A 57671-nucleotide genomic window follows, 5' to 3' on the forward strand; every position below is an offset into this window, starting at 1 on the left:
AAATCTGCCGCGACTACACCCGCCGCTACGGCGAAGACCACCCCTGGATCCGCGACTGGAAATGGCCCGTCACACCCGACCAACCAGCCTGATCAAGCCTTGGCCGACAGCTCCGTCCGCAGCTCGCGGAGCACGACCACCGTGTACGCGGCCAGCAGCGCCGGGAAGACGAAACCGGCGATCATCGCGCCCGTCTCGGTGCCGGCGACCGCGATCGTGGCCCCGAGGGAGGCGAGCACCCGCACGACGGCCAGCCCGATGACGCCGCGGATGAGGAGCGTCGACGGCTGGGCGATGACGGAGACGGCGTAGATCCCGGCCGCGGTGAGCACGGCGAGCACCGCGCTCGGCATGAACACCGTCCCGGCCGTGTTGACCAGCCCGAACACACCGGAGATGAACATGATCGCCGCGAGGATCTTCATCCGCAGGCGTACGTTGGACTTCTCCAAGATCGTTCTTCCGTTCCGGTCGCTGGTTTGGCGTGAAGCGTACCCGGTTATCCTCGATCCGTGTCAGGTCAATGGTGGCGGCATGCCGCGATCTACCAGATCTACCCTCGCAGCTTCGCCGACGGCACGGGCGACGGCATCGGCGACCTCGCCGGCCTCCGCAACCGCCTCGGCTACCTCAAGGACCTGGGGATCGACGCCCTCTGGCTGAGCCCCTGGTACACCTCACCGATGGCCGATGCGGGCTACGACGTCGCCGACTACCGCGACATCGACCCGCTGTTCGGCACGCTGGCCGACGCCGAGGCGTTCCTCGCCGAGGCGCACGCGCTGGGCATCCGGGTGATCGTGGACATCGTCCCGAATCACTGCTCCGACCAGCACCCCTGGTTCCAGGCCGCGCTGGCGGCCCGGCCGGGCTCACCCGAGCGGGAGCTGTTCTGGTTCCGGCCCGGCCGTGGGGAGCACGGCGAACTCCCGCCCAACGACTGGCAGTCCAACTTCGGCGGGCCCGCGTGGACGCGAGTGCCGGACGGCGAGTGGTATCTGCACCTGTTCGCGCCGGAACAGCCCGACTGGAACTGGAACCATCCGGAGGTCCGCGCCGACTTCACGCGTACGCTTCGGTTCTGGTTGGACCGGGGCGTCGACGGCTTCCGCATCGACGTCGCCGAGGCGCTGGTGAAGGACCCGGCGCTGCCCGACTTCGCCGACCTGCCCATCGGCGTACCGGCGCCCTGGCTCGACCAGGACGGCGTGCACGAGATCTACCGGGAATGGCGCGCGATCGCCGACTCCTCTCCGCAGGAGGCGATCTTCGTCGGCGAACTGTGGCTCACCGATCCGGAGCGCTTCGCTCGCTACCTGCGGCCCGACGAGCTGCACACCGGGTTCAACTTCCCGTTCCTGTCGGCCGCCTGGGACGCCGGCGAACTGCGTACCGTCGTGGACCAGACGTTGGCCACCCACGCGCCGGTCGGAGCCCCCGCGACCTGGGTGTTGTCCAACCATGACGTCACCCGCGTGGTGACGCGGTACGGCCGGGCCGACACCCGGCACACCTGGGACCTGACCCGGGAGGCGCACGCGGCCGATCTGGCCTTGGGGACGAAGCGTGCGCGGGCGGCCGCGTTGCTGTCGCTCAGCCTGCCCGGGACGGTCTACGTGTACCAAGGCGAGGAGCTGGGCCTGCCGGAGGTGCAGGACCTGCCCGAGGAGGTGCTGGCCGACCCGCGCTGGGAGCGGTCCGGGCACACCGACCGGGGCCGGGACGGTTGCCGGGTGCCGCTGCCCTGGAGCGGCGACGCGCCGCCGTTCGGGTTCAGCCCCGCCGGAGTACGCACCTGGCTGCCGCAGCCGGCGGACTGGAAGGCTCTGACAGCCGAGGCGCAGAGCGGCGACCCGGGTTCGATGCTGACCCTCTATCGCACCGCGTTGCGGCTGCGGCACCAGACGGCCGACCTGCTGGCGGGCGGCCTGCGCTGGCTGCCGTCCGATCCGGAGGTGCTGGCCTACGCCCGCGGCGACTCGTTCGTCTGCGTGGTCAACCTCGGCGTCGAGCCCGTGGAGCTGCCGGAGTACGCCGAGATCCTGCTGGCCAGCGGCGACCTCGTGGCCGGAAAACTGCCCGCCGACACGGCGGTCTGGCTGCGCACGGCCTGACCGGCACGCCGGTACGCTCCCGGCATGTCGGATCCGGTGCAGGCGGTGGCGTTGCCGCACGCCGTGGACGTCGCGTCGGTCGTGCTCGGGGCGGCCCAGGGCGCGTTGTTCGCGTCGCAAGTCGCCAAGGAGCGCCAGATCGACCTCGTCGGCATCGCGATGGTCGCGATCGTGACCGGGCTGGGCGGCGGCATCGCCAGAGATCTGCTGCTCAACCAGGTTCCCGTGGCGTTGCAGAGCAACGAGTACGTCGGTTCGGCGCTGATCGCCGCGGTCGTGGCGGTCGGCCTGAGCGGCGCGCTCAGCCGGCTCGACCCGGTCGTGGTGGCCTTCGACGCGCTGTCGCTGGGCCTCTACCTGGTCGTCGGGCTGTCCAAAGCGAGCAGTCTCGGACTGGGCTCGGTGCCGTCGATCTTCATCGGCATCCTGTCCTGCACCGCCGGCGGCGTCGTGCGAGATCTGTTGCTGCGGACCGAGGTCGCCCTGGTCACCGTCGGCTCGTTCTACGCCTTCGCGGCGTTCAGCGGTGCGCTCGTCTACATGGGACTGTTGCAGGTCGCCAATCAGAGCGTTGCGACCTGGGCGGCCGTCCTCGTGACGTTCGGCGTACGCATGCTGTCGATCTGGTTCGGCTGGAGCACCCCGCACGCGAGCTCGTTGCGCCTGGAGAAGCTGGACGCGAGCGTCGAGTCGATGGAGCGGATGGCGCGGTCCGGTGTGGACGTCATTCTGCGCGGCGGACGGGGGTTCATGCGCGGCGAGGAGCGGCCGGATCGCGAGACGCCCCGGTCGTGAGAACGGCGAAGCGCCCCGGCCACCAGGGCCGGGGCGCCGCGTCGAACGGGGGCAGGGGGTTGGTCAGCCGACGCTTCGTCGGCCCATGGCTCCGCCGACGAGCACCACCCCGATCGCCGCGAGGACGACTTGGATGATGATCTCCAGCCAGTCGACGCCGTCCGTGGTGGCCCAGCCCGCCGCGCGGGCGATCGCCGTGCCGATCAGGGCGGCGACGATGCCGACGACGATGGTCAGCCAGATGGGAATCGACTGCGGGCCCGGCACCACCAGCCGGCCCAGCGCACCGATGATCAGACCGACGATGATCGCCGAGATGATGCCGGTTACGGTCATGGTCCCCTCCTCAAACAGGGTTGATGTCCTAAGAGCTTCCCCGCTTCGGCATTCACGAAACACCACGTCTGGTCAGGGTCGGGGAAAGGTTGGCAGGATGGGGGGCGTGATCGTGAATGACGTCCCGGAACTCACCCGCTTCGAAGGCCGTTGGGAGGACCGTCCCGGCGAGGCCGACAGCCGGGGTGACCTGGCCGGATACCTTGAATACCACCGGTTTGACGGGGTGTGGGCGTTCAATCACGTGTTCACGTTCCCGGCGTACCGGGGTCGTGGGGTGGCGGCGGAGATCACGCGGGCGGCGTTGGCCGCGGCTCGGGAGGCGGGCACGCAGGTTCGTCCGATCTGTCCGTTCGTCGCGGATTACCTCGACACCCATCCGGAGTACGCCGACCTGATCGCGCCGGAAAAGTCGGAGCAGTGACGAATCCGCAACGTGGCCACCTGCCCTGATGGCGGGTGGCAATGGCAGGATTGAGCCATGCTCCCCCCGCGTGCCCTTCTCCTCGACTTCGGTGGCGTCGTGGCCGAGGCCGTCGACGACACCGCTGACGCCGGCTTCCCGACGCGGGTGTTCGAGCTGATCGGCCGCTCCCTGCCGCTGGAGCGGATCGTGGCCGACCTGGCCGCGGCCGAGGCCGCCCGTGACGAATGGCGTGCCGTTCCGGAGAATCCCGAGCTGACCCACATCCAGCTCTGGGCGGAGTTCGTCGCCAAGGACTGGCCCGAGCAGCCCCGTGAGATCGTGGTCGGCTGGGCCGACGAACTGACCAGCGCCTGGGCCCGACGCAACTGGGCGGTCGTCGAAGGGATGACCGAGCTGCTGGAATACACCGTCGGCCGCGGTCTGCCGGTCGCGATCGTCAGCAACACCCGCAGCGGCCAGGCCTATCGGGAGTTCCTCGAACGCGCCGGGTTGACCGGGGCGTTCGCCGCGCAGATCTACAGCGACGAGGCGGGCGTCTTCAAGCCCAATCCGCAGATGATTCGGGCCGCCACGCTGACCCTCGACGTGCCCGCCGACCAGTGCTGGTTCGTCGGCGACTCGCTCAGCCGCGACATCGAGTGCGGCCGCCGGGCCGGCGTCGGCGCGGCGATCCTGCGGCCGAGCCGATCCTGGACCAACGACCGCTGGCAGGCCGAGCCGGACGCGGTCGTCGCCGACGGGCACGAACTGCTCAAGCTGCTGAAGCGCGCTTTCGACGCCTGAGCCCGCTGCCGAGGGCCCGACGAGGGTTCCACGAGATCAGGGATCTCGGTCGAATCATGGGCCAAGATTCGACCGAGATCCCTGATCCAGCCTAACGCCCCCCGGGTCGGCGCCAAGCCGGTGGCTACAGCGCCGTGCGGGCGGCGCGAGCCCGGACGGTCAGTTCCCGGGCCAGTTCGTAGGCTTCGGCGAGGTCGCGCTCCGGCGCGGAGGCCGGGGGAGCGCCGGCGACGTCCACGTGCACTGTGGCCAGTCCCAGGCGTCGCTGCAGCGGCCCCTGCTGCACCCGGACGGACTGGATGCGGGCGTACGGCACAAGGCGGAGCCGCCGGGTCAGCAGGCCGTCGACGCTCGCGAAGACGTGCGGCGTCACGCCGGCCACGAGCACCTTGCGGGCCAGCGGCGCGAGCCACACCGCCCGGTCGGGAACTCCGGTGAGCGGCAGCGCCGCGATGTCCACGGGCGCGAGGTCGCCGTCGACTCGGGGGAGCAGCCACGGCACGACCGCCCGCGCCTCGTCCAGCGCCGCCACCGGCAGCAGCGTCGTCGCCTCGTGGTCGTCCGGGTCGGCGCCCTGCGAACCCTGGGCCGCGATGTCCACAGTGGCCTTCAGCCAGCGTTTCGGCCGCCAGATCAACGGCCACGTGACGGTCACCGCCTGCACCCGCTGCACCGGAACGGTCTGACTGTGGGTTTCGGTCAGGCCCCGCCGGATGTGCAGGCGCGTCTCGCGTTCGGTCAGCGTGCACCGCCAGTTGCGGGTCACTCGGCGTACCGGGCGGACCAGGACGCCGACCAACGCGGTGAGCATGCTCGCGATCGCGATGAACCCGAAGCTTCCGGCCAGCGCGAACTGCACGACGACGAACGCGGCGGCGATCGGCAGGAAGATCACCTCGGGGGTCATCGCCTGACTCAGCAGCAGGTCCTCGTCGCGGGCGGCGTACAGGACCGGCTCCGGTCCGCGCGGCTCGCTCTCCGCGCGCACCACCGAGCCGCCCTGCGCCAGCTCCAGCAGATGAGTACGCAGAGAGCCGGCTTCGGCGACGGTCAAGTAGGCCAGCGGGGCTTCCGCCTTGCCACCGCCGACCACTTCGAGGCGCAGTTCGGCGAGCCCGGTCAGCTGCGCGAGGAACGGCCGGACCACCTCGACCGACTGCAGCCGTTCCAGCGGGATCGTGCGTACGCGGCGGGAGAAGGTGCCCTCGTAGATCCGCAGCTCCCGGCCGGTGACCTCGTAGCCGGTGAACCGCCAGGTGATCACGGAGTAGACGACGGCGCCGATCAGGATGAGCACGACGACGCCGAGGAAGCGGGCGACGCCGAGGTTGGCGAAGCCCTGCCAGGAGATGAGGGCGACGAGCGCGACGAGTTGACGGATGCTGTGCAGGAACGGCGAGAGCGGGTGCAGCCTGCGCCGCGGCAGGTCCGTCACAGCCCTTCCTTCCGGATCTCGCCGAGCGCCGTCAAGCGGTCACGGAGCCGGGCCGCCTCCGCCGGGACCAGGCCCGGCACCCGGGCGTCGCTGGCCGCGGCGGCGGTGTGCAACTGAACCGTGGCCAACCCGAAGAGGCGTTCCAGCGGTCCCGCGCTCACGTCGACGAACTGCATCCGGGCGTACGGCACGATGCTCAGGTGCCGCACGATCCGGCCGTGCCGGACGAGGAGGTCGTCGTCGCGTTCGGCGTACCCCCAGGAGCGCACGCTGCGCCCGATCAGCACGACGCGGATCAGCGTCGCCACGACGAGCACGCCGCCGATGACCAGCGCCCAGCCCCACTGCCAGATCACATAGGCGGCGATCGCCGCGGCCAGCGGCACGAGGAGGCCGAGGAGCACCTCGACGCGTTGGAGGGTGGCCAAGCGCGGGGAGACGGGATGCCAGTCGACCGTGTCGGGCCAGGGCTGGAGGGCGTCGGCCACGGGTTGCGTCACGGTCACGAATCTACGCGAGCGGGTCGACGCCACGCAGGAAGCCGCGGGCGTCGAGGAACGCCGCCAGCGAATCGCGGTGTGCGGAGCAGGCCAACCACACTTTTCGCCGCCCGGGCTCGTGTAGCTTGGGGTTGTTCCAGCTCAACGCGTAGGCCGCGACCTCTCGGCAGCCCTTGGCGGAGCAGATGCGATCCGGCTGATCGCTGGAATGAGTAGTCATAGCAGTAGAGATAAAGCGCCGGACGACCACGGGGGAAGTCGTCCGGCGACGCGGAAATACTAACCACATTCCCGGGGTGCGTGTCCAGTCCCGCGATGTGCCCGATCGGCCGGACGCGATCGCCGTTCGGTGCCCCCGCGCGGCGGTCCTGGTGGCAATTGTTCGCTTATGTCACTCTTATGCGGGTAGGCGCGTCACTCTCTGGAGGCGAACAGTGACGGAAAAGAGTCTCGGCTCCGAGCTCGACCTCGCCGAGAGCGTGCTCGTCGCCGAAAACGGCACATCTGAGGCGACCGGCGGACCCGTCGTCCTCGACGGCTCGCTCGCGCTCGACGGGCGCCCGATCCCGCCGGCCCAGGACGCGTCGCTGCTCGAACGGGCCCTCTTCGAGGTCAAGAAGGTGATCGTCGGGCAGGACCTGCTGCTCGAGCGCATGTTCGTGGCGTTGCTGGCCCGCGGTCACTGCCTGCTGGAGGGCGTACCGGGGGTGGCGAAGACGCTCGCGGTGGAGACGCTCGCCGCGACCGTCGGGGGGACCTTCGCGCGCATCCAGTTCACGCCCGACCTCGTCCCGGCCGACATCGTCGGCACCCGGATCTACCGGCAGTCCACCGAGTCCTTCGACGTGGAACTCGGCCCGGTGTTCGTGAACTTCCTGCTCGCCGACGAGATCAACCGAGCACCCGCCAAAGTCCAGTCGGCGCTGCTGGAGGTCATGGCCGAGCGGCACGTCTCGCTCGGTGGCGCCCGGCACGACGTGCCCAATCCGTTTCTCGTCATGGCCACCCAGAACCCGATCGAGCAGGAGGGCGTCTACCCGCTCCCGGAGGCGCAGCGCGACCGGTTCCTGCTGAAGGTCCTGGTCGGCTATCCGTCGGACCTCGAGGAGCGCGAGATCGTCTACCGGATGGGGGTGGGCGCGCCGTCGGCGACGCAGGTGCTGACCCCCGTCGACCTGATCGGGCTGCAGACCCGGGCCGACCACGTCTTCGTCCACAACGCGCTCGTCGACTACGCCGTACGCCTCGTCACGGCGACCCGGGCGCCGGCCGAGCACGGCATGGAGGACGTCGCGCAGCTGATCCAGTACGGCGCGAGCCCACGGGCCTCGCTGGGCCTGGTCCGGGCGGCGCGGGCGCTGGCCCTGCTGCGGGGGCGGGACTACGTGCTGCCGCAGGACATCCAGGAGCTGACCCCGGACATCCTGCGGCACCGCCTCGTCCTCAGCTATGACGCGCTCGCCGACGACGTCCCGCCGGACCACATCGTCGGCCGCATCCTGGAAACTGTTCCGCTGCCCACCGTGGCGCCCCGGCAGCAGGCCGACCGACGGTGATCTCCCCATCCCAAGCCGCCGTGCTGGCGCGCCTGCATCTGCAGGTGACCCGCCGGCTCGACGGCCTGCTCCAGGGCGACTACCTCGGGCTGATCCCCGGGCCGGGCAGCGAGGCGGGGGAGTCCCGCGAATACCGCCCCGGCGACGACGTACGCCGCATGGACTGGCCGGTCACCGCGCGTACCACCGTGCCCCACGTGCGGCTGACCGAGGCGGACCGGGAGCTGGAGACGTGGCTGGCGATCGACGCGTCGGCGAGCCTGGACTTCGGGACCGCCCGGATGCGCAAGTGGGACGTGGCGCTGGCCGCCGCGGCCGCCATGACCCACCTGACGGTGCGCGGCGGCAACCGCGCGGGTGCCTTGGTCTGCACCGGGGACGGCGTACGCCGCATTCCCGCCCGGGGCGGTCGTCGTGGCGCGCAGTCGCTCATGCACGCGATCGCCGGGCTGGAGATGCGTCCGGGCCGGGCCGACCTGGGGCAGTTGTTCGACGGGCTGCTGCGGCCGCCCCGGCGCCGCGGGCTGGTCGTGATCATCTCCGACTTCCTGGGCGACGCCCCGTCCTGGCAACGGCCGCTCTCCCGGCTGGCGGTACGCCACGACATCCTCGCCGTCGAGGTCGTCGACCCACGTGAGCTGGAACTACCGGCCGTCGGCGTGATGGAGGTGGCCGACCCGGAGAGCGGTCAGGTGCACGAGGTCGACGTGACCGAACGCCTGGCGGGGGCGTACGCCGAGGCGGCGGCGCGGCAGCGGGCCGAGGTCGCCGGGGCGCTCCGCTCGGCGGGCGCGGCGCACCTGCGGCTGGGCACCGACCGCGACTGGCTGCTGGACATCGTGAACTTCGTCGCGGCTCGGCGGCACCGGCACAACCGGCGAGCCGAGGTTCGGTGAGGAGCGGGGTAGCTACATGGTGAGTTTCCTGCAGCCGTGGGCGCTGCTGTTCCTGTTGCCCGTGGTGGCCGTCGCGGCGGGCTACGTCTACCGGCAGCACCGCAAGCGCGTCAACGCGGTTCGATTCTCCAATGTAGACTTGCTGAAGACCTTGGCGCCCAAGGGAATCGGGTACAAGCGCCATATCACCGCCGGGGCGCTCCTGCTGTGCCTGCTGACCCTGGCCCTGGCGACCGCCCGGCCGGCGCTGGCCATGCAGGTGCCGCTGGAACGGGCGACCATCGTCCTCGCCATCGACGTGTCGCTGTCGATGGAGGCCAAGGACGTCCAGCCGTCGCGGATCCAGGCCGCCCAGGACGCCGCCATCAGCTTCGCGCGCGAGGTGCCGGCCGCGTACAACTTGGGGGTGGTGTCCTTCGCGAAGTCCGCCAACGTGCTGGTCTCCCCGGGCAAGGACCGTGAGCAGGTGGTGAACGCGATCCAGAGCCTGCAGCTCGACGAGGCCACCGCGACCGGGGAGGCGGTCTTCACGGCGCTGGACGCGATCCGCACCGTCCCGCCGGACGGGGTGCAGGGCGCACCGCCGGCGCGGATCCTGCTGCTGTCCGACGGCTACCGCACCGCGGGCCGGCCGGTGGAGGACGCGGCCGCCGCGGCGACCGAGGCCAACGTGCCGGTCTCCACGATCGCCTTCGGCACCGACGACGGCATGGTCGACATCGGCGGTATGCCGCAACGCGTTCCGGTCGACCGCGAAGCGCTCGCCCAGCTCGCCGAGTCGACCGGCGGCTACTTCGCCGAGGCGGCGAGCGCCGGTGAACTCAAGCAGGTCTACGAAGACCTCGGCTCGTCCGTGGGCCACCGCAAGCAGACGCGCGAAGTCACCGCCTGGGCCGCCGCGGCAGCCCTGCTCTTCGGCCTCACCGCCGCCGGCCTGTCCCTCCTCTGGGGCTCCCGCCTCCCCTGACTCTGAGCCGATTGCCGCAGATCCCGGGTGATCATTGCGTCAGCCACGGTGCTTCGCGCGGCGAAATGCCCGAGTAAACAGCACGGCTGACGCAATGATCACCGGGCGGGGAGGGCTTTGCCCGAGCCGCCGGGAGTGCGGTCAGTCGCCAGGGGCCAAATAGCGGCCGCTATCGGGATGCGAGGACGAAGAGGGTGAATACCCAGAGGCAGGCGAGGGTGAATCCGAGTGGTGCGAGGAATCGGCTCATGGTGGACTCCAGCGGGTTCCGGGTCGGACACAGAACGGGTTACCTGCGCGAAGCAGGCCGCTGAACGTCATGGCTGGACGAGGCCCGGCCAGCACACAGGTAGCCCCGCCGAGCGGCGGAGCGGGTGCGGGGCGGGCGGGCGCGAGGCGCGGAGTTATCCGCGGAAGGCGGCCCAGCCACGACTGGAAGGATCGCTATTTCGCACAGCGATCACCTCCTGTAGGCCGGGCGCCGAAGGGCGCGTCCATGTCGGAAACGGACGAAAGTCCCGCCGCAGATGATAGCTCCTGTCTCGGTGCCGGTTCCACTTGGGTCACCCGACTCGCCGCAAAGATCACCCGACCGGACGGGCGGGCCTAGGCCCCTCAGGCATGTTGTGGGAAACCTACAAGATCTGTAGGTGGTTTTCTGCGTCGCCCTCGCCACGGCGTCCCGTTCGGCGACCTCTAGGCTCATCGCGGAAGCTCATCGGACTCGCACTAGGGAGCAGGCGTGGCTCGCACCGTACTGGTCACCGGCGGCAATCGCGGCATCGGCCTCGCCATCGCGCAGGCGTTCGCCAAGCAGGGGGACCGGGTGGCGATCACCCACCGTGGCTCGTGGGACGCGGCGACGGCGCCGGATCTGTTCCCCGTGACCTGCGACATCACCGACCCGGCCGCGGTGGACGCCGCGTTCGCCACCGTCGAGCAGGAGCTGGGTCCGGTGGAGGTGCTGGTCGCCAACGCCGGGATCACCGACGACACGCTGCTGATGCGGATGTCGGAGGAGCAGTTCGGCCGGGTGCTGGAGACCAACCTGACCGGCGCCTGGCGGTGCGCCAAGCGCGCCTCGACCAAGATGGTCCGCGGCCGCTGGGGCCGGATGATCTTCATCTCGTCGGTGGTCGGCCTCTACGGCGGGGTCGGCCAGGTGAACTACGCGGCGAGCAAGGCCGGCCTGGTCGGCATGGCCCGCTCGATCACGCGTGAGCTGGGCAGCCGCAACATCACGGCCAACGTGGTCGCGCCCGGGTTCATCGAGACCGACATGACGGCCAAGCTCCCCGAGGAGCGGCAGACCGAGTACAAGAAGGCCATTCCGCTGGGCCGGTTCGCCGCGCCCGACGAGGTCGCCGGGGTGTGCACCTGGCTGGCCGGGGAGAGTGCCGGCTACGTCACCGGGGCGGTCATCCCGGTCGACGGCGGCCTCGGCATGGGTCACTGACCAACCGTCCCGACGAACAAGGGGAGACAGCGTGCTGCTCGAAGGCAAGAAGATCCTGGTCACCGGCGTCATCACCGATCAGTCCATCGCGTTCAGCGTGGCGCGGGTGGCGCAGGAGCAGGGCGCGGAGATCGTGCTGACGGCGTACCCGCGGCCGACGCTCGTGGAGCGGATCGCCAAGCGGCTGCCGAAGGAGGCCCCGGTGATCCCGCTCGACGTGACCAACGCCGACGAACTCGCCGGCATCGCCGACAAGGTACGCGAGCACCTGCCGACCCTCGACGGCGTCGTGCACTCGATCGGGTTCGCACCGCAGACCGCGCTCGGCGGCAACTTCCTGGAGACGAAGTGGGAGGACGTGGCCGCGGCGGTGCACGCCTCGACGTACTCCTACAAGTCGCTCGCCACCGCCCTGCTTCCGTTGATGCACCGGGGTTCCTCGATCGTCGGTCTCACCTTCGACGCGACGGTGGCGTACCCGGTCTATGACTGGATGGGCGTGGCCAAGGCGGGGCTGGAGTCGGCGAGCCGCTATCTCGCGCAGTACCTCGGCCCGCAGGGCATCCGCAGCAACCTCGTCTCGGCCGGGCCGCTGCGCAGCATGGCCGCCAAGTCGATCCCGGGCTTCGAGAAGTTCGAGGAGTCGTGGGCCAACCGGGCTCCGCTCGGCTGGGAGCTGACCAACGCCGAGCCCGCCGCCAAGGCCGTCGTGGCGCTGCTGTCCGACTGGTTCCCGGCCACCACGGGTGAGATCGTCCACGTCGACGGTGGCTATCACGCGATGGCTGGCTAGTCTGGCTTCGTGCCAGTAGACGCCTTTTTGCTGCTGTCGTTCGGCGGGCCGGAAGGCCCCGACGACGTGATGCCGTTCCTGCGCAACGTGACCGCCGGGCGCGGGGTTCCGGAGGAGCGGCTCCTCGAGGTCGCCGAGCATTACCAGCATTTCGGGGGCGTCTCGCCGATCAACGAGCAGAACCGCGCGCTGCTGCGGGCGATCGAGGCCGACTTCCGGGATCAGGGCGTCGGCCTGCCCCTCTACTGGGGCAACCGCAACTGGCGGCCGATGCTCGCCGACACCCTCGCGCAGATGCGGGACGACGGCGTCGAGTTCGCGGTCGGCCTCGCCACGAGTGCGTACGCCGGGTATTCGTCGTGCCGGCAGTATCTGGAGGACATCGCGGCGGCCCGGGCCAAGGTGGGCCCGGGCGCGCCCGAGGTCGTCAAGCTGCCGCACTTCTACGACCGTCCCGGGTTCGTCGAGCCGCACGTGGACGCCGTCAAGGCGGCGCTGGCGAAGGTGGGTCCGGGTCCGGCCCGGATCGTCTTCACGGCGCATTCGATCCCGCTGTCGATGGCGCGTACGGCGGGGCCCGCCGGGGAAGGCTTGCCTGAGCCGCCAGGAGTGCAGTCGGTCGGCCTCTATGAGGCGCAGCTGCGCGAGGTGGCCCGCCTCGTCGCCGAGCGCGCCGCGCCCGAACTCGCCTGGGATCTCGTCTGGCAATCCCGGTCCGGCCCGCCCCAGGTGCCGTGGCTGGAGCCGGATGTGAACGACCACTTGCGTACCGTTCCGGAGAAGGCCGTCGTGGTGAGCCCGATCGGGTTCGTCTCCGACCATCTCGAGGTCATCTGGGATCTCGACAACGAGGCCGCCGCGACCGCGGCCGACCTGGGTCTGGCGTACGCCCGCGCGGCGACTCCGGGCACCGATCCCCGCTTCGTGAGGATGATCACGGATCTGGTGCGTGAGGCGATGTCCGATCACTCAACCGCACGGTCCGACACACGGCCGACACCCGGGCTCGGTAGGCTTTCGCCCATACAGACGTGCGGGGCCGGCTGCTGTCCGGCGCCCGCGAGGCGCGGATAGGTGTGGGCGGATGACCGAGCGGAAGCCGATCGAGAGCTGGCTGACCGACATGGACGGCGTGCTCGTGCACGAGGGTGTGCCGGTGCCGGGAGCGACCGAGTTCATCGGACGGCTGCGCGCCTCCGGTAAGCCGTTCCTCGTCCTGACGAACAACTCGATCTACACGCCCCGGGATCTGCACGCCCGGCTGACCCGGCTCGGCTTCGACCTGTCGGAGGACGCGATCTGGACGTCGGCGCTGGCCACCGCGCAGTTCCTGGCCGATCAGCGGCCGGGCGGGACGGCGTACGTGATCGGTGAGGCGGGCCTGACGACGGCGATGCACAACGCCGGCTACATCCTCACCGACTACAAGCCGGACTACGTCGTGCTGGGTGAGACGCGTAATTACAGCTTCGAGGCGATCACGATGATGATCCGCCTGATCAACAACGGGTCGCGGTTCATCTGCACCAATCCCGACGCGACCGGCCCGTCGAACGAGGGCGCGTTGCCGGCCGCGGGTTCGGTCGCGGCGCTCGTCACGAAGGCGACCGGGATCGAGCCCTACTTCGTGGGTAAGCCCAATCCGATGATGATGCGCTCGGCGCTCAACCAGATCGGCGCGCACTCGGAGTCGGCGGCGATGATCGGCGACCGGATGGACACCGACGTCCTGTGTGGACTGGAGGCGGGCCTTCAGACGTTCCTGGTGCTGACCGGCATCAGCACCAAGGAGGACATGGAGCGCTACCCGTTCCGTCCCTCACGTGTCGTCAACTCGGTCGCCGACCTCATCGCCGAGATCTGAGTACTGGGCTAGAGCACCAGGTCGGAGTTGATCGCGGCCGCGACGCCCCGCCGGCAGGCGGTGGCCAGCGGCCGCAACGCCTCGTCCCGTTGCTGGGCCTCGAAACTGTTCAGCGCACCGCCCGGCGCCTCCTGCCCGGCCAGGATCAGGACGCGCTCCAGCAGCAGCGCCCGCGCGTAGAGCCGCCGGGCCGGGACGTCGTAGCCCGGGGGCAGGTCGGCCTCGGTCGGACGCCGCAGGGCGCTGATCGCCCCGGCCAACTCCGGCCGCCAGCGGGCGACGTCGAGTTTGGCCAGTTTCGCGGTGGTGTCCTGAACGGCCAGCGACAGCTCGCTTTCGGCCTGCCGGACTGTCGGCTTCGGACCGCCGGCCGGCATCGGCGGCAGCCGGTAAGCCGTCCACCGCACCGTCAGGAACACGTCGCCGGAGCCCGAGACGTGTTCCTGGGTCTGCGGCGCCAAGCCCAGCACCCCGGCCAGAACGCCTTCCCCGGCGGTCAGGGCGGCCCCGGTGAACTCGCCCGGGCCCAGCCCGTCGGGGTCGCCCGGCGCGGGCAGGGTCAGCCGGATCTCGTCCGGGTGCAACTGCCGCAGATGCGGGAGCGCCTCGCGTAGTGGGAGGTCGGACCAGGTGCCCGGGAGATCCGTCGCGACATGCTCCTCGGCCGCGCCGTCAGGCGGCGACTCGATCGCGTCGATCGCGTCGTCGAACGAAGTGAGGCCCGCGCGCCAGGCTCGGCACCACGCGACGAAGCGGGCCGAGCGGCGTTCGGCGAGGGCCACCGAGTGCGCCGCAGCAGACATGCTGCTCAGAATACGCCCCTCACCGCCCCGGACAGATATCACCTACGATGTGGCTCCGTGGTAGACACCCCGACGCCGGTGCGGCGTACCCCTTTGCTCGGCTTGCTCTTCGCGGTCCCCGCAGTCCTCATGCTCTGCTCCGGATATGTGGTGCCGACCGTGCGGCTGCTGTGGACGAGCCTGCACCGCACCGTCTTCTTCCGGGAGGGCGGCGATTTCGTCGGTCTCGACAACTACGGCCGCCTCGACACGATGTTCGGTGGGGGCACTTTCCTCGCGATCGGACTCGGTCTGGCGACCGGCGCGGTGGCGGTGGTGGGCGGCGGCGGGCTCGCGTACTTCGCGAATCGCGCCGGGCGTGTCGGCCGTCGCTTCGTCTGGATCGGGTTCGCGCTGCCGGTGGCCGCCCTCTCCGCGGTCGCCATCGCGTCGGCGTGGCAGCTCGCGATCTCCCGGCGGGAGGTCAACGCCTTCCCCGACGTGGAGCCGGGCTACGCCGTCGTGGTGCTGCTCGCGACGTTCGGCTTGCTCGTCGGCGTCGGCGCGGCGGCGTACCTGCTGGTCTTCCGGTCCGCGCGCAAGCGTGGGCTCGCCGCCGGTCTGGCCGCGCTGGTCCTGGTCGGCGCCACGCTCGCGGTAACGCTGCAGTCCCTGGCCGCGCCGCTGCTGATCGCCACCCGGCGCGAGGACGCGCCGCCCGTGCTCGGCATCTACAACAGCGCGTTCCGGCTGGGCAACCTCGGCGTGTCGGCGGCGGGTTCGGTCGTCCTGCTGCTCGTGCTCGCCCTGCTCGGTGTGGCGGTCACGGCCGCGGTGGTCTTCGCCCAAGCCCGGCTGGTACGCGTGGAGCAGCCCGAACCGGCGGGGAACCCGGGATTCCTCGCGATCACCTTGGTGGTGGGCGGGGGAGCGCTGCTGGTCGGGATCGTCGGCCTGCTGCCGTGGCTGCTCGATCTGGCCGACTTCGGCCGGCTGCCCGACGGCCCCTTCGAGCCGTGGCTGCTCAGCTGGGGACCGACGCTGATCTCGACGGTCGTCGGAGTCGGCGCGGCGGTGCTGGCCGGCTTCGGCATCGGCGCGCTGCGCCCGTTGGGCCGCAACAGTCACCTGCTGCTTCTGCCGTTCGCGCCGTGGCTGTTCACCGGGCTCGGCGTCACCATGGTGGACGCGTTCCAGCATCTGTGGCGGCACGACAGCGACAACTTCCTGTTCGCCTTCCTGCGGGCGATTCCGCCGTCGTCGCTGAACATCCCGGCGTTGGTGCTGAGTGCGGTGCTGTTCCGCGGTTTGACCACACAGGACAGTCCGGCCCGGTCGTGGCGTACGGCGGCTCCGGTGGTGGGCCTGGTCGCGCTGGTGACCTGGGTCGTGCAGGCCAACGACGTGATCTGGTCGCTGATCTCGGTCACCGACCCCGGGAACGGCACGATGCCGTACCTGGCGGTCAGCCGGGGCTTCGCGTACAGCTTCGGCGCCGAGTCGCTGGTCAGCTGGCTCTATCCGATCCCGGGCTACCTGCTGACGGCGGCCGCGATCGCCGTGGTCGGCGTTTTCGTGCTCGACCGGCTGGCGCTGCACACCGGACCGGAAGATCAGCCCCAGTAGCATGACCCCTCGTGGGACGCTATGACGACGTACTCGCCGGGGGCCGACGCCCCCGGCGGGAGATCCCGGTGCACGAGGCCGAACCGGAGATGGTCGTGGAGGACGCCGACTCCGGCTTCTGCGGAGCCGTCGTCGGCTTCGAGGGTCAGGCCGTCGTCCTGGAGGACCGCCATGGCAAGCGGCGGCTGTTCCCGCTGGAACCGGCCGCATTCCGGCTCGACGGGGTCATCGTCACGCTCACCCGCCCGGCGCGGTCCACTGCCGACACCGGGCTCAAGCTGACCGCGTCGGGCTCCGTCGCGGTGGGACCGCAGCGGGCCAGGGTCGCCCGGGCGGGCCGGATCTGGGTCGAGGGACTGCACGACGCCGCCCTGGTCGAACGCGTCTGGGGCGACGACCTGCGAGTCGAGGGCGTCGTGGTGGAACCCCTCGACGGCGTGGACGACCTGCGGCGCCGGGTCGCCGAGTTCTCCCCGGGGCCGGACGCCCGGCTCGGCGTACTAGTGGATCATCTGGTGGCCGGGAGCAAGGAGAGCCGCATCGTGGCCGCGGTGACCGACCCCCACGTGCTCGTGACCGGGCATCCTTATGTGGACGTGTGGCAGGCCGTGAAGCCGGCGGCGGTGGGCATCGCCGCGTGGCCGCAGGTGCCACGCGGCATCCCGTGGAAAGAGGGGGTGTGCGCGGCGCTCGGCGTGGCCGAGCCCGCGGACCTGTGGCGGCTGATCCTGAGCCGGGTGGACAGCTACCGCGACCTGGAGACGCCGCTCATCGGGGCGGTCGAGCGCCTCATCGACTTCGTCACCACCCCGCCCGACTAACCCCGCCCTTTCCGCGCGATCATGAACTATCGGCCTTGATCAACCGGTGTGCCGTGTCCCTGCGGCCCTGATCGACTCCGTAAGCGGGTGATCGACGGTCAGTCGCCGAGCATCGGCGCGCGGCGGAAGACGAACGTCGCGATGTCCAGCGCCCCCGGTACGCCGTCCTCGCCCCGCAGGACGGTCAGGATCTCGCCGTCGTGTTCGCCGGTGATCCCGCGCCAGGTGTCCTTGCCCTCGGGCCGGAAGCGGACCTCGGGCCGGGGCCGGGTCACCGAGACGAGCACGAGCTGGCCCGTCGCCGCGTCGTGCCGGACTTCGTATTCCCGGCCCATCCACCACCAACGGCCCAGCAGGTCGGCCACGTCGGAGGGCGGCTGCGCGGCCGGCCGCCACGGGGCGATCAGCTCCGGCTCGCCGTCCAGGACCGTCGCCATCATGTCGAAGGCGAGCCGGCCGAGCGACTTCCCGTGCAGCGTGTACGCGTTCGCGTAGGCGACCACGCCGGTGCGGCTCGGCCGGTGGACGACGAGCGCGGCCAGGTAGCCCGGCATCGAACCGCCGTGGCCGACATATACGCGGTCGCCCTCGCGGTACAGCTCGATGCCGAGGCCGTGCCCGCCGCTCCAGGTGTCGAGGTCGTTCATCACCACGGGCGCGCACATCTCGCGCAGCGTCGCCGGGTCGAGGACGGCCGGGTCGGGATCGGCCAGGAACGCCGCCCATTTCGTCAGGTCGACCGGGGTGGACCAGAGCTGACCGGCGGGGGCCATCGCGCCGGTGTCCGAACGCGGCTCCTCGCGCAGCGTGTCCAGCCACGGGTGCACGACGTAGCCGGGGGCGAACGGATCGGCCGGGTGGTAGCTGGTGCGGGTCATCCCGAGGGGCGTGAGCAGGCGCTGCTGGAGCAGTTCGGCCCAGGTGAGCCCGGTGACCCGGTGCAGCACCGCCCCGAGCAACCCGTACGCGAGATTGGAGTAGTGGTAGCCGTGGTGCGGCGCCAGGGCCAGCTTCTCCGGCGTCAACGCCGCCAGCAACTGGTCGATGTCACCGCCGTCGGTGCGCTCCCACCAGGCCCCGTCCGGCTCCCGCTGCAGCCCGGCCGCGTGCGCGAGCAGGTGCCGGAGGGTCACGTTGCTGCCGACCGGCGTACCCGGCAGGTGCCGGTAAAGCAGGTCGTCGAGGGACAGCAGACCTTGGTCGCGCAGCTGGAGGAGCAGGACGGCGGTCATCGTCTTGGAGATCGAGCCGATCCGGAACTGGACGTTCGCCACCGAGGCGCCGTCGGCCGGGCGCTCCAGGACCGTGCCGGCGCCGGCCACATGGGCCAGTTCTCCGGCCCGCACGACGGCGGCGGCCACACAGGGCGCGCGTCCGGCCGCCTGAGCATGGGCCACCAGCTGGTCGAGGGCGAGCGAGGTCTGCGGCAGCAACGGGGCACCTCCGGGTTCGACGGGTTGTGCGGTGTTCGTCCGATCAACGCCGCGCCGACGCTAGCCGTTATCACGATCGCCGGAACGGCCGGGTGGGGTAAGTCCGAACGGCCCACCCCGGGCAGCAGATGCGGGCCGGGCTTACGCGGCTTGCTCCGGCATGCCACGATCATGCTGTGGAGAGTTGGGGATGGTGGCTGATCGCCACCGGAGCGCTCGTCGTCGGCGAGCTCTTCATGGGCGACTTCGTGCTGCTCATGCTGGCCGCGGGCGCGGCCGCCGCGGCTCTGGCCGGTGTGCTGGGGCTCGGTGTCGTGGGCGAACTGCTGGTCTTCGCGGTCGTGTCGGGGCTCGCGCTGTTCTTCGTGCGGCCGTGGATCAAGAACCGGTTCTATCGCAGCTCACACCAGGTCAAGATCGGCGTCTCGACCATCCTCGGCTCCGAGGCGGTCGTCATGGAGCGGGTCGACGTCGAGAACGGCCAGGTCAACCTGAGCGGTGAGCTGTGGCGGGCGCGGCCCTACGACGCCTCCCGGGCGTACGAGCCGGGCGAACGCGTCCGCGTGATCGAGGTAGACGGAGCCACCTTGAAGGTGGGGAAGGACTGACATGGACAACCCAGTCACGGTGTTTCTGTATCTCGTCATCGGGATCGTCGCGCTGATCGTCGTCATCACCCTGCTGCGCTCGGTACGCCAGGTGCCGCAGCAGCGCAACGACGTCGTCGAGCGGCTCGGCAAGTACCACCGGACCCTGACGCCCGGCCTCAACATCCTGGTGCCGTTCATCGACGCCGTACGCACCAAGGTGGACCTCCGCGAGCAGGTGGTCAGCTTCCCGCCGCAGCCGGTGATCACCTCCGACAACCTCGTGGTCTCCATCGACACGGTGCTCTACTTCAAGGTCGTCGACCCGGTGAAGGCGACTTACGAGATCGCCAACTTCCTCCAGGCGATCGAGCAGCTGACCGTCACGACGCTGCGTAACGTCATCGGCTCGATGGACCTCGAGCGTGCTCTGACCAGCCGCGAGGAGGTCAACCGGCACCTGTCGGTCGTCCTCGACGAGACCACCGGCCGCTGGGGCGTCAAGGTGACCCGGGTCGAGATCAAGGCGATCGAGCCGCCGCCCAGCATCCGCGACTCGATGGAGAAGCAGATGCGGGCCGAGCGGGACCGCCGCGCGGCCATCCTGACCGCCGAGGGTCACAAGCAGTCGCAGATCCTCACCGCCGAAGGTGAGAAGCAGGCCGCGGTGCTCCGCGCCGACGGTGAGCGGCAGGCTCGCATCCTGCAGGCGGCCGGTCAGGCCAAGGCGATCGAGACGGTCGTCAGCGCCATCCACGCCGCCGACATGGACAGCACCGTCATGGCGTACCAGTACCTTCAGGCGCTGCCGCAGATCGCCCAGGGCGCCTCGAACAAGCTCTGGATCGTCCCGGCCGAGCTGAGCCGGGCCCTTGAGGGCATCAGCAACGCCTTCGGCGGGCTCCACCCGCCGGTTCCGGCGTCGGAGCGCCCGGCGCGTCCGGCCGCGACCGTGGACACCACCGAGGTCGTCGAGGCGGCCCAGAAGGCGGCGGACGAGGTCGCCAAGATCGAGGACGAGGCGAAGGCGGCCGGCGAGGCGGCCTCCGGGCAGACCCCGCCGACCGGCGAGGCCCCCAAAGCCTGACACGCTGACGCCTCAGGCTTCTGCGCTGGATCAGGCTTCTGCGCTGGATCAGGGTTCCGGGTCGTATCTTGACCCAAGATTCGACCGAGAACCCTGATCCGGCGGGCAACGAACGAGCGCGGGTCCGCCACGGCGGCCCGCGCTTTCCGCGTACCGGGCAGAATGGCGGCGTGGAGCTGATCACCGACCCGGCCGACGAGCGCATCGCCGACTATCGGGCGCTGACCGATCTGGAGCTGCGGACCCGCTGGGAGCCGCCGAACGGATTGTTCATCGCCGAAGGGGAACTCGTCCTGCGCCGGGCGCTGGCCGCCGGCTACCGGCCGCGGAGCGTACTGGTGGAGGCGAAGCGGGCCGGGCAACTGGCCGACCTGGCCCAGGGCGGCCTGGGGGAGGCCGCGGTCTACGGCGCGGACGCCGCCCTGCTGCAGCAGATCACCGGCTTCCACGTGCACCGCGGCGTGCTGGCCAGCTTCCACCGCAAGCCGCTGCCGAGCGTCGCCGAGGTGCTCGCGCAGGCCCGGCGGGTGGTGGTCCTCGAAGACATCAACAATCACACCAACATCGGCGCGATCTTCCGGGGCGTGGCCGCGCTCGGCATGGACGCCGTGCTGCTCTCGCCTACCTGCGCCGACCCGCTCTACCGGCGCAGCGTACGGGTCAGCATGGGCGAGGTCTTCGCCATCCCGTACGCCACCCTCGACCCCTGGCCGCAGGGGCTCGACGTGCTGCGTACGGCCGGGTTCACGGTGTTGGCGATGACCCCGGCGGCCGACGCCGTCTCGCTGCACGAGCTGACCGCCGACCAGCGCCGGAGACCCGCGCTGCTGTTGGGAGCGGAGGGGCCGGGGCTGACCGCGGAGGCGCTCAAGGCGAGCGACGCCCGGGTGGTCATTCCGATGCACCGGGGCGTCGACTCGCTCAACGTGGCCGCCGCGACCGCCGTCGCCTGCTGGGAGCTGACGAGGCCATGACCGGCCGCAGGACGGTGATCGCATGACCGCGCCCGGATACCCGACCGTACGCGAGGTCGTCGCGCTCGACGCGATGCAGGTCGGGTCGCCGCGCGTGGTCGCCGGGGCCGAGCACCTCGACCGGGCGGTCCGCTGGGTGCACTCCTCGGAGGTGCCTGACATCGCCAGTCTGCTCCGGGGCGGGGAACTGGTGCTCACCACCGGGATCGGCCTGCCGGCTGACGACGACGGCATCCGGGCGTTCATCCGGGAGCTCTCCGAGGTGGGCGTGTCCGGCCTGGTGGTCGAGCTGGGCCGGCGCTATCCCTCGACGGTTCCCCGAGTGATGGCGACCGCGGCCGAGAAGCTCGGGCTGCCCCTGGTCGAGCTGCGGCGGCCGACTCCCTTCGTGCAGATCACCGAAGCCGTCCACGCCCGGATCGTCGACGCCCAGCTGACCGAGCTGCGGGCGACCGAGGAGATCCACCAGCGGTTCACCGAGCTGAGCGTCGAGGGCGCCGAACCGGCCGAGGTCGTGCACCAGGCGGCGCAGCTGTCCGGCTGCCCCGTGGTCCTGGAGAACCTCGGCCGTAAGGTCCTCGCCTTCGACGCGGCCGGCGGTCGTGCCGAACCCCTCCTGGACGGCTGGGAGCAACACTCCCGCCAGGTACGCGTGACCGGCCGGACGGGCTTCGACCGGGACGCGGGGTGGCTGGTCACCATGGTCGGCGCCCGGGGGCAGGACTGGGGCCGGCTGCTGCTGCGCTGGTCGGCCGACGGACCGCCGCCGACCCGGCTGACGATCCTGCTGGAGCGGGCCGCCTCCACGCTCGCCCTGGGCCGGTTGATCCGGCGCGACGAGGAGGGGCTGGAACGGCAGTTGCACGGCACGCTGCTGGCCGCCCTGCTCGACCACAGCCTGCCGGTGGACGAGGTCGCCCTGCGGGCGAGGGCGCTCGGGGTGACCGTCGACCGGCGACGGCTCATCGGCGTCGTCATCCGGCCCCTGTCCGGCCGGGGAGACTTCGCCAACCGGGGAGACCTACCGAACCGGGGGGATCTGTCGAACCGGGCCGACCCCTCCAACCGGGGAGACCTGTCCCGTCGGGCTGATCTGTCCCATCGGGCGGATCGGGACGGGGAGAAGAGCGACGTCACCGCCGCCCAGGCGCGGCTACGCGATCTCGCCGACGCCGCGACGCAGGGCGTACGCGAGGCGAAGCTGGCCGGGCTGACCGGGGTGCTCGACGACCACGTGGTCGGAGTGCTGCTGGCGGTGAAGTCCGCCGCCGACGAGGATGCCGCGCTGGAACGGTTCGCGACGGCGTTGCGCCGGGGGCGGGAGGAGGTCCTCGTCGCAGCGGGGTCCGGTGTGGACAGTCTGCGGGAGGCACGCCGGTCGCTCGTGGAGGCCCGTCAGGTCGCCGACGCCGCCCGGCATGACACCCCCAGCTCCGTACCGGTGCTGCGACTGCCGAACGTCGGGCTGGCCGGGCTCCTGCACCTGCTGCGGGACGAGCCCCGGTTGCAGACCTTCGTCGAACGGCAGCTCGGGGCGTTGCTGGCGTACGACGCGAAGCATCCCCGCGACCCGCTCCTGCCGACGCTGCGGATCTACCTGGAGTCCGGGCGCAACAAGTCCATCGCCGCGTCCGCCGCGCACCTGTCGCGGCCGGCCTTCTACGAGCGGTTGGCACGGATCGGCCGGGTCCTCGGCGTCGACCTCGACTCGGTCACGGCGTGCCTCTCGCTGCACGTCGCTCTCCTGGCGTGGGAGGCGATCCGCTCGGAGTAGCCGAGGCGCGGCCCAGGAGTGCAGGCCAGGGTCATGCGGCTCACGAGCAGGCCAGGGTCACGCGGCCCGGGAGTGCAGGCCAGGGTCACGCGGCCCGGGAGTGCGGGCCAGGGTCAGAGGTCGCGGGCCATCCACTCGATCCGCAGGTCGGGGTGCGAGTGCAGCGGCTCGAACTCGCCGAGCGAGGTGAAGCCGTGCCGCAGGTAGAGCTTGCGGGCGGTCTCGTTGCCCTCGGTGACGCCGAGGCGGATGCGAGGGAAGCCCTTCGACCGGGCCCAGTCGAGCGTGTCGGTGACCAGCGCGCCGGCGATTCCGGTGCCGCGCATGTCCTCCTCGACCCACATGGCGAGGATCAGCGGCTCGGTGAACTCGGGAACCTCGGCGCAGGCGATCTGCCCCGCCGGTACGCCGTCGAGGTAGCCGATGCTGCGGACGGCGTCGTCGCCGCGCTCGAGCCACCAGCGGTGCCAGTAGTGATCGTCGGCCCCGGCGGCGTTGGCGTACGTCTCGCCGTAGGCCGTGGGCGCGAGCCGCAAAGCGTTCAGGCGCAGGGCTTTCCAGGTCTGCCAGTCGTCGAGCGTGGTCCGCCGGATCTCGATCACGGTCCGACCCTATCCGGGGCCGGCCGGGCAGGGCGAACGGGTTACCGGCACCGTTTGTCCGCCCGACGCTGTGTCATTCAGCACGGCCGACGCCTGACATCCTGTTCGTTGCGTCCGACCGGGGCCGATGGGACTCTGTGGCATGACCACCACCGACGATCTGCTCGCCCGGCATCGGGCCGTGCTACCCGCCTGGATCAGCCCGTTGTACGCCGAACCGATCGAGCTGGCGTCGGGATCGGGCTGCCGCGTGACCGACGCGTCCGGGCGTACCTATCTGGACTTCTTCGGGGGCGTGCTCACCACGTCCATCGGCTACGACATCGCCGAGATCTCCGACGCCGTACGCCGTCAGGTCGACACCGGCATCGCGCACTCCTCGACGCTGTACCTGATCCGCAAACAGGTCGAACTGGCGGAGAAGATCGCCCGCGTCTCCGGTATCCCGGACGCGAAGGTGTTCCTGGCCAACTCGGGGACGGAGGCCAATGAGACGGCCCTGCTGCTGGCCACCCAGCTCCGGCGCAGCAACCAGATCCTGGCGATGCGCAACTCCTACCACGGCCGCAGTTTCGGCGCCCTCGGCGTCACCGGCAACCGTGGCTGGGCCGCTTCGTCGCTGACCCCGGTCAACGTCAGCTACCTGCACTCCGGCGACCGCCTGCGGGGTCTGTTCGCCGGGCTCTCCGACGCCGAGTACATCGCCAAGGCCGTCGAGGATCTGCGTGAGGTGCTGGCCACCACGACCAGCGGCGACGTCGCCTGTCTGATCGCCGAGCCGATCCAGGGCGTCGGCGGGTTCGTCGCGCCGCCGGACGGCTTCTTCGGCGCGCTCAAGGAAGTCCTCGACGAGTACGGGATCCTGTGGGTCTCCGACGAGGTGCAGACCGGCTGGGGGCGTACGGGTGAGCACTTCTGGGGCTACCAGGCCCACGACGCCGTCCCGGACATGCTGACCTTCGCCAAGGGCATCGGCAACGGCTACGCTCTCGGCGGCGTCGTCGCCCGGGCCGAGGTCATGGACTGCCTGACCGCGACCTCGTTCAACACGTTCGGCGGCAACCCGATCTCCAGCGCGGCCGGCGCGGCCGTCCTCGACTACATCCTGGATCACGATCTGCAGGGCAACGCGGCTCGCGTGGGCGAGGTGCTGCACCGGGGACTCCGCGAGATCGCCGCCGCCTCCCCGATCGTCGCCGACGTCCGGGGCCGGGGTTTGATGCTCGCCGTCGAATTCGTCGAACCCGGGACGCTGACCCCGTCGCCGCGCGCGACGTTGGGCGTCCTGGAGGAGTGCAAGGCCGCCGGGCTGCTGGTCGGCAAGGGCGGTCTGTACGGCAACGTGATCCGCATGGGTCCGCCGCTCACCCTGACCGAGGCGGAGGCCAAGGAGGGCCTGGGCATCCTGGCGCACGCGATCGAGACCGTGGGGGCCGCGCGATGAGGCACGTCAAGCACTACGTCGCCGGCAAGGACTGGGAACGACCGGGTGGCGCGGCCCGCCGGGGCGATCTCTACGACCCGGCCACCGGTGAGGTCACCGGGCACGTCGACTTCGCCTCCACCGCAGACGTCGGCGCCGCGGTCACGGCCGCCGCCGAGGCGTTCCCGGCCTGGCGGGACGCCTCCCTCGCCAAGCGCACCGCCGTCCTGTTCGCGCTGCGCCAGCTCGTCCACGAGCGGCGCGGGGAACTCGCCGCCGCGATCACCGCCGAGCACGGCAAGGTCCTCTCCGACGCCGCCGGGGAGGTGCAACGCGGCCTCGAGGTCATCGAGTACGCCTGTGGCATCCCGACCGCCCTGAAGGGCGGCTTCAGCGAGAACGTCTCCACCGGAGTGGATTCGTACTCGATCCGCCAGCCGCTGGGCGTCGCCGCGGTCATCTCGCCCTTCAACTTCCCGGCGATGGTGCCGTTGTGGTTCGTGCCGATCGCGATCGCGGCGGGCAACACGGTCGTCCTGAAACCGTCGGAGAAGGACCCGACGGCGTCCACCCTGCTCGCCGCGTGGTTCAGCGAGGCCGGGCTGCCCGACGGCGTACTGAACGTCGTGCACGGCGACAAGGAGGCCGTCGACGCGCTACTCGACCACCCCGACGTGAAGTCGGTGTCGTTCGTCGGCTCCACTCCGATCGCCCACTACGTCTACGAGCGCGGGACGGCCAACGGCAAACGCGTACAGGCGCTGGGCGGGGCGAAGAACCACATGGTGGTGCTGCCCGACGCCGACCTCGATCTGGCGGCCGACGCGGCGGTCAGCGCCGGATTCGGCTCGGCCGGCGAACGGTGCATGGCGATCTCGGTCGTCGTCGCGGTCGAGCCGGTGGCCGACGAGCTGACCGCCAAGATCACCGAACGCATGGCGCAGATCCGCACCGGCGACGGCCGCCGTGGCTGCGACATGGGCCCGCTGGTCACCCGGGAGCACCGTGACAAGGTCGCCGGCTACCTGGAGGCGGGCGTACGTGAGGGCGCGACGCTGGTCGTCGACGGGCGCGGCGTCGAGCCGGACGGCGACCGGGCCGGCTTCTGGCTCGGCCCCACCTTGTTCGACGACGTCCGGCCGGAGATGTCCATCTACACGGACGAGATCTTCGGACCGGTTCTCTCGATCGTCCGCGTCCGGACGTACGAGGAGGCGGTCGCGCTCGTCAACGCCGGCCGCTACGGCAACGGCACGGCGATCTTCACCAACGACGGCGGGGCCGCCCGGCGGTACCAGCACGAGGTCGAGGTCGGCATGATCGGGGTCAACGTCCCGATTCCGGTGCCCATGGCGTACTACTCCTTCGGCGGGTGGAAGGCGTCGCTGTTCGGCGATACGCACGCCCACGGCGCCGAAGGCGTCCACTTCTTCACCCGCGGCAAGGTGGTTACCAGCCGCTGGCTCGACCCCTCGCACGGTGGGGTGAATCTGGGGTTCCCCACCCAAAGCTGATCATCATCCCGATCATCCTCGGCGTCCGGTTCACGCGGTTTTGTGTGGACCGGACGCCGTTTTCATGGGCGATATTCTTACCAAAGCGCTGTCCGAAAGATCCGATTACCAATCCGGTACGCCGCCCGCCCCCATCCGCCGGGCCATCGACGACAGTGACCTTGGTCTCCCGCATTCGCCCTGGTAGACGTGGCCGTGGCCGGTGTCACTGTGGCATGATCGGCCGGGCTCACCCCGGCGTCGCCTAGATAACGGGTTGGAAAACTTTCCTCAACTACTTGACAAGGTAGCGGTTGTAGTAAGAACTTTTACCAACAACAGTAAACACTCCTGCGTATTAGTTGGGCTTCGAGCCGAAGGGGAATGCCGCTCATGGATGGCGAGGTGACGGTCAGCACGGGACAGCCCGTGTCGGCCACCGTCGTACCCGCGGCCCGGAGCGCCGACGGCGAAGCCGAGAGCCTGCTCACGCGCATCCGCTCGCAGCTTCCGGAGTTCACGGGGGCGTTGCGGCGGGTGGCCGATCATGTTTTGGCGGATCCGGCGGCGGCGGCGCGGGCGACGATCGTGGAGTTGGCGGAGCGTAGTGGGACGTCGCCGGCGACGGTGACCCGGTTCTGCCGGGCGTTGGGTTTCGACGGGTACGCGGATCTGCGGTTGGGGATCGCGGGGGAGACCGGGCGGTTGGCTCGGTCGGCCGGGTGGCAGGTCGACATCGGGCGGGAGATTCAGCCGACGGATCCGTTGGAGCGGGTGTTGTCGCAGTTGATGGCGGCGGACACCCTCGCGATGCGGGATACGGCGGCGCGGATCGATCTGGGTGCGGTGGAGCGGGCGGCGGACGCGATCGCGGCGGCGTCGCGGGTGGACATCTACGGGGCGTCGGGTAGTGCCCTGGTGGGTGAGGAGCTGCAGTTCTCGTTGCATCGGATCGGGATCGCGGCGTGGGCGTGGACCGACATTCACAACGGGTTGGCCAGTGCGGCGCTGTTGGGTCCGGGTGATGTGGCGTTGGGGATCTCGCATTCGGGGCAGACCCGGGAGACGATCGAGATGATCGCCGAGGCGGGCAGCCATGGTGCGACGACGATCGCGTTGACCAGCTTCCCGCGTTCACCCCTGGCCGACGTCGCCGACTTCGTGCTGTTGACGGCGACCCAAGCGACGACGTTCCGCCCGGACGCGTTGTCGGCGCGGCATCCGCAGCTGGTGGTGCTGGACCTGTTGTACATCGCGGTGGCGCAGCGCACGCATGAGCGCTCGCACGCGGCCTTTCAGCGTACGGCGCGTGCGGTGGAGGCCCATCGGATCAAGGAGGTCGCCGAATGAGGAACCTCCAGACAGTCTTCGACGCGGCGCTGACGCCGCACCGCGTCGAGGTCCCTTCGGGGATGTGTTTCATGACCGTCCTCTCGGGGACGAACGCCAACCCTTACCTCGAGTCCCGGTGGACCGGACGTCTCCGGCCCATCGCCTGACCCGTACCGAGGAGACAAAGATGTCCAACTCCCCCTCTGAGCTGAACCGCCGCACGGTTCTGCGCCGTGCCGCGGTGGCCGGCGCGCTCGCCGTGCCCGCCGTCAGCTTCCTGGCCGCATGCACCGACGACGACAAGGGCGGCGACACCGGCGGCGCGGCCAAGTCCCCGACCAACCCGTTCGGCATGAAGGAAGACGCGACCGTCGAGGTCGTCATCTTCGACGGCGGCTACGGTCAGAAGTACGCGACCGACGGCCTGGAGCCGAACTTCAAGGCGGCCTGGCCGAAGGCGACCGTCAAGCACACCGCCACTCAGGACATCACGGCGCTGCTGCAGCCGCGGTTCCAGGGCGGCAACCCGCCGGAGTTCGTGAACAACTCCGGCACGAAGTCGATGGACTTCGGCGCCCTGGTGGCCGACGAGCAGCTGGCCGACCTGACCGAGCTGTGGGACGCCCCGTCCGTCGACGACCAGGCCAAGAAGGTGCGTGACACCGTCTTCTCCGGCACCGTCGAGGCGGGTTCCTTCAACGGCAAGCCGTTCGTGCTGTACTACGTGTCGACCGTGTTCGGCATCTGGTACTCCGGCAAGCTCTTCAAGGACAACGGCTGGGAGGCCCCGAAGGACTGGGCCGGCTTCCTCGCGCTGTGCGAGAAGATCAAGGCCAAGGGCATCACGCCCTACGGCTACGCCGGCGCCAACGCGGCGTACTACCAGTGGAACGTCATCCTGACGCAGGCCGCGAAGATCGGCGGCGCCGACATCCTCAAGAACATCGACAACCTCGAGGACGGCGCCTGGACCAACGACGCCGTCGTCAAGGCCGCCTCCGCGTGGGGCACCCTGGCGTCGAAGGGTTACATCAACCCGGCGTTCGAGGGCCTCAAGCACACCGAGGTGCAGCTCCAGCAGAACCAGTACAAGCTGGCGATGTACCCGTCGGGCGACTGGCTGGAGGGCGAGCAGGCCGCCACCACGCCGAAGGACTTCGAGTACCAGCTGACGCCGGTCCCGGCGTACGACGGCTCCGACAAGCTGTCGCCGGCGGCGGTCCGCTCGGCGGCCGGTGAGGGCTACTTCGTCTCGAAGTCGTCGGCCAACAAGGCGGCCGGTCTGGAGTTCATGCGCCAGATGCTCTCCAAGAAGAGCGCTCGCGCGTTCACCGAGATCACCGAGGCGCACGCGCCGACCGTGGTCGCGGGCGCGTCGGACGGCTTCGCCTTCCCGGCGGGCGTCAAGAGCTCGCAGGCGGCTCTCGCCGCGGCGGGCAAGGATGTCGTTACCCTCTTCTTCGACGGTTGGTACCAGGACCTCGACAAGGAGGCCCGGGCCGCCACCAACGAGCTCATGTTCGGCCGCATCGACGGCAAGGCGTGGGGCGAGCGGATCCAGAAGAAGGCGGACGCCATCAAGAAGGACGCGTCCATCACCAAGTTCAAGCGCTGATTTAGGAGCGTTGGGGTCATGCGGCACGGCAAGTACCCGTTCGTGGCGGGCTTTCTCTTCCTGCCGGTCCTCCTGTATGTAACGTTCGTCATCTATCCAACGTTGCGAACGTTCTACATCTCGATGACCGCGTGGCGAGGCTTTGCGGTTCCGCCGAGGTGGATCGGCTTCGACAACTACAAGCAGTTGTTCGACGACGACCGCTTCTGGCAGGCCATCACGCATCACCTCGAGTTGCTTGTCGCGCTGCCACTGATCACCATCGCGATCGCCCTGTTCTTCGCGTTCCTGTTGAACGTGGGCGGTGGCTCCAAGGGTGGCGTGCGGACCGGGGTCTGGGGGTCGAAGTTCTACCGGGTGGTGTTCTTCCTCCCCCAGGTCCTGGCCGTCGCCATCGTCGGCGTGATGTTCCAGACGGTCTACCGTCCGGACAACACCGGCCTGGTCAACGGGGTGCTCACCAAGATCGGGCTGGACCCGATCGCCCTGCTGGTCAACAAGAACACCGCGTTGTGGTCGATCATGTTCGTCGCCATCTGGCAGGCGGTCGGCTTCTACGTCGTGCTCTTCTCGGCGGGGATGTCCAGCATCCCCGCCGAGATCTACGAGGCCGCCGAGCTCGACGGCGCCTCCCGCTTCTCGCTGTTCTTCCGGGTCACGCTGCCGCTGCTGTGGGACACGATCCAGGTCGCCTGGGTCTACCTCGGCATCGCCGCGTTCGACTTCTTCGCGCTGGTCAACGTGCTGGCGCAGGACGGCGGTTACGGCGGTCCGGACGGAGCGACCACGACACTGGCGACCGAGCTGTACTACGCGGCGTCCAAGAGCAAGCTCGGCTACGCGTCGGCGATCGGTGTCGTCCTCTTCTTCTTGACGCTGACCTTCGCCGCGCTGACACTGCGTGTCACCAAGCGCGAAACCATCGAGTACTGAGTGGGAACCGCGATGACGACGAACACCACCCCCGCACAGGACCGCAGGCCGGCCTCCGCGAGCCCGGCCGCGCTGACGACGGCCGGCCGTCAGAAGCGGGAGATCCGTTTCTTCTCCCGGCTCAGCAGCCTTTCGCTGATGATCTGGTCGGTCATCATCCTGGGTCCGCTCCTCTGGGTCTTCCTCTCCTCCTTCAAGTCGCCGGAGGAGATCTTCAGCAGCCCCTGGACCCTCCCGTCGAAGCTGCGGTGGGACAACTGGGAGCGCGCCTGGAACACCGCGCACATCGGCACCTACATGCTCAACAGCGTGATCGTGGTGGCCATCAGCACCTTCGGCACGATGCTGCTCGGCTCGATGGCCGCGTACGTGCTCGCGCGGTACAAGTTCTTCGGCAACCGCTTCATCTACTACCTGTTCGTCTCGGGCCTGGCCTTCCCGGTCTTCCTCGCGCTGGTGCCGCTCTTCTTCGTGGTACGCGACCTGGGCCTGCTCGGCACCAAGACCGGCCTGATCCTCGTCTACATCTCCTACTCGCTGCCCTTCACCGTCTTCTTCCTCAGCGCCTTCTTCAAGACGCTGCCGACGTCGGTGGCCGAAGCGGCGATGATCGACGGCGCCGGGCACATGAAGCTGTTCTTCCGCGTCATGCTGCCGATGGCCAAGTCCGGTCTGATCAGCGTCGGCATCTTCAACATCATCGGGCAGTGGGCGCAGTACCTCCTGCCGCTCTACCTGATCCCGGGCGGTGAGGAGTATCAGGGCAACTGGGTCCTCACCCAGGGCATCGCCTCGATCTCCGTCGCGGCCGGCTTCAAGTCCGACTGGGGCGCGCTGTTCGCGGCGATCACCATCGCGATCCTCCCGATGATCATCATCTACGCCGTGATGCAGCGGCAGATCCAGGCGGGTCTGACCGCCGGCGCGGTCAAGTAACCCTCCGCACGTAACCCATCCCCACCGAACGAGCCGATCTCCAGCTGGGAGGTCGGCTCGTTTGTCGTACGGGGGACGCAGAATGAGCAGCGTGATCGTCGCCGTCGCACCTGACCGCTCGGGAGGTGCCGTCGTCCAGCCGCTCGGGCCGGACGGCGCCCCGACAGCGGAGCCGCGTCGCGTCGCCGATCTGGCCGCCGAGCTTCGCGCCCGGCCCGAGGCGCGCTGGGTGTGGCCGAGCACGGAGTCGGCCTACCCGGCGATCCTGGACGCTGCGGTGCGCGTACCACGGTGTCATGACCTGGAGATGACCGAGGCCCTGCTCGTCGGCGCGGAGGGGGAGTGGGGTGCGCCGCGGTCGGTGGCGGCCGCGTGGGCGCGACTGACCGGTGGGCCGGTGCCCCCCGACCCTCCGGTACGCCAAGCCGCACCGCCCGGCGAAGCCCAGGAGGCCTTGTTCGGCGAGCCCAGCGGCGTCGCCGAGGCGACCATCGAGCAGGTCGCCGCGGTGTACGCAGACCAGCTGAAACGGATCGCGGCGACGGCGGACCCGGCGAGGTTCCGGATGTTGGTGGCCGCCGAGTCCGCCAGTGCTCTGATCGCCGTCGAGATGGGCCGGGCCGGGCTGCCGTGGCACGCGCCGACGCACGACGAGCTGCTCACCGATCTGCTCGGCGCGCGCCGACCGGCGGGTGGGCCGCCGCAGAAGCTGGTGGAGCTGACCGAGCAGATCTGCCACCTGCTGGCGAGCCCGGGGCTGCATCCCGATTCGCCGGCCGAGCTGCGGCGCGCGCTGCGCAAGGCGGGCATCGACGTGCCGAACACCCGGGCCTGGGTGCTCAAACAGGTGGAGCATCCGGCGATCGAGCCGATCCTGCATTACAAGGAGCTTTACCGGATCTGGACCGCGCACGGCTGGTCATGGCGGCAGCAGTGGGTACGCGACGGCCGGTTCCATCCGGCTTATGTGCCGGGCGGGGTGGTGAGCGGTCGCTGGGCGACACGGGGCGGCGGTGCGCTGCAGATCCCGGCGGTGTTACGGGCGGCGGTGCGGGCCGACCGGGGCCGTCGGCTGGTGGTCGCCGACGCCGGGCAGCTCGAACCACGCATCCTCGCGGCGGTCTCCCGCGATCCGGGGCTGTGCAAGGCCGCCGGGCCGGGCGACATCTACACCGGGCTGGAGGGGTTCGCCGACCGCGCCACCGCGAAGGTCGCCCTCCTGGGCGCGATGTACGGGCAGACCGGCGGCCAGGCCGCGCCCGCGTTGGCCGTCCTCAAAGGACGGTATCCCCGCGCCTGGGCGGTCGTGGAGGAAGCCGCGCGTACGGGGGAGAGCGGTGGCCTGGTGCGATCCTGGCTCGGCCGGACCTGCCCCCGGCCCGGCGGCGGCCCGACCGCGGGCGATCTGGCCGACGGCGAGTGGTTCAACAGCCGCGACGGCGACCTGCGTACGTCGGCCGGTCAACGGGCGCGGGGCCGGTTCACGCGGAACTTCGTGATCCAGGCGACCGCCGCCGAATGGGCGGCCACCCTGTTGGCGCTGGTGCGCTCCCGGCTGTGGGAGGTCGACGCCGAACTCGTCTTCTTCCAGCACGACGAGGTGATCCTGGACTGCGCCGACTCATGCGCCGGCGACGTCGCCGTAGTGCTGCAAGAGTGCGCCGACGAGGCCGGGCGATTGATGTTCGGGTCCACCGGCGTCCACTTCGTCATGGACGCCAAGGTGGTCGGGGCCTACTCGGACGCCAAGCCTTCCTGATCCTCGCCGGCTCTTGGCGATCTTGAACGGAAACTGCTGCTATGGCGACGTTTTCTGTTCACGATCACGCTGTGCTTGTCGATCTAGGCGAAGAACGGCGGCTATGGCGACCCTTTCTCGCCCAGATCACCTCGACGCCGCGGGCGGCGCGCACGACGAGACCCGCGCACGACGAGACCCGCGCATGGCGATGCCCGCCGCGAACGCGGCGGGCATCGGGTGTCGGGGAAGGCGTCAGATGTCGACGCCGAACCTTCGCAAGATGGCGCCACCGGCGAGCCACGCTCCGGCGCCGAACGAGATGATGATGAAGAGCGTGGAGAGCACCAGCGTCTCGACCTTGCCGCCGACCTCGACGGAGATGGAGTTCGGCACGCCGATCATGCGCCAGAGCCGGATCTTCTTGAAGCCGGTCGGGATGGGCCACAGGATGGGCACTCCGGCGCTGGTGACGATGTCGCCCATGAGGTGCACGAAACAGCCGACGCCGACGGCGAACCCGATGAGCGGATAGCCTCGGCCCGAGTCGAGGTTCTCGAAGGTGTACCAGGAGGCGGCCGCGGCAACAGCGGTGGTGATGACCCAGCCGGCCCGCTTCGCCCAGTGCTCGAAGACGCCGCGCAGCGCCAGCCCGATCATGAAGAACAGGATCGGCAGCACCGCCCACTTGCCGAAGCGCTGGCACAGGAAGCTCGCGCCCCAGCCCATCAGCACGACGAACGGCAGAGTGTGGGTGAACGTGCGGTGACCGTAGTCGCGCTTCGGGTCGTGGCTCAGCCGGGTCGCGGTGTAGATGCCGAGGGAGAGCTTCTCGATGACCTCGGAGATGAACATCGAGACCGGGCCGAACGTGTGCGCCACCGTCGCACCGCCTTGGTTGGTCGTCACCTTGCCGGAGAGGTCGAGGTCGGGCAGGAGCGCGCCACCGGCGCACATCGCGGTGCCGAGGGCCAGATAGAGCGGCGACTGGTGTGGATAGTCGAAGACCTGCTCCATCACCACGGATCCGGCGAGCCAGGTGGCGGCGCCGGAAAGCGCGTGCGAACGCCCCATCATGGTGGCTGATTCCTCCCCATTGGATGACCCCGCGATCACGGGTCGCGCACACTTTGCCAGAACACCTGTCCCAACGCAATCAGCCGGACCTCCACCTTGGAGGTCCGGCTGATGACAATTGATTTCTAGTGCACGGGCTCGACGGCCAGCAGATCGGCGATCAGTGAGGTGAGAATGCCCGGCCCGTCCTCGGTCAGCACCGATTCGGGGTGGAACTGCACTCCGGCGTACCGGGGGGCGCGGAGGGCGTGGACGAATCCGTCCGGCCCGGCGGCCAGCTCGACTCCGTCCACATCGGAGGCAATCGCGGTGAACGTCGAGTAGTAGCCGACTCGGCGTACCGTGCCGAACAGGTCGGCGTCGACCGGCAGGCCCTGCGCCGGCACCTCGCGCCGATGCAGGGTCAACCCCAGCTCCTGGGCCAGCACCTGGTGCCCGAGGCACACGGCGAGCAGCGGCTTGCGGTCCGCGAGCCGCCGCCGGATCACCCGGCGCAGCGCGGCCGCGTTGGCCAGCGCCGGGTCCCTGGGATCGCCCGGTCCCGGACCGGCCACCACCAGGTCCGCGTCGACACTCTCCAGCACCGACTTGTACGCCTGAAGCGAGACCGTCATCCCCAGCGAGCGGAGCATGTGGGCGAGCATCCCGGTGAAGGTGTCCTCGGCGTCCACGATGACGCAGGTACGCCCCTCGAACGGGCGCGCGAACGTCACCTGGGTCCGGTCGGCCAGCCAGAACGGCGAGAGCCGGTCGTTGCGGGCGGCCAGCGTACGGATCACCTCGGGATCGTCGGCGAAGCGGGCCGGGGCACCGGCTGGAGCCGCCGGCGCGGGCACGAGCCCCAGCGCCGCCAGTACGCCGGCCGCCTTGGCGTGCGTCTCGGCCACCTCGCCGTCCGGCGTGGAATCGCGTACCAGCGTGGCGCCCACCGGAACCCGGACGAGCCCGCCGCCGATCCGCGCGGTCCGGATGAGGATCGTGGAGTCGAGCCGTGGTGCGCCGGTGTCGTCGTGGTCGAGCAAAGCGACCACGCCGCCGTAGTAGCCGCGGCCGCGCTGCTCGTGGCGGGCGATGACGCGGCAGGCGTTCTCGATGGGGCTGCCGGTGACGGTGGGCGCGAACATGGTCTCGCGCAGGACGTCCCGGACGTCGAGGGAGCCCCGCCCGGCGAGCAGGTACTCCGTGTGGGCCAGGTGCGCCATCTCCTTGAGGTACGGGCCGACGACCTGCCCGCCGCCGTCCGCGACGACCGCCATCATCTTGAGTTCCTCGTCGAGCACCATCGCCAGCTCGTTGACCTCCTTGCGGTCGGCGAGGAAGCGGAGCAGACCGGCGCGGTCGGGGCCGCTCGCCGGATGACGATAGGTCCCGGAGATGGGATTCATCATGACCAGACCGGCTTCGCTGGAGACGTGCCGTTCGGGGCTGGCTCCGACGAAGAACTCGGTGCCGGTGAACACTAGGAACGTCCAGTACGCCCCGGTCTCCCGGCGCAGCAGCCGCCGCAGGCAGGCCAACGCCGTACGCCGGTCGTCGGCGACCTTCGCGAGCCGCGTGCGGTGGATGACGAAGTTGGACCCCTCGCCCCGGCCGATCTCCTCGGCGAGTACGCGGCCGACGATCTGGGCGTACTCGTCGTCGGCGATGTCGAACCCGAGGTCGTCGACGATTCCGAGGTCGTCAGGGAGGGCCGCGAGCACGTCGGGCAGCTCGGCGCGGCGGCGTTCGGCGGCGACGAGGCACAGCAGCGGTTCGCCGTCGTCCAGGGCGGCGAAGCCTCGTTCGGCGATCTGCCGATGGGGGAGGAGGGCGAGGGTGGGCGTACCGGGGTCGAGCGGGATCAGACCGGTGGACGGCGTGGTCTGTATCCGTCCGATGAGGACTTCGACGTGGTCGGCGCCTTCGCGGCGAAGCAGGGCGTATGGACGGGTGCCGTGGAGCACGTCGGCCAGGTCGGGCAGGTGGGTCATGGCGGTTCTCCCAGGCTTTCAGGGCCGCCCGGTCCGGCGTCCGCCCCCCGGAAACACCGACGGCCGCCTCACCGAGGCGGCCGCATCGTGGATGCGCGAGCTTCAGGCCGCCGGATTGGCGGGCCACCAGCTCTGTCGCGCGAACATACGGAAAAGCTAGCAGAAAGATGATCGAGACCGCGACATCTTCTGACGGTTTATGTCAGATGGTTGGCTGAGCGTCGGCTTTTCGGCCGAGCAGGGTTACCATACCGGCATCCTGCGGCCCGGGGGCGGCTCTCGCGGGGAGGGCGCCGGCCGGCCGGAGGGCGCCCATGCGCAGACACGACAACCGGAGGGGCGGCGGTCATGTTGGGGAGGTTGCGCAGCAGGCGATTCGACGCGCCCGCGTCCGATGAGGACAGCAGCGGCGCGGTCAGCCGGGGGCACGTGAACGACATCGTCGTCAACCTCGCGCGGCGCAGTCAATCGCTGGTGGAACGACAGCTCAAGGTGGTCGAGGAACTCGAACGCGACGAACGCGACCCCGAGCGCCTGGCGGCGCTGTTCCGGCTGGAACGGCTGACCGCCCGGATGCGGCGGACGAACGAGAACCTGCTCGTCCTCGCGGGCGGCTCGGCCCGGCGGCGCGGCCGGGAACCGGTGCCGTTGGCGGCGCTGGTGCTCGCCGCGGTCTCGGAGAACGAGCAATACCAGCGCGTGCGGGCTGAGGTCGAGGACGGCGTACAGGTGTCGGGCGTGGTGGCCGCCGATCTGGTCCACCTGCTCGCGGAGCTGCTGGAGAACGCGGTCGGCTACTCGCCGCCGAGCAGCGTCGTGCGCGTGACGGGGGAGCGGGTCGCGCGGGGGGCTCGCGTGACCGTCACCGATCAGGGAATCGGCATGCGTAGTGAGGTCCAGCGCGAGCTGAACGCGTTGCTCGCCGATCCGCCCGAGGTCGACGCCTCGGTCACCGAACGCATGGGGCTGGTCGTCGTCGGCCACCTCGCCGCACGGCACGATCTGCGAGTGACCCTCGCGGAGGCGGCCGGGGGCGTCCGGGCCACCGTCGAGCTGCCGGAGGCTGTCCTGGAACCCCGCAAACGCGATGTGACGGCCGCCGTCCGGCTCACCCCGGGCGAGCCGTTCGACGCCGAATCGACCATGCGCCTGCCCGCGGAGCCGGTCGAGGAACACACCATCCTGCTGCCGTCCCGGGTGCCGATGGCGAGCCTGCCGCCGTCGACCGGGCCGGAGCCCATGACGCAGCCGGTGGCGGCCGACCCCGCGACCGAACGGGTGCTCACCCGGCTCTACGACGGCTTGCGCGACACCGACTGATCGATCGGAGCACTTCATGGTGGTCGACACGTTGAGCCCGTCGGCCCAGCGGCTGCATTGGCTCATCAGCGGATTCGTGGACCGCACCGCCGGTGTGGCCCACGCCGCCGTGGTCTCGGCCGACGGGCTTCCGCTGGTCGCCGCGCAGTCGCTGGCCCACGATCGCGCCCTGGAACTGGCCGCGATCACGGCAGGGCTGCACAGCATCGCGCGGGGGGCGGCAGAGCTCACCCTCTCGTGCGCGGTGTCCCAGACGGTCGTGGAGATGGACCGGGGCTACCTGCTCATCATGTCCGTCAGCGAATCGGCCGTCCTGGTGGTGCTCGCCGTGCGAGCCGCCGACCTCGGGGTCATCGGCTTCGAGATGGTCCGGCTGGTCAAGGCGGCCGGCGACATGCTCACCCCGCAGTTGCGGGAGGAGCTGGGCGCCACCTGGTGAGCCGGGTCAGCCGGCTCGGAACGGGGTGACCTTGTCGACGTCGTCGACGGCCGCCCGCAACGCGGTCGCCCGAGCCGGGGTGATCTCGCCGGTCTTCTCCCCGAGGGTCACCCGGTTGCGGAAAGACTGCAGCTTGCCCTTGATCGGCCGGCCGAGCTGCGCGTCGATCATCAGGTCGCCGACCTGGGCGTCCAGCTTCTGTGCGAGATCCGCGGTGATCTCGCCGAGCGAACGGCCGGCCGTGACGCTGTCCCGCAGCGCGCCCAGGGCCGTCTTGATCACGGCGGGATCGGCCGACGGTGAGCCGCTCGGGCTCGCGCTCGGCGAAGTGCTCTGCCCGGGAGCGGTACTGCCGGGCGTCGTCGGCGACGTCGAACCGGTCGGACGCGGGGACTCGTTGCCCTCGGCGACCGTGTGAGCGCTGCTGCGCGGCGTCGACTCGGGCATCGCGTTGGCCGACCCACTCGGCTCGTTCCCGGCGGGCAGCAGCGACGGCAGCGCCCCGGCGGTCACGCCGCCGACTCCGGCCGCGACGACTGCGCCGGCGAGCCCGACGGCGGCCAGCCCGACGCGGCGGCGGTTGGCGGCGTACCGGGGGCGAATGGCCCCCGGAACAGGCGAGGACGCTGTCAGGGCGGCGTACGCCGTCGCAAGGTCCGCCGCGGTCTGGCCGACCCGGGTCGCGCGTACGCCGAGGGCGGCCAGCGAGGGCGGCACCTCCCGCACGCTCGACTCCACGAGCAGCCCGAGCGCCCGGACGTCGTCGTATTCGGTGGCCGCGTCGGTGTCCCAGCCCAGTTGCGCGGAGCCGACGACGCCCAGGAGGACGGCTCCGGTGGCGGTCAGCACGACGTTGCCCGCGTCGACCTCGCCGTGCGTCAGCCCCCGCCGGTGCAGTGCGGCGAGCGCCTGGCCGACCTGGGCGCCGACCTGCGCCGCCTCCGTCGCCGACAGGGACTCGCCGGTCAGCCGGTCGCCGAGCAGCTCGCCTTCGACCAGGCTCAGCACGACGAACGGGGTGGGCGCACCGTCCACGGTGAACGCCTCGCCGACGTCGAGGACGCCGACCAGATGCGGATGGCTGACACGGGCCGCCGCGCGCGCCCGCGCGCGCAGGGCCATCAGGCTGTGTTCGTCACCGGCGGCGGCCGGGAAGAACTTGACCGCGACGGGGCGGCCCAGCACGTCATCGAAGGCCGACCAGATCTGCGCACCAGGCGACGCCGCTAGACGCTCCACGAGGAGGTAACGGCCTGCTACTGGGGTACCCGCGGCGAACCCGAGCATGAGGGGAGTCTGCCTTATCCTCGCCGATGCCACCGCAGTGGCCCCGGATGAATGGACCAGATGAGTCGCCGCCACCACGAACGGCGGGCGCGAAGCTCCCCGACGTACGCCGTGGCGCTCGCCCGAGCCCGGTGCGCGTCGTCCTCGGCCAGCCGGCCGGCGCTGAACTCAGCCGCGTTGACCAGCCAGGCGAGGTCGTCGAGCCGGGGGGCGGGCAGCCGGACGTGTTTCCGCCCCGGTGGGGCGGCCGCCTCCCCGGCGAAGGCCGCCACCTCGGCCGCCGTCAGGTGCCGCGGACTGCCCTGCCCGGCCAGGCGCAGCGCGTCGGAGACCTCGAGCCAGGCCCCGGCCACTCGGTCGGCCGGGGTTCCCTCGTCGAGCCGCCGCCGCCGCAGCCCTCGGCGCGCGATCAGCAAGGCGGCCAGGAGACCGGCCAGGACCAGCACGAAGAGGCCACCAGCGCCCGCGCCGACCATCGGCAGCACCGACCCGGCCGCGGCGGCGGAGCCGCCCGAACCCGACGGAACGGCGGCCGAGGCCGAGACCGGCTCGGTCGGCAGCGGCTCCTGCGACGGCGGCTCAGTCGACGGCTCTGGCTTGGGCTTGAACTGCTCCTCCAGCGGTTCAGGCTGCTGACCCGGGCGGGGCAGTGGATCGAACGCCACCCAGCCGACCCCCGCGAACAGGACCTCCGGCCAGGCGTACGCGTCGGAGGCGAGCACCTTCGAGGCGCCCTTCTTCGCGTGGAACCCGACGACCACCCGGGCGGGCAGGCCCATCATCCGGGCGAGGACGGCGTACGCCGCGGCGAACTGCTCGGCGGTTCCCTTCCCGCCGCCGTAGCCGGTCTTGTCGCCGAACAGGAAGAAGTCGAGGTTGGGCAGGGCATGCCCGCTCGGCGCCCCGCCGTCGAGGCGGTAGTGGGTCGCCAGGAACTGCTCGATCGCCGACGCCCGGGCGTACGCGGCGGAGTTGTCGGCGGCCAGCCGCTCGACGAGCTGCCGCATCCGCTCCGGAAGCGTGCCGCTGCCGACAGCCAGGTATCGGCTGACCTCCGGACCGGTCGGCACGTCCGCCATGGGCAGCGTGTTCTCGTCCGGCACCGTCTGCACCGACGTCACGGCGTACGACATGCCCGGCGTGAGGCCGGTGGGCAGCATGAGGGTGCCGCTGTCGAGGTCGACGCTGACCCGCAGGCCGTCGACGCGGCGCGCGCTCGCGACCGCGGGCAGCAGCTTGCCCCCGAGCCCGACCACCGTGATGTCCTGGGTGACCGTGGCGTCCTTCGCGACGGCCTGCTCGGCGCCGGGCGCGGCGGCCGGTGGCGCCGGCGGCGACGGCAGCGTCCGCGCGGCGGGCCGGTACTCGCCGGAGACATGCCAGGTCACGCCGTCGTAGTCGGGGAGCACCGCGAGCCGGATCGCACTGTCCGCGCTGAGGTTCGTGTCGAGCAGGTGCTCGGTCGGGTTGACCGCCCAGCCGGAGAGCCGGATGAGCGGATTCTGGTCGAGCGCGTCGAGCTGGGGCGGCGTCACGTACGCCCGCGGGTCGACCGGCGGCTTGTCGACCACCCCGGCCAGACCCGGCCCGAGCAGCGCGGCGACGGCGACGATGACGGTGACCCCGGCGAGGGCGGCGACGGCGGCCCGGACCTGCAACGCGCGCCGGGTGACCGCGTCGATGCGGTCGGTCCGCACCGGATCGGGTGCGGCGGCGCGCGCCGCGCTGGTGCCGGTCAGGGCCAGGGCGGCGATGGCGAACCCGGCGAAGATCAGGCCGGTGCCCAGGCCGCCGCGATGCGGCCCGACGAGGAACAGGGCGCCCCCGTAGAGCAGCGTCGGCGGGAGCAGGCTGAGCAGCGTCCGCTGGGCGCGACCGGCCAGTTCGGCGGAGGTCAGCCCGGCCAGCCAGGCCGCGATGACCGGGATGACGACGGTGTCCGGCTGCGGCTCGACCGGGACGAGCGCGGTCAGCAGCCGGGGGATGCCGTTCGCGACCGCGTCGGCGGCGACCTCGGGCAGGCTGCCGGGGATGTCGGCCTGCCGGGCCGAGAGCCACACCGCCAACGCCAGGTACGCCAGCAGCCCGAGCACCGACAACGGAGCGTCCGCGTAGGACGGCAGCCGTCGCACCGCCACGGCGAGCAGCACGCTGGCCACCCCGGCCCCGGCGACGAGCTGGAACAGCAGCGGCCCGTCGTAGATGCCGCCGAGCGTCCACCCGGCCAGCACGATCATCCCGGCCAGCAACACCGGTACGCCGAGCGCGCGGACCAGCCTCACCATCGGCCGACCCCCTCCCACTCGGCGGCGAACTCGACGCCGTCCTCGGCGCGCAGGAACAGCATCCCGGCCCCGCCGGGCTGGGGCTCGTCCGGGCCGAGAGGGCCCAGTATCCCCGTGACCACGGTGGGGAAGGCCCCACGCAGCGCGCCCACCAGCCCCAGGTCGGCGACGCCGGCCGTGCCGGTCAAGTAGACGAGCGTGTCACCGGGCCGGTGCTGGCGCAGCCGGTTGGCGGCGTTCGTCAGCCGACTGTCCACAGTGTCTGGCCTGTCGGCCGTCACCGAAGGGGTGACCTCGGCCAGCGCGTCGAGCTGCGGCTGGGCGCTGCCTCGATGACCGGCGACCGCCCGCCCGCTCACGGTGTGCAAGACGACCGGCAGGTCTTCGCGAACGGCGGCCGCGATCACCGACGCCGCCGCTTCGCAGGCTCCCTCGAACGCCGCGATCTCGCCCTCGGGCTCGGCGGGGGCGGACCAGGACTCGGCGCGGTCGTCCAGCAGGACGACGATCCGCGGCAGGCTGGTGTCGAGATGCTCGCGGACCATCAGCTCGCCGACCTTGGCACTCGTCCGCCAATGGACATGCCGCAGTTCGTCGCCCAGGACGTATTCGCGGAGCGCGTCGAAGGTGATGCTCCCGTGCGGGACCCGGTCGATGCGGCCGTCCATGCTCCGGCTGACCCCGGCCGGGACCGCCTGGATCGGGTGGATCCGCGGATGCACCCAGATCGAAGCGGACCCGCCGTGGTCGCGGCCCAGCGACAGCAGGCCCAGCGGATCGCGCCGGGTGACCCGCAGCGGACCGACCTGGACCACCCCCCGGCGGCCGGTCGGCACGGGATAGCCGACGTCCATGGTGGCTCCGGCGCGCAGCCGCAAGACCGGCACGGCGACCGCGACCTTGTCGTGGACCGTCTGCCCGTCGCCGCCCAGCCGGCCACAGGCATCCTCGGCGACCAGGCTCGCCGCGAGCAGGCGGCTGGAATTGCGGACCGTCAGGACCACATGGCTGCCTTCGCCCCGGCCGACTCGATCAGGGTCGACCGAACGGGCCACCTCCAGTCGCGGACGCCACACGCCGTACGCGAGCGCACAGGCGATGGCGACGAACGCCGTCGCGCCGACCACCACCAGTTCGGGATAGCCGAACCGGATCCCGGCGAGCGCCAGCAGTGCTCCGCCGGCGCCCAGGCCCAGGCCACGCGGTGTGATCGGCAGGCGGGCCGCGAGCCTCATCGGGACCGCGTGTCAGCCTGACCGGGCAACGGCACCGGAACCGACTCGATCGCGTCCTGCAGAACCTCGGCGGCGGTCACCCCGCGCAGCTGCGCATCCGGCGTGAGCAGGATGCGGTGCGCGAACACCGGCTCCACCAACGCCTTGAAATCCTCGGGCAGGACGAAGCCACGGCCCTCGGTCAGGGCGTACGCCGCCGCCGCCCGCGTCAACGCGATGACACCCCGGGGACTGACCCCGACCCGGACGTGCTTGTGGTCACGGGTCGCGGCGGCCAGGCGCACCGCGTACGCATAGAGCGGGTCGGCGGTGTGTACCCGCTGGGCCAGCCGGATCGCCTCGGCGATCGTGTCGGTGGTGCAGATCGGTTCGATGGCCTCCGGCGAACGGATGTTGGCCCCGCGCAGCACCTCGATCTCGACCAGCTCGCTGGGATAACCGACGGACAGCTTCATGAGGAACCGGTCGAGCTGCGCCTCCGGCAGCCGGTAGGTGCCGTCCATCTCGACCGGGTTCTGCGTCGCGACGACGAGGAACGGGCGGGGCACCGAGTGGCGTACGCCGTCGACGGTGACCGTGCGTTCCTCCATGACCTCCAGCAGCGCCGACTGCGTCTTCGGCGAGGCACGGTTGATCTCGTCGGCGATAACGATGTTGGCGAAGATGGGGCCCGGGTGGAACTCGAACCCCCGCGTCGCCTGGTTGAAGATCGTGACGCCGGTGACGTCGGAGGGCAGCAGGTCGGGTGTGAACTGCACGCGCCGCCACTGCCCCTGCACCGCGCTGGCCATCGCCCGGGCCAGCGTCGTCTTGCCCACGCCGGGGACGTCCTCCAGCAGCACGTGCCCCTGCGCGAACAGGCAGATCAGCCCCAGCCGCACCACTTCGGGCTTGCCGAGGACGACCGTGCCGACGGCTCCGGTGAGCCGGGCGGACAGGTCGGCGAAGGCGGTGACCTGAGCGGGGGTCAGCGGCGGCTGGGGCTGGTTCACGTCGTCCCTCGTGTGTCGTAGTGGGTCGGGGCGGCCGGCGTCAACAGACCGGTAGGTTGCCGAACTCTCCGTCGGAGATGTCGGTGTACGCCAGCGGGATGTAGTACGGGTCGTTGACCATCACCCAGCCGGTGCTGCGCCGGTTGTTGTTCTCCCCGGCGGCGTAGATGCTCACGCCCGTGCCCCGGCAGACGGGGTTGATCGACTGACCGTCCCGATGGTAGACGCCGTTGGCACAGCAGCCGTTGGTCTGCTCCAGGTAGCCGTCGCCGTTGTCCTTGTACTCGTAGACGCCCTCGGAACAGCCGTTGCACTGCGAGGTCGCCGACAGCTTGGCCGTCCGGGCGGTGCCGGAGGCGGTGTAGGAGCCGGCCGCGTTGCTGACCACCAGCGTCCACGAGTACGCCTTGTCGGCCCGGTTCACCCCGACGCTGAGCTTGGTGCCGTTGGCACACGAGGTGTCGGTGACCGACGACTGCCCGGCGACCGTCAGCTTGCAGGTGACGGCGTCACCGGTGAAGGTGGCGGCGACCGCCACCGCGGCGTACGTCGTGCTGGCGTTCTCGGCGCTGCGTACCGGCGCAGCCAGCGTCTTGGCCGTCGTCTTCGCGGCCGGGCCGGTCCCGGCCTCGTTGACCGCCACCACCGAGACCTGGACCGTCGCGCCGTCGGCGAGCCCGTTCCAGGTCAGGCTCAGGCCGGTCGTGGACTTCGTGGCGCCGTTGACGGTCACCTGGTACTCGCTGATGGGACGGCCGTTGTCCGACCCGGGCGTCCAGCTCACCTTGATGGTGCCCTTGGCGCTCGTCACCGTCGTCGCGGACAGGCCCTTGACGGCGGCCGGCTTGGTGAACGGGACGACGGTGTTGCTGACCACCGATGCCTTGGACGCGACGCCGATGTCGTTCACCGTGATCACGCTGAACGTGTATTGCGTGCCGTATTCGAGGTCACCCGCCTTGACGGTCAGGGCGTTGGTGGTGGAGGCGCCGATGGGCGCGTTGGCGCCGTTGGACACCGCGGTCACCTCGTAGCGGGCGATGTTGTGGCCCTGCCCGTTGGCCTTGTCCCAGGTGACGGCCACCGTGCCGTCCGGCTTCTCGACCGCCTTGACGGTGAGCGGCGGATCCGGGACCTCGAAGCTCGGCGTCACCGTATTGCTCGTCCGCTTCGGACCGGTGCCCTTGGCGTTGACCGCCCAGACGGTGAAGTTGTACTTCTGGCCGTTCACCAGCCCGGTGATCACCAATGACCGCTGGTCGGCGCCGACGGTGAAGGTATGCCCGTTGCCCTCGACGACGTACTTCTGGATGGGTGACCCGTTGTCCGACGCCCGGCCCCAGGTGACCCGGGCCTGGGTGTTGCCCGCGACGGCCTTGAGGTTCTTGACCGCGCCCGGCTTTCCGACCGGCGGGGTGGGCGGCGGGGGCGGCGGCAGTTTCGGCGGCTCGCCACCGAGGACGTCGTTGACGAACTTGTCGACGACCTTCACGTTGCCGTTGTCGTCCACCACCCGAGCCGACGCGGCGTTGGGCGCGTTGATGAACAGCCGGTTCTCCCGGACCTCCAGGTCGATCGGCCCGTTCGCCTCCTTGAAGGCGATGGTGTCCAGCAGCTTGCCGTCCCGGTCGAGGACGTAGATCGCGCCGTTGGTCTCGTCGGCGACGTAGAACCGGCCGGACCAGGCGACGGCCGGCTTGAGCTTCGCACCGGCGCCGGGCACGGTGAAGTCGGTGACCTTGTCCCCGGCGACCACGAAGACGTGCTTGCCGTCCACCACGGTGACCGGCACGTCGGGGCCGTTGGTCCGGTTGGGTAGCGCGCCGGTGCCCTGGAGGTCGAGGCCGACCTGGCGCTGCTGCTCGTCGATGACCGTGGTGAGCTTGCCGTTGGTGCGGTCCAGCACGGCGACACCACTGTCCAGGGTGGATACGACGAGGTCGTGGCTGCGGTCGGCCACGGTCACCGTCTTCACCCTCGTCGGCGAGGCGGCACCGCCGATGCCGCCGGCCGACGGCGCCGGTCCGGTCGGCTCGACCGCGGCGACCGTCCCCTCCTCGGGGATGGCGATCCACAGCCGGCCCTTGCCGTCGAAGGTCCCGCCGGTGATGCCCGGGGGGAAGTGGATGGGCTCGCCGATGCCGGCCAGCGTCCGCGGGTCGATCTGGCGGACGACACCCTGCGCGGGATCGATGAGGAACGCGGCGTCTCCGTTGAGCGCGACCGTCACGCCGAGGCCGGAGGTGCTGGTGGCCGTGCCGGACGACTGCAGCGTGGCGAGGTCGAAGGCGTCGAGCTTGCCGGTGTTGACGTCGCGCAGCACGAGGAAGCGGTCGGTCTGGCTGACCTGCATCGTGTGCCCGGCGGTGTTCGGCACGCCCATCCGGGTGTCGACTCGTCCGGTGACGCCGTTGACCCGGGCCATCTCACCCTTGAGCGAACTCCACAGCCACGAGCTCGAGTCGTAGTTCGCCGCCGCGTGGTCCTTGGCCCCCAGCCCGAACCACGTCAACGCCACCCCCGCGACCAGAGCCAGCACCGTCGCGATCGTGACGATGCCACCCTTGGTGCGGGCACGGCGTCCGATGGCGCCGGGTGACAGATCCACCATGGTTCGCCCTCCCCATTCGCGAGCCGGCTCGGCCGGCTCGCTCGTCATGGCGTTTCTCCCTGAAGCCGGACGTCATCATAGGTCCCGCAGCCGACATCGAAAAGGCGCGGTTGTCCGGCTGTGGACAATGTCGCCCGGACTGACCGAGTCCTTGCAGGAGGGTGAAAAACCACTGCTCAGCTAGGCTTTGCGCTGCCTCGCGTCGTGCATACGGGGCTCGATTCGTAGATCTCCGCCCCCGAGTAAATCGTCACGACGCTGAAACAATAGGAGAACTTGGCATTGAGCCCGGTGATGGTGAAGGTGGGCTTCGCGCCGAGGTTGCCGGTCACGAGCTTCATCGCGTCCCGGCTGGCCCCCATCTTCACGGCGAATCCGGCGGAGCCGCCGGCGGGATCGGTCCAGCGCAACGTGATGGAGTCGCCGCGATCGCTGATCGTCAGGTTGGTGGCCGGGCCATGCTGGGCGCCCGCCGACTGGGACACGGCGGTCTGCGGGCCGGGACCGGCCGGATCAGTGCCCCGGTTCAGCATCAGGACCACGACGACGCCGGCGGCCACCACGGCGACCAGCGCCGCCGCGACGGCCGCCACCATCGCGCCACGGCCGCGCTTCTCCACGATGACCGAGGGCGTGGCGGTGAAGATCTGCGACGGCTGAACCACCGGCACCGGCGGCGGCGCGATCGGTTCCAGCGCGGCCGACTCGTCGGCGGACTTCTGCGCGTAGCGTACGGGGCCGCTCAGGGACGGCAGGGGAGCGTGCTGCACCGGTGCCGGCAGCATCTCGGTCCGTTCCGGCAACGCGGCGTGGGGCGCCGGCTCGGCCATCACCGGCCGGTCCTGCGGCGCGCGCTGCGGCAACCCCGCCTGCCCCGAGTGACCGGGTTGCCCCGCCTCCCCCGGGTGAACGGGCTGTCCAGGGTGGACGGACTGTCCTGGGTGGACGGGCTGTGCCGGGTGACCGGGCTGGCCCGGCTGCCCGGGCTGCGCGGCCGGGCCAGGGTAAGCGGGCTGACCTGGCGGAACGGGCTGACCGACCTGACCCGGGTGAACGGGCTGACCGGGGTGAACGGGCTGACCGACCTGGCCCGGGTAAGCGGGCTGACCTGGCGGAACGGGCTGCGCGGCCGGGCCTGGGTAAGCGGGCTGACCTGGCGGAACGGGCTGACCGACCTGACCCGGGTGGACCGGTGGCGGCACGGCCAGCACACCGGGCGCCGGGCCGTGCGGCTGCCCCGGCACTGGCTGCTCAATCCCGGGCTGCCCAATCCCGGGCTGCCCACTTCCGGGCTGACCGAGCATGGGCGGACCGACGACGGGCTGACCCATGCCGGGCTGGGCGTACGCGGGCTGCGCGGGAGCCGGGGGACTCTGCGGGCCGAGCCAGGCGACCGCCTCGCGTACCTGGTCTTGCAGTCCTTCGACGCCCGCGCCGTGGGCTGCCACCCGGCCGTAGTGTTTGCGCGCCTCGTGTTTGTTGCCGAGCGCGTCGGCCACGCTCGCCAGTTCGAAGCTGATCCGCAGCAGCACCGGCTCGGACTCGTCGAGCCGCATCGAACCGGCCTGCAACGCCTCCTCCAGTACGCGCCGCGCCGTGGCGGGATCGCCGGCCCGCCGATGCAACGTCGCCAGGAGCAGCGCCGTAGCCAGAATGTCCGGATGGTCCTCGCCGTACTGGAAGGTCGCGCTGTCGAGGCTGTCCTCCAGCAGCATCCGGGCCGAGGCGAGGTCGCCTCGGTCACGCAGGGCACGGGCCTGCGCCCAGACTTCGGGGAGGTGGGTCGGCTGCGGCACGCGTACATGCTGCCGCGTCGGCGCGATATTCACCAGCCCATCCCCACCATGATCATCCCCGTATCCGGGATAACGTCCCCTCGCCGCCGAACAAGGGGACGTCATCCCGGATAACGCGACCCGGGCGGGCCGGACGCGACCCGGGCGGGCCGGACGCGACCCGGACGGGCCGGACGCGTCCCGGGCGGGCCGGACGCGTCCCGGACGGGCCGGACGCGTCCCGGACGGGCCGGACGCGACCCGGGCGTCCCCGTCCAGCGGCTAAGCTGGCAGGCGATGAAGCTCGTTCTGGACCTGCACGACATCTACAACAAGGGCGGCGAGATCGATCGCGCGCTCAACGGCATCGTGCGTGAAGCGATCGCGAAGAAGGCCACCCTGGTGGAGATCATCCCGGGGAAGGGCTCAGGTCAGCTCAAGAAGAAGGTCCTGCGCTTCCTCGACCAGAAGGAGATCAAGGCGCTCTACCACCGGGTGGAGAAGGACTCCAAGAACTTCGGCCGCATCTTCGTGCACTTCCGCCACAAGTAAGCGCCGCCACTCCGCCCCCACCTGCCGGGCGCCGGAAGATCATTGCGTCAGCCATGCTGTTTCATCGGACATTTCGCCGCCCGAAACAGCATGGCTGACGCGACGATCACGCGAGAAGGGGGCGGGAAATGATCACGCGAGAAGGAAGCAGCGAGCGGAGTGCGACGGTGAGCCGGCCACGCCGAACGTCGGCACCGCCGAGGCGCACGTAGGCATCGCGTGCGGGCAGCGGTTGCGGAAGAGGCAGCCCGACGCGGGTGGCTTCCCACCGCGTACGACCAGGGACTCCCGCGCCGGCCGCACGGTCGACGGGTCGGGGGCGGCAGCGGCGAGCAGCTGGGTGTAGGGGTGGGCCGGGCGCAGGATCACGTCGTCGCTCGGCCCGCTTTCGACGATCTGCCCCCGGTACATGACCATGATCGAGGTCGCGAAGTAGCGGGCGGTGGCGAGGTCGTGCGTCACGTAGAGGACGGCGAGGTCCTCCTCCCGCTTCAGCTCGTCGATCAGGTGCAGGATCTCCAGCCGGATCGACACGTCGAGCATCGACACCGGTTCGTCGGCGAGGAGGATACGTGGCCCCGGGGCGAGGGCCCGAGCGATGGCGACCCGCTGCCGCTGACCGCCCGACAGTTCGTGCGGGAACCGCCGGGCGACCTGGTCCGGTGGGGTCAGGTTCACGCGGCGCAGCAGGTCCACCGCGCCGTCGGCGGCCGTCGCGCGCCGGGCGCGCCCGTGCAGAAGCAGCGGCCGGCGCAGGTGATAGCCGATCGAATGGGCCGGATTGAGGGAGGCGAACGGGTCCTGGAACACCATCTGGACCTGCCCGCGGTAGTCCCGTTTCGATCCCGGCGGGCGGCCGTCGAGGCGGATGCTCCCGGAGGTGGGCCGGGTCAGCCGGGCCAGCATCCGCGCGATGGTCGACTTGCCGCTGCCGCTCTCCCCGACGAGCGCCACCGTCTCGCCGGACCGCAGCGAGAACGAGACGTCGTCCACGGCCGTCAGCCGAGTGCGCTTGCCCTGGTCGCGCACGGTGAACACTTTGCTCAAGTTCTGGACTTCCAGGCTGGTCACGACGTCACCCTCGTCTCGGCGAGATGGCACGCCGCCAGCGTGCCGGTGTGCGGAGGCTCGGAAACACCCTGGCCGCGGACCGCGACGAGCTCTGGTTCGGTGGAGCAGGGCTCGAACGCGTGCGGGCAACGGGGGGCGAACGGGCAGCCGCCCGTGAGCCGGGCCAGGTCGGGCGGCGTACCGGGGATGCCGCGCAGCGCTTCACGATCGCCGCGCAGGCTCGGGAACGAGCGCAAGAGGCCCTGCGTATAGGGATGATGTGGGTTCTCGAGGATCTCCCGCGAGGTTCCCGTCTCCACGAACCGGCCCGCGTACATGACCGCCAGCCGGTCGCTGATCTCCAGCAGCAGCGACAGGTCGTGGGTGATGAAGACGACCGCGAACCCGAACAGCTCGCGCAGGCGATCGATCTCGTCCAGGATGTCGCGCTGCACGACCACGTCCAGCGCCGTCGTGGGCTCGTCCATGACGATCACGTCCGGTCGCAGGGCCAGCGCCATCGCGATGGTCACGCGCTGCCGCATCCCGCCCGACAATTCATGCGGGTACGCCGAAAGCCGGGCCCGGTCGATGCCGACGAGGTCGAGCAGTTCTTCGCAGCGCTCGTCGACCGCCTTGCGGGGCAGGTCGGGCTCATGGGTCGCGAAGACGTCGGCGAGCTGCTTGCGTACGGTCAGGACGGGGTTGAGGGAGTTCATCGCCGACTGGAACACCATCGCGATGCGGCGCCAGCGGAAGGCGCGCAGGGCGTCGCCCTCCAGCGCCAGAACGTCGACGGGATCCTCCCCGGGTCCGGTGAAGGTGATCGACCCCCCGGTCAGCCGGGCCGGCGGCCGCAGGAGCCGGGTGATCGCGTACGCCAAAGTCGACTTGCCGCAGCCGCTCTCCCCGGCGATGCCGAGCACTTCGCCGCGGGCGAGGTCGAAGCTGACCTGACGTACCGCCCGAACCGGAGTGCTCCGTCCATAGTCGACGGTCAGCTCCCGGACGCTGAGCACGGGCTCGGTCATCTGGTCACCGGCCAACCGACGGCCGGCGCCGGGAGCCGACTGAGTCTGCCGCGGATCGTGGCCGATCACGAAGCCTCCTTGCGCAGCCGCGGGTTGACCCGCTCGTCGATGGCGAAGTTGATGAGCGACAACCCGGTGCCGAGCAGCGCGCAGAACAGACCGGGCGGCACGAACCACCACCACGCGCCCCGGGGCAGGGCCGACGCGGAGAGCGCGTAGTAGAGCATTCCGCCCCAGGAGCCGGAGGCCCCGCCGGCCAGGCCGAGGAAGGCGAGGCCGACCTCGATGAGGACGCCGCCGAGGACGGCGAAGACGAACTGCGCCGCCACGATGGGGGCCAGGTTCGGCAGGATCTCGAAGGCGACGATGCGCCAGCCGGGTTCCCCGGCGACCCGGGCGGCGTCGACGTAGTCCCGGTTGCGCAGCGACAACGTCTGCGCCCGCAGGACGCGAGCCGGCCCGGCCCACGCGGTGACGCTGATGATCGCGGCGATCATCAGCAGGCCCTTGGTCTCCGTGTAGTCCGTGATCAGGATGACCAGCGGCAGTCCGGGCAGCACCAGGAAGACGTTGCTGAGCAGGGAGAACGACTCGTCGAGCCAGCCGCCCAGATAGCCGCCGGCGACGCCGATGATCAGCGAGACGACGGTGGCGAACACCCCGACCAGTACGCCGATCGTCAGCGAGCCGCGCGTGGCGGACATCAGCTGGGCGAGCACGTCCTGTCCGGTGTTCGTGGTGCCCAGCCAGTGCGCGCCCGACGGACCCTGGAGCTGGTCGTAGCTCAGCGCCTCGGGATCGCCGGTCAGCAGGGGACCGAGGACGGACAGGAGCACGAAGGCTCCGGCGATGCCCAGTCCCGCCACCAGCTTGCCGGACGGGCGGCGGCGCGTACGCGGAACGTCGGCCACCGGCGCGGTGGGAGTGGCGAGCACGGCGGTCACGCGCGGGCCTCCTGTCGCGTACGCGGGTCGATCACGCCATAGAGCAGGTCGACCAGGAGATTCGCGCCGAGCACGGCGAGCGAGATGATGAGGAAGATGCCCTGCATCAGCGGATAGTCGGCGCTGTTGACCGCCTGGATGAGGGCGAACCCGATGCCGGGGTAGTTGAAGACGATCTCGGTGGCGATCTGGCCGCTGACGACGAAGCCGAGCGAGATGGCGAATCCGGCGACGCTCGGCAGGACGGCGTTGCGGGCGGCGTAGGAGAGCATCACCCGGCGCGGCGACAGGCCCTTGGCCTCGGCCATGACGACGTAGTCCTCGGCCATCGTGGAGACCATCATGTTGCGCATGCCGAGCATCCAGCCCGCGACGCCGGACAGCACGATCGTCAGCGCGGGCAGGGTGCCGTGATAGATCGCGCTGCTGAGGAAGGCTCCGCTCGCCTCGGGCCCGGCGAAGGCCGACACGTCGTAGCCGAAGTTCAGGGGGAACCAGCCCAGCGTGGAGCCGAGCAGGAACAGCAGGATGAGCGCCAGCCAGAAGTACGGGATGGCGGCCAGGAAGGTGGTCGACGGGATGAGCCCGTCGATCCAGGTGCCGCGCTTCCATCCCGCGAGCGCGCCCAGCCCGACGCCGAGCGCGACCGTGATGGTCAGGCTCACCCCGACGAGCACCAGCGTCCACGGGAGCGCCTGAGCGATCACCGTGCTCACCGGCACCGGATAGTTGGTGATCGACAGGCCGAAGTTGCCGTGCGCGAGGTTCTTCAGATATCCCAGATACTGCACCCACAACGGGTCGTCGGTCACGCCGAACTGCAGCTCCAGTGCGCGGCGGTACTCCGGCGGCGGGGGTGAGGTGGCCTGCACCCGGGACAGGAACAGGTCGACCGGGTTCCCCTTGATCAGCCGGGGGATGAAGAAGTTGAGGGTCACCGCCGCCCACGCCGCGATCGCGTAGAACCCCAGTTTCCGCAGGACGAATCGCATCCGTGCCTCCTTTCAGACGCCAAGAAGGGCCGGCCCCGGGGCACCACGGGGCCGGCCCCGATATCAGGCGGGGTTCAGGTTCTTGGCGACGATGCCGCAGTCGGGCTCGGAGAACGGCAGCGCGAGCGCGTACGGGTTCTCCTCCGACGGCCAGCCGGTGGCGTGCAGGGTTCGGAACTCCGCCAGCGAACTGGACTGCTGGATCGGGATGTACGGGGTCTCAGCCACGATCTCGTCCTGGATCACGTAGATCTGCTGCTTGATCGCGTCGATCTGGTCCGGCGGGGTGGCGGCGATGGCGGCCAGCGCGGCGTCCACCTTGGCGTTCTTCCAGCGGGCGTTGTTCTGGTTCGCCGGCGGGATGCTCTTGGTGCTGCAGATGTTGTAGTACATGAAGTACGGGCTGGGCCCGCCCCAGGCGTTGTAGATCGCCATGTCGAAGTCGCCGCTCTGCAACGCCGCGATGAAGGCGTTGTAGGACAAGGCGTTCGGCTTGAACTCGATGCCGACCTCCTTGAGCAGCTGCTGCACGACCTGCATGGTCGCCTCGTAGTCGGTCCAGCCAGTGACCAGGTTGCACGAGAAGCTGAGCTTCTTGCCGTTCTTGGCGTAGACGCCGTCGGCGCCCTTGGCCCATCCCGCGCCCTCCAGGAGCTGCTTGGCCTTGTCGGGGTTGTACTCGACCTTGGCCTCGGCGTGCTGCGGGGAGACGTAGCTCTGGAAGGTCGGCACCACCAGCTGCAACGGGCTGGGCAGCGTACCGAGGTCGGCGAAGGCCAGCTTGATGATCTTCTGCCGGTCGAGCGCCACGTTGATGGCCTGGCGCACCGCCGGGTCGGCGAACAGCGGCCTGGTCAGGTTCGGGATCAGGTTGGTGACGTAGAGGAAGGACTCGTTCTTGTACTTGTTGTGCGCCGAGTCCTTGCTGATGAACTGGCCCTGGATGTCGGGAATGAAGATGCCGGCCCAGTCGAGCTGCCCGGAGGCCAGCGCGGTGGTGGCCGCGTCGTTGCCGGTGAACGACCAGAAGCGCAGCCCGGCGATCTTCGGCTTGCCGCTGTCCCAGTACTTCGGGTTCTTCTTGAGCACGTAGCTCTGTGCGGCGAAGGAGTCCTTGACGAACGGGCCGGTGCCGACCGGGTCGGCGTTGACCTCCTTGGTCGGGTCGGCGATCGGCTCCCAGACGTGCTTGGGGACCATGTAGGTGCGGCCCGCGATGTTCCACAGCTCGGTGTAGACCGCGTCCTTGAACGTGATCTTCACGGTTTTGGCGTCGACCACGGTGGCGTCGACGATGTTGGTCCCGTTGGCGTTCAGCGCCGGGTTGTTCTTGCGGTAGAGGAAGTTGAACGCGACGTCGTCGGCGGTGAACGGCTTGCCGTCGCTCCACTGGACGCCCTCGCGGAGGGTGAACGTCAGCGACTTGCCGCCGTCGCCGAACTCGTACTTGGTGGCCAGCAGCGGCAGCACGTCGTCGGCCTTGGCCTGGTTGAAGAAGAAGAGGGGCTCGTAGATCAGGCCGCGGGTGCCGTTCAGCGGGGTCGGCGCGAACTGGTTGTAGTTCTCGGTGAACTGGCCCGAGGCGCCGGCGAACACGTTGAGGATGCGCTCGGCCGGAGGCTTGGCCGACTCCTCCGCGCACGCGGCGAGGAAGGCCGCGATGCCGGCGCCGGCTGTGGTGCCGAGGAACTGCCTTCTGCTCAGACTCATGGCTGTCTCCAGTGAGGGGTGGGGCTCCAGTGAGGGGGTGGGAAGCGCTCCCAGATGTCGGCGGATGTTTCGCGGAGATGACCGTCAGGTGTCTGCGATCACAGCACTGAACCGCTTAAGTGTCAATAGCTCGTGTCAGGTAGGCATTGACCGCTGACCGTAAGCATGTTTGCCTTAACCGGTTCTTGGCCTCAAGATGGAGCGATGCACAGCGGCAGCTCCAGCCCGGCCCGGATCGCGGCCCCCCGGAAGACCATCGGCGACATCGCCAAGGCGGCCGGCGTATCGAAGGGCGCGGTCTCCTACGCGCTGAACGGAAAGCCCGGCGTCTCGGACGCCACCCGGCAGCGGATCCTCGCGATCGCCCGCGACCTGGGCTGGCATCCGAGCAGCGCCGCGCGTGCGCTGTCCGACGGGCGGACCGGCGTACTCGGGCTGATCGTCGACCGCCCGGCCCGGACGCTGGGCATCGAGTCCTTCTTCATGCAGCTCATCTCCGGGATCGAGGCGACCCTGTCGGCCCGCGACGTCGGGCTGCTCCTCCAGGTCACCGACGACCAGGAGAAGGAGATGGCGGCGTACCGGCAGTGGTGGGCACAGCGCCGGGTCGACGGGGTCATCCTGGTCGACCTGCGTCGCGACGATCCCCGCGTACCGCTGCTGGAACAACTCGGGATGCCGTGCGTGGTCATCGGCGGGCCGGAGGGACTGGGCACGCTGCCGGGCATCTGGAGCGACGACACCGGCGCCGTCACCGAGGTCGTCGAATATCTCGCGGCGCTCGGCCACCGGCGCATCGCCCGGGTCGCCGGCCTGCCCGGGCTCTACCACACCGCACTGCGCGACCGCGGGGTCGCGGCCACCGCGGAACGGCTCGGCCTGCCGGAGGTCGCGACGGTCTACGCCGACTACACCGGTGAGGAAGGCGCTCGCATGACCCGGGCGCTGCTGTCGCGCCGCCCGATGCCGACCGCGGTCATCTACGACAACGACGTGATGGCGGTGGCCGGCGTCGCGGTGGCCCACGAGATGGGCGTCGACATCCCCCGGGAGCTGTCGGTGGTCGCCTGGGACGACTCCCCGCTGTGCCAGCTGGTGCATCCGCAGCTGTCCGCGGTCAGCCGGGACATCGCGGCCTACGGGTCGCACGCGGCGGAGCGGCTGCTGGAGATCGTCGACGGCACCTCGTCGGCCACCGCGCAGGACGCGACGCCGAGGCTGGTGCCCCGGGGCAGCACGGCGCCCCCCACTGGGCAGGACTAGGTCCTGCCCAGTGGGGGGCGCCCCGCACCGCTGTGCCATCACGGGAGACTGAACCCATCCGGTTCACGCCGCGTTAGCCGTCACCGCGCCGGGTCGCGTAGGACGCGTACCCCGAAGGGCTCGAGATCGACCTGGGCCACCTCGTGCCCCGCGGCGAGATCGCGCAGCCCGGCCGGGGTGCCGTCGGCGCGGACCGGCACCACGGTGACCGGCTCGTCCACCGCGTTGATCAGCCAGACGAACCGGTCGCCGTCCGCGTGCCGCAAGGCGTCCACGAACACGCGCGGGTCGGCCACGCGGACCGCGGGCGTCACGCCCGCGAGCGCCGCCAGCGCCGCGTAGAGCCGCCCGGTGGGGTCCGGGTTGACGTGCGGCGTCGCGGCCGCCATGGCTTCCAAGGGGTACGCGCAGAAGACGATCCCGCCGTCGCCGACCGCCCGGCGCAGCAGGGCCGGCCGGCCGTTCGGGTCCACCGCGAGCACCTCGGCGTCGACCGCCTGCACGGGCAGGTACGCCCGAAGGTGCTCGTTGCCGCCGACCGCGAAGTCCAGGGCGTCCCCGGCCCGCAGCCCGCCGAAGTCCTGGGTGACGGTGAAGCGCACGGACGGGCCCTCCACCCGGTCGACCAACCCGTAGCGCAGCTCGTGGCGGACGCCGAAGATCCGGTCGACGCCCGCGTACCACGGGCCGCGCTGGTTGTCGGTGCCACCGTCGCAATAGGACACGAACACGGTCGCGCCCGCCTCGGCCAGCTGCTCCAGCCGACGCCAGCCGGGCGCGGTGAGCTGCTTGAGACTGGGCAGGACGTAGAGCCCGCAGCCGTCCGGGATCCCGCCCGGCGCGTCCCCGGCGCTCTGCCGGATCAGCGCGGGCGGCAGGTCGGCCGACCGCAGCCCGAGGTACGCCTGCTCGACCGCCGCGAACGCGACACGCCGCTCTCGCTCGTCGGTGAACGGGTACGCCGTGTCGGCGTGCGAGGTGACCACGAGCCCGACCTGACTGTCGTCGCGTACGCAGCGGGGCAGGTCGACGGCGTCGAGGATCTGCCGGAACGCCGCCATCTCGCGCAGCGACGCCTTGGGCTGCCCGTGCACGTCGGTAACCCCGAAGTGCAGCTCGAACGGGTGATGCGAGTAGGGCGCCTCGTCGAACAGGTCGTCGAAGTCGGTGTTGTTCCAGCCGACCCAGCCGGTCGATCCGGCCAGCAGCGAGGTGTGCAGCAGCTGCCGGTACCAGTGGCCGACGTTGTCGTCGGAGACGAAGTCGCTGGACGCGCCGAACTCCTCCAGCACCACCGGCTTGCCCGCGACGTGCGCCAGTTCGCACGTGTACGCCGCCCGCCAGTGCTGGCGTACCTGGTCGTCGCCCATCGGGTAGACGTGCGGGCCGATCCAGTCCTGCAGCGGACCCAGCTCGGCCAGCCGGAAGCCGCTCTCCAGCCCGCTCAGCTCGATCGTCCAGGCGCCGTCGCCGATCGACACCGGCTGGGTCGCGCCCCCGGCGCGCAGCCCGGCGATGACGAGCTGTGCCCAGGAGGACACCGTCTCGACGGTGCCGCGCCCGCCGTACAGGGGCATCTCGTTGGACAGCAGCCAGCCGACGACCGCCGGATGGGCGGCGAACCGCCGGGCGACCTGTTCGGCGAACCACGCCTGCCGGCCGACCAGCCACACGTCGCTGTAGAGGTCTCGGCCGCCGCGCCAGGACGGGTCCCAGTTCTCCCCGGACATGTGCCCCACGATCAGCGTCGGGATCGTGGTCAGCCCGTATGCCGAGTGCTGGTCCAGGAAGTCGGCGAAGCGCGCCATGACGTCCTCGTCGAGCCGGTCCGGGGCGGGCATGGCGTCGGGCCAGAAGAAGAAGCTGCGGGTGACGGTCAGCCCGTGGTCGGCGAGGACCTGCAGTTCCTTGGCGACGACCGCCGGGTCGTAGCGCGTCCACATGCGGGGACCGCCGACTCGGGACCAGAAGTTGACGCCGAGCAGCGGCTCGCCGGTGAGGACCTGGAGGGGACGGTGCATGGAGTGCTCCCGTGATGGTGGGGGATGGGCGTGCCTGCG

General features: G+C 70.5%; 51 protein-coding genes and 1 pseudogene. 29 read left to right on the forward strand and 23 right to left on the reverse strand.

Going from position 1 to position 57671, the window contains the following annotated elements; all coding sequences use genetic code 11:
• Window positions 1–92 precede the first annotated feature (92 nt).
• Window positions 93–452, reverse strand: coding sequence for a hypothetical protein (locus AB0H43_RS19655; protein WP_360000915.1), 360 nt, complete (start codon window positions 450–452; stop codon window positions 93–95).
• A gap of 60 nt (window positions 453–512) precedes the next feature.
• On the opposite strand from AB0H43_RS19655, the gene AB0H43_RS19660 reads away from it, so the two are divergent.
• A complete protein-coding gene (locus tag AB0H43_RS19660; protein ID WP_360000917.1) occupies window positions 513–2114 on the forward strand; it encodes a glycoside hydrolase family 13 protein in 1602 nt (533 codons plus the stop codon).
• A gap of 24 nt (window positions 2115–2138) precedes the next feature.
• The gene (locus AB0H43_RS19665; RefSeq protein ID WP_360000919.1) at window positions 2139–2909 is read left to right on the forward strand and encodes a TRIC cation channel family protein; all 771 of its coding nucleotides are present in this window, start codon (window positions 2139–2141) and stop codon (window positions 2907–2909) included.
• 63 nt (window positions 2910–2972) lie between these two features.
• Here AB0H43_RS19665 and AB0H43_RS19670 read toward each other — a convergent pair whose 3' ends face one another.
• Window positions 2973–3245 (reverse strand): GlsB/YeaQ/YmgE family stress response membrane protein, encoded by a 273-nt coding sequence (locus AB0H43_RS19670; RefSeq protein ID WP_360000921.1) that lies wholly within the window; start codon window positions 3243–3245, stop codon window positions 2973–2975.
• Window positions 3246–3351: 106 nt separating this feature from the next.
• Here AB0H43_RS19670 and AB0H43_RS19675 point away from each other — a divergent pair, with 106 nt between their 5' ends.
• Complete coding sequence (locus AB0H43_RS19675) at window positions 3352–3669, forward strand: GNAT family N-acetyltransferase (RefSeq protein ID WP_360000923.1); 318 nt, start codon at window positions 3352–3354, stop codon at window positions 3667–3669.
• Between the two features lie 57 nt (window positions 3670–3726).
• Window positions 3727–4455, forward strand: a complete 729-nt coding sequence (locus AB0H43_RS19680) for an HAD family hydrolase (protein ID WP_360000925.1) — start codon at window positions 3727–3729, stop codon at window positions 4453–4455.
• Window positions 4456–4579: 124 nt separating this feature from the next.
• On the opposite strand, the gene AB0H43_RS19685 is transcribed toward AB0H43_RS19680, so the two are convergent.
• The 3 genes from AB0H43_RS19685 to AB0H43_RS19695 are packed head-to-tail and all read right to left on the reverse strand — an operon-like array spanning window position 4580 to window position 6610.
• Window positions 4580–5890 carry a PH domain-containing protein gene (locus AB0H43_RS19685; RefSeq protein ID WP_360000927.1) on the reverse strand — a complete coding sequence of 437 codons (1311 nt, stop codon included), beginning with the start codon at window positions 5888–5890 and terminating at the stop codon, window positions 4580–4582.
• Window positions 5887–6390, reverse strand: a complete 504-nt coding sequence (locus AB0H43_RS19690) for a PH domain-containing protein (RefSeq protein WP_360000929.1) — start codon at window positions 6388–6390, stop codon at window positions 5887–5889. Before AB0H43_RS19690 ends, AB0H43_RS19685 begins: the two co-directional genes overlap by 4 nt.
• Before the next feature lie 10 nt (window positions 6391–6400).
• Window positions 6401–6610, reverse strand: coding sequence for an acetone carboxylase (locus tag AB0H43_RS19695; RefSeq protein WP_360000931.1), 210 nt, complete (start codon window positions 6608–6610; stop codon window positions 6401–6403).
• Between the two features lie 343 nt (window positions 6611–6953).
• Here AB0H43_RS19695 and AB0H43_RS19700 point away from each other — a divergent pair, with 343 nt between their 5' ends.
• From AB0H43_RS19700 to AB0H43_RS19730, 7 genes are all read left to right on the forward strand, one after another.
• Complete coding sequence (locus tag AB0H43_RS19700) at window positions 6954–7946, forward strand: AAA family ATPase (protein ID WP_360001664.1); 993 nt, start codon at window positions 6954–6956, stop codon at window positions 7944–7946.
• On the forward strand, window positions 7943–8842 hold the full coding sequence (locus AB0H43_RS19705; protein ID WP_360000933.1) for a DUF58 domain-containing protein: 900 nt from the start codon (window positions 7943–7945) through the stop codon (window positions 8840–8842). Before AB0H43_RS19700 ends, AB0H43_RS19705 begins: the two co-directional genes overlap by 4 nt.
• Window positions 8843–8858: 16 nt before the next feature.
• Window positions 8859–9809, forward strand: a complete 951-nt coding sequence (locus AB0H43_RS19710) for a VWA domain-containing protein (protein WP_360000935.1) — start codon at window positions 8859–8861, stop codon at window positions 9807–9809.
• A 742-nt stretch (window positions 9810–10551) separates the two neighbouring features.
• A complete protein-coding gene (locus AB0H43_RS19715; RefSeq protein WP_360000937.1) occupies window positions 10552–11265 on the forward strand; it encodes a beta-ketoacyl-ACP reductase in 714 nt (237 codons plus the stop codon).
• Window positions 11266–11296: 31 nt separating this feature from the next.
• Window positions 11297–12058 carry an enoyl-ACP reductase FabI gene (gene fabI / locus AB0H43_RS19720; protein ID WP_360000938.1) on the forward strand — a complete coding sequence of 254 codons (762 nt, stop codon included), beginning with the start codon at window positions 11297–11299 and terminating at the stop codon, window positions 12056–12058.
• Between the two features lie 9 nt (window positions 12059–12067).
• Window positions 12068–13132, forward strand: a complete 1065-nt coding sequence (locus AB0H43_RS19725) for a ferrochelatase (protein WP_360000940.1) — start codon at window positions 12068–12070, stop codon at window positions 13130–13132.
• Between the two features lie 10 nt (window positions 13133–13142).
• Window positions 13143–13922, forward strand: a complete 780-nt coding sequence (locus tag AB0H43_RS19730) for an HAD-IIA family hydrolase (protein ID WP_360000942.1) — start codon at window positions 13143–13145, stop codon at window positions 13920–13922.
• An 8-nt stretch (window positions 13923–13930) separates the two neighbouring features.
• On the opposite strand, the gene AB0H43_RS19735 is transcribed toward AB0H43_RS19730, so the two are convergent.
• Window positions 13931–14725, reverse strand: a complete 795-nt coding sequence (locus AB0H43_RS19735) for a hypothetical protein (protein ID WP_360000944.1) — start codon at window positions 14723–14725, stop codon at window positions 13931–13933.
• A gap of 57 nt (window positions 14726–14782) precedes the next feature.
• On the opposite strand from AB0H43_RS19735, the gene AB0H43_RS19740 reads away from it, so the two are divergent.
• Entirely contained in the window at window positions 14783–16330 is a 1548-nt protein-coding gene (locus tag AB0H43_RS19740) for a hypothetical protein (protein ID WP_360000946.1), read from the forward strand.
• Between the two features lie 11 nt (window positions 16331–16341).
• A complete protein-coding gene (locus tag AB0H43_RS19745; protein WP_360000948.1) occupies window positions 16342–17151 on the forward strand; it encodes a DUF3097 domain-containing protein in 810 nt (269 codons plus the stop codon).
• 98 nt (window positions 17152–17249) lie between these two features.
• Here the strand turns inward: AB0H43_RS19745 and AB0H43_RS19750 are convergent, their stop codons facing one another.
• A complete protein-coding gene (locus AB0H43_RS19750) occupies window positions 17250–18584 on the reverse strand; it encodes a serine hydrolase domain-containing protein (RefSeq protein ID WP_360000950.1) in 1335 nt (444 codons plus the stop codon).
• 176 nt (window positions 18585–18760) lie between these two features.
• Between AB0H43_RS19750 and AB0H43_RS19755 the strand changes: the two genes are divergently transcribed.
• The 4 genes from AB0H43_RS19755 to AB0H43_RS19770 all read left to right on the forward strand — a co-directional run bounded on the left by AB0H43_RS19755 (window position 18761) and on the right by AB0H43_RS19770 (window position 23006).
• On the forward strand, window positions 18761–19192 hold the full coding sequence (locus AB0H43_RS19755; RefSeq protein ID WP_360000952.1) for an NfeD family protein: 432 nt from the start codon (window positions 18761–18763) through the stop codon (window positions 19190–19192).
• 1 nt (window position 19193) lies between these two features.
• Window positions 19194–20258, forward strand: coding sequence for an SPFH domain-containing protein (locus AB0H43_RS19760; RefSeq protein WP_360000954.1), 1065 nt, complete (start codon window positions 19194–19196; stop codon window positions 20256–20258).
• 170 nt (window positions 20259–20428) lie between these two features.
• Complete coding sequence (locus AB0H43_RS19765) at window positions 20429–21232, forward strand: RNA methyltransferase (RefSeq protein WP_360001666.1); 804 nt, start codon at window positions 20429–20431, stop codon at window positions 21230–21232.
• Window positions 21233–21254: 22 nt separating this feature from the next.
• Window positions 21255–23006, forward strand: coding sequence for a PucR family transcriptional regulator ligand-binding domain-containing protein (locus tag AB0H43_RS19770; protein WP_360000956.1), 1752 nt, complete (start codon window positions 21255–21257; stop codon window positions 23004–23006).
• Between the two features lie 113 nt (window positions 23007–23119).
• Here AB0H43_RS19770 and AB0H43_RS19775 read toward each other — a convergent pair whose 3' ends face one another.
• A complete protein-coding gene (locus tag AB0H43_RS19775) occupies window positions 23120–23608 on the reverse strand; it encodes a GNAT family N-acetyltransferase (RefSeq protein ID WP_360000958.1) in 489 nt (162 codons plus the stop codon).
• A 142-nt stretch (window positions 23609–23750) separates the two neighbouring features.
• Here AB0H43_RS19775 and AB0H43_RS19780 point away from each other — a divergent pair, with 142 nt between their 5' ends.
• The 8 genes from AB0H43_RS19780 (at window position 23751) to AB0H43_RS19815 (ending at window position 33099) form a co-directional block, all read left to right on the forward strand.
• Entirely contained in the window at window positions 23751–25052 is a 1302-nt protein-coding gene (locus AB0H43_RS19780) for an aspartate aminotransferase family protein (protein WP_360000959.1), read from the forward strand.
• Window positions 25049–26545: a CoA-acylating methylmalonate-semialdehyde dehydrogenase gene (locus AB0H43_RS19785; protein ID WP_360000961.1), complete on the forward strand. Its 1497-nt coding sequence runs from the start codon at window positions 25049–25051 to the stop codon at window positions 26543–26545. Before AB0H43_RS19780 ends, AB0H43_RS19785 begins: the two co-directional genes overlap by 4 nt.
• Before the next feature lie 384 nt (window positions 26546–26929).
• The gene (locus AB0H43_RS19790; protein ID WP_360000963.1) at window positions 26930–27874 is read left to right on the forward strand and encodes a MurR/RpiR family transcriptional regulator; all 945 of its coding nucleotides are present in this window, start codon (window positions 26930–26932) and stop codon (window positions 27872–27874) included.
• Complete coding sequence (locus AB0H43_RS19795; protein WP_360000965.1) at window positions 27871–28023, forward strand: hypothetical protein; 153 nt, start codon at window positions 27871–27873, stop codon at window positions 28021–28023. Before AB0H43_RS19790 ends, AB0H43_RS19795 begins: the two co-directional genes overlap by 4 nt.
• A 20-nt stretch (window positions 28024–28043) precedes the next feature.
• The gene (gene ngcE / locus AB0H43_RS19800) at window positions 28044–29471 is read left to right on the forward strand and encodes an N-acetylglucosamine/diacetylchitobiose ABC transporter substrate-binding protein (RefSeq protein WP_360000967.1); all 1428 of its coding nucleotides are present in this window, start codon (window positions 28044–28046) and stop codon (window positions 29469–29471) included.
• An 18-nt stretch (window positions 29472–29489) separates the two neighbouring features.
• Window positions 29490–30404, forward strand: coding sequence for a sugar ABC transporter permease (locus AB0H43_RS19805; RefSeq protein WP_360000969.1), 915 nt, complete (start codon window positions 29490–29492; stop codon window positions 30402–30404).
• Window positions 30405–30542: 138 nt separating this feature from the next.
• A complete protein-coding gene (locus AB0H43_RS19810; RefSeq protein ID WP_360001668.1) occupies window positions 30543–31340 on the forward strand; it encodes a carbohydrate ABC transporter permease in 798 nt (265 codons plus the stop codon).
• 82 nt (window positions 31341–31422) lie between these two features.
• Window positions 31423–33099 carry a bifunctional 3'-5' exonuclease/DNA polymerase gene (locus AB0H43_RS19815; protein ID WP_360000970.1) on the forward strand — a complete coding sequence of 559 codons (1677 nt, stop codon included), beginning with the start codon at window positions 31423–31425 and terminating at the stop codon, window positions 33097–33099.
• Between the two features lie 234 nt (window positions 33100–33333).
• Here AB0H43_RS19815 and AB0H43_RS19820 read toward each other — a convergent pair whose 3' ends face one another.
• Together AB0H43_RS19820 and AB0H43_RS19825 are read right to left on the reverse strand one after the other, a co-directional pair.
• Entirely contained in the window at window positions 33334–34155 is an 822-nt protein-coding gene (locus AB0H43_RS19820; protein WP_360000971.1) for a metal-dependent hydrolase, read from the reverse strand.
• Between the two features lie 125 nt (window positions 34156–34280).
• Entirely contained in the window at window positions 34281–36125 is a 1845-nt protein-coding gene (locus AB0H43_RS19825; protein ID WP_360000973.1) for a chorismate-binding protein, read from the reverse strand.
• 360 nt (window positions 36126–36485) lie between these two features.
• On the opposite strand from AB0H43_RS19825, the gene AB0H43_RS19830 reads away from it, so the two are divergent.
• Window positions 36486–37445: an ATP-binding protein gene (locus tag AB0H43_RS19830; protein WP_360000975.1), complete on the forward strand. Its 960-nt coding sequence runs from the start codon at window positions 36486–36488 to the stop codon at window positions 37443–37445.
• A gap of 31 nt (window positions 37446–37476) precedes the next feature.
• Entirely contained in the window at window positions 37477–37884 is a 408-nt protein-coding gene (locus AB0H43_RS19835) for a roadblock/LC7 domain-containing protein (protein ID WP_360001670.1), read from the forward strand.
• Between the two features lie 6 nt (window positions 37885–37890).
• Here the strand turns inward: AB0H43_RS19835 and AB0H43_RS19840 are convergent, their stop codons facing one another.
• From AB0H43_RS19840 to AB0H43_RS19870, 7 genes and pseudogenes are all read right to left on the reverse strand, one after another.
• Window positions 37891–39171 carry a protein kinase gene (locus AB0H43_RS19840; protein ID WP_360000977.1) on the reverse strand — a complete coding sequence of 427 codons (1281 nt, stop codon included), beginning with the start codon at window positions 39169–39171 and terminating at the stop codon, window positions 37891–37893.
• A gap of 14 nt (window positions 39172–39185) precedes the next feature.
• Window positions 39186–41456 carry a transglutaminase domain-containing protein gene (locus AB0H43_RS19845; RefSeq protein WP_360000979.1) on the reverse strand — a complete coding sequence of 757 codons (2271 nt, stop codon included), beginning with the start codon at window positions 41454–41456 and terminating at the stop codon, window positions 39186–39188.
• Window positions 41450–42673, reverse strand: a complete 1224-nt coding sequence (locus AB0H43_RS19850) for a DUF58 domain-containing protein (protein WP_360001672.1) — start codon at window positions 42671–42673, stop codon at window positions 41450–41452. The genes AB0H43_RS19845 and AB0H43_RS19850 overlap by 7 nt, the downstream gene beginning before the upstream one ends.
• Before the next feature lie 14 nt (window positions 42674–42687).
• Window positions 42688–43683, reverse strand: a complete 996-nt coding sequence (locus tag AB0H43_RS19855) for a MoxR family ATPase (RefSeq protein ID WP_360000981.1) — start codon at window positions 43681–43683, stop codon at window positions 42688–42690.
• 40 nt (window positions 43684–43723) lie between these two features.
• Window positions 43724–46342 (reverse strand): fibronectin type III domain-containing protein, encoded by a 2619-nt coding sequence (locus AB0H43_RS19860; protein WP_360000983.1) that lies wholly within the window; start codon window positions 46340–46342, stop codon window positions 43724–43726.
• Between the two features lie 128 nt (window positions 46343–46470).
• A complete protein-coding gene (locus tag AB0H43_RS19865; protein ID WP_360001713.1) occupies window positions 46471–47157 on the reverse strand; it encodes a fibronectin type III domain-containing protein in 687 nt (228 codons plus the stop codon).
• A gap of 762 nt (window positions 47158–47919) precedes the next feature.
• Window positions 47920–48195: pseudogene (locus AB0H43_RS19870) on the reverse strand (tetratricopeptide repeat protein); the annotation flags it as partial.
• A 171-nt stretch (window positions 48196–48366) separates the two neighbouring features.
• On the opposite strand from AB0H43_RS19870, the gene AB0H43_RS19875 reads away from it, so the two are divergent.
• A complete protein-coding gene (locus AB0H43_RS19875) occupies window positions 48367–48621 on the forward strand; it encodes a Smr/MutS family protein (RefSeq protein ID WP_360000985.1) in 255 nt (84 codons plus the stop codon).
• 132 nt (window positions 48622–48753) lie between these two features.
• On the opposite strand, the gene AB0H43_RS19880 is transcribed toward AB0H43_RS19875, so the two are convergent.
• From AB0H43_RS19880 to AB0H43_RS19900, 5 genes are all read right to left on the reverse strand, one after another.
• Window positions 48754–49692 (reverse strand): ABC transporter ATP-binding protein, encoded by a 939-nt coding sequence (locus AB0H43_RS19880; protein ID WP_360000987.1) that lies wholly within the window; start codon window positions 49690–49692, stop codon window positions 48754–48756.
• Window positions 49689–50771, reverse strand: a complete 1083-nt coding sequence (locus AB0H43_RS19885) for an ABC transporter ATP-binding protein (protein WP_360000989.1) — start codon at window positions 50769–50771, stop codon at window positions 49689–49691. Before AB0H43_RS19885 ends, AB0H43_RS19880 begins: the two co-directional genes overlap by 4 nt.
• Window positions 50768–51646 carry an ABC transporter permease gene (locus tag AB0H43_RS19890; protein ID WP_360000991.1) on the reverse strand — a complete coding sequence of 293 codons (879 nt, stop codon included), beginning with the start codon at window positions 51644–51646 and terminating at the stop codon, window positions 50768–50770. Before AB0H43_RS19890 ends, AB0H43_RS19885 begins: the two co-directional genes overlap by 4 nt.
• A complete protein-coding gene (locus tag AB0H43_RS19895) occupies window positions 51643–52638 on the reverse strand; it encodes an ABC transporter permease (protein WP_360000994.1) in 996 nt (331 codons plus the stop codon). The genes AB0H43_RS19890 and AB0H43_RS19895 overlap by 4 nt, the downstream gene beginning before the upstream one ends.
• A 63-nt stretch (window positions 52639–52701) precedes the next feature.
• Window positions 52702–54348, reverse strand: a complete 1647-nt coding sequence (locus AB0H43_RS19900; RefSeq protein WP_360000996.1) for an ABC transporter substrate-binding protein — start codon at window positions 54346–54348, stop codon at window positions 52702–52704.
• A gap of 234 nt (window positions 54349–54582) precedes the next feature.
• On the opposite strand from AB0H43_RS19900, the gene AB0H43_RS19905 reads away from it, so the two are divergent.
• On the forward strand, window positions 54583–55611 hold the full coding sequence (locus AB0H43_RS19905) for a LacI family DNA-binding transcriptional regulator (protein ID WP_360001675.1): 1029 nt from the start codon (window positions 54583–54585) through the stop codon (window positions 55609–55611).
• Window positions 55612–55691: 80 nt separating this feature from the next.
• On the opposite strand, the gene AB0H43_RS19910 is transcribed toward AB0H43_RS19905, so the two are convergent.
• On the reverse strand, window positions 55692–57632 hold the full coding sequence (locus AB0H43_RS19910; RefSeq protein WP_360000999.1) for a cellulase family glycosylhydrolase: 1941 nt from the start codon (window positions 57630–57632) through the stop codon (window positions 55692–55694).
• Between the last annotated feature and the right edge of the window lie 39 nt (window positions 57633–57671).

Origin of the sequence: Hamadaea sp. NPDC050747 (assembly GCF_040654195.1) — a bacterium.
Lineage (GTDB): Bacteria > Actinomycetota > Actinomycetes > Mycobacteriales > Micromonosporaceae > Hamadaea.

Excerpts from the sequence above, each read along its gene's own strand:
- AB0H43_RS19845 (WP_360000979.1), bottom strand. The coding sequence starts at position 41,456 with ATGGTGAGGCTGGTCCGCGCGCTCGGCGTACCGGTGTTGCTGGCCGGG.
- AB0H43_RS19840 (WP_360000977.1), bottom strand. The coding sequence starts at position 39,171 with ATGCTCGGGTTCGCCGCGGGTACCCCAGTAGCAGGCCGTTACCTCCTC.
- AB0H43_RS19820 (WP_360000971.1), bottom strand. The coding sequence starts at position 34,155 with ATGATGGGGCGTTCGCACGCGCTTTCCGGCGCCGCCACCTGGCTCGCC.
- AB0H43_RS19730 (WP_360000942.1), top strand. The coding sequence starts at position 13,143 with ATGACCGAGCGGAAGCCGATCGAGAGCTGGCTGACCGACATGGACGGC.
- AB0H43_RS19825 (WP_360000973.1), bottom strand. The coding sequence starts at position 36,125 with ATGACCCACCTGCCCGACCTGGCCGACGTGCTCCACGGCACCCGTCCA.
- AB0H43_RS19805 (WP_360000969.1), top strand. The coding sequence starts at position 29,490 with ATGCGGCACGGCAAGTACCCGTTCGTGGCGGGCTTTCTCTTCCTGCCG.
- AB0H43_RS19910 (WP_360000999.1), bottom strand. The coding sequence starts at position 57,632 with ATGCACCGTCCCCTCCAGGTCCTCACCGGCGAGCCGCTGCTCGGCGTC.
- AB0H43_RS19770 (WP_360000956.1), top strand. The coding sequence starts at position 21,255 with ATGACCGCGCCCGGATACCCGACCGTACGCGAGGTCGTCGCGCTCGAC.
- AB0H43_RS19680 (WP_360000925.1), top strand. The coding sequence starts at position 3,727 with ATGCTCCCCCCGCGTGCCCTTCTCCTCGACTTCGGTGGCGTCGTGGCC.
- AB0H43_RS19695 (WP_360000931.1), bottom strand. The coding sequence starts at position 6,610 with ATGACTACTCATTCCAGCGATCAGCCGGATCGCATCTGCTCCGCCAAG.
- AB0H43_RS19735 (WP_360000944.1), bottom strand. The coding sequence starts at position 14,725 with ATGTCTGCTGCGGCGCACTCGGTGGCCCTCGCCGAACGCCGCTCGGCC.
- AB0H43_RS19810 (WP_360001668.1), top strand. The coding sequence starts at position 30,543 with ATGATCTGGTCGGTCATCATCCTGGGTCCGCTCCTCTGGGTCTTCCTC.
- AB0H43_RS19795 (WP_360000965.1), top strand. The coding sequence starts at position 27,871 with ATGAGGAACCTCCAGACAGTCTTCGACGCGGCGCTGACGCCGCACCGC.
- AB0H43_RS19780 (WP_360000959.1), top strand. The coding sequence starts at position 23,751 with ATGACCACCACCGACGATCTGCTCGCCCGGCATCGGGCCGTGCTACCC.
- AB0H43_RS19900 (WP_360000996.1), bottom strand. The coding sequence starts at position 54,348 with ATGAGTCTGAGCAGAAGGCAGTTCCTCGGCACCACAGCCGGCGCCGGC.
- AB0H43_RS19875 (WP_360000985.1), top strand. The coding sequence starts at position 48,367 with ATGAAGCTCGTTCTGGACCTGCACGACATCTACAACAAGGGCGGCGAG.
- AB0H43_RS19665 (WP_360000919.1), top strand. The coding sequence starts at position 2,139 with ATGTCGGATCCGGTGCAGGCGGTGGCGTTGCCGCACGCCGTGGACGTC.
- AB0H43_RS19785 (WP_360000961.1), top strand. The coding sequence starts at position 25,049 with ATGAGGCACGTCAAGCACTACGTCGCCGGCAAGGACTGGGAACGACCG.
- AB0H43_RS19815 (WP_360000970.1), top strand. The coding sequence starts at position 31,423 with ATGAGCAGCGTGATCGTCGCCGTCGCACCTGACCGCTCGGGAGGTGCC.
- AB0H43_RS19670 (WP_360000921.1), bottom strand. The coding sequence starts at position 3,245 with ATGACCGTAACCGGCATCATCTCGGCGATCATCGTCGGTCTGATCATC.
- AB0H43_RS19760 (WP_360000954.1), top strand. The coding sequence starts at position 19,194 with ATGGACAACCCAGTCACGGTGTTTCTGTATCTCGTCATCGGGATCGTC.
- AB0H43_RS19860 (WP_360000983.1), bottom strand. The coding sequence starts at position 46,342 with ATGACGAGCGAGCCGGCCGAGCCGGCTCGCGAATGGGGAGGGCGAACC.
- AB0H43_RS19710 (WP_360000935.1), top strand. The coding sequence starts at position 8,859 with ATGGTGAGTTTCCTGCAGCCGTGGGCGCTGCTGTTCCTGTTGCCCGTG.
- ngcE (WP_360000967.1), top strand. The coding sequence starts at position 28,044 with ATGTCCAACTCCCCCTCTGAGCTGAACCGCCGCACGGTTCTGCGCCGT.
- AB0H43_RS19895 (WP_360000994.1), bottom strand. The coding sequence starts at position 52,638 with ATGCGATTCGTCCTGCGGAAACTGGGGTTCTACGCGATCGCGGCGTGG.